Source organism: Winogradskyella ouciana (assembly GCF_965284585.1).
Taxonomy (GTDB): Bacteria; Bacteroidota; Bacteroidia; order Flavobacteriales; family Flavobacteriaceae; genus Winogradskyella; species Winogradskyella ouciana.
This window is the reverse complement of sequence record NZ_OZ260095.1, coordinates 1,326,446-1,384,116: the sequence shown is the minus strand read 5'-3', so window position 1 is coordinate 1,384,116 and position 57,671 is coordinate 1,326,446. Positions and strand designations below refer to the sequence as shown.

The 57,671-nt window shown below is 35.7% G+C and carries 48 protein-coding genes (2 of these 48 running past the window's edge); 20 read left to right on the top strand and 28 right to left on the bottom strand.

Going from position 1 to position 57,671, the window contains the following annotated elements:
* The 4 genes from mfd to ACQ65V_RS06115 all read left to right on the top strand — a co-directional run.
* Positions 1–906: the 3' end of a transcription-repair coupling factor gene (gene mfd / locus ACQ65V_RS06130; RefSeq protein WP_430467271.1), read on the top strand. 2,526 nt of this gene lie to the left of the window's left edge; the window shows 906 of its 3,432 coding nt (coding positions 2,527–3,432); its start codon lies beyond the left edge, outside the window; the stop codon is at positions 904–906.
* A complete protein-coding gene (locus ACQ65V_RS06125; RefSeq protein WP_430467270.1) occupies positions 899–1,762 on the top strand; it encodes a DMT family transporter in 864 nt (287 codons plus the stop codon). The genes mfd and ACQ65V_RS06125 overlap by 8 nt, the downstream gene beginning before the upstream one ends.
* Before the next feature lie 46 nt (positions 1,763–1,808).
* Positions 1,809–3,110, top strand: a complete 1,302-nt coding sequence (locus tag ACQ65V_RS06120; RefSeq protein WP_430467269.1) for a TlpA family protein disulfide reductase — start codon at positions 1,809–1,811, stop codon at positions 3,108–3,110.
* 222 nt (positions 3,111–3,332) lie between these two features.
* Positions 3,333–4,262, top strand: a complete 930-nt coding sequence (locus ACQ65V_RS06115) for a glycoside hydrolase family 113 (protein ID WP_430467268.1) — start codon at positions 3,333–3,335, stop codon at positions 4,260–4,262.
* 64 nt (positions 4,263–4,326) lie between these two features.
* Here ACQ65V_RS06115 and ACQ65V_RS06110 read toward each other — a convergent pair whose 3' ends face one another.
* Positions 4,327–5,271 carry a nicotinic acid mononucleotide adenyltransferase gene (locus ACQ65V_RS06110; RefSeq protein WP_430467267.1) on the bottom strand — a complete coding sequence of 315 codons (945 nt, stop codon included), beginning with the start codon at positions 5,269–5,271 and terminating at the stop codon, positions 4,327–4,329.
* A gap of 190 nt (positions 5,272–5,461) precedes the next feature.
* Here ACQ65V_RS06110 and ACQ65V_RS06105 point away from each other — a divergent pair, with 190 nt between their 5' ends.
* A complete protein-coding gene (locus tag ACQ65V_RS06105) occupies positions 5,462–6,463 on the top strand; it encodes an NAD(P)H-dependent glycerol-3-phosphate dehydrogenase (RefSeq protein WP_155088916.1) in 1,002 nt (333 codons plus the stop codon).
* An 11-nt stretch (positions 6,464–6,474) separates the two neighbouring features.
* Positions 6,475–6,918 (top strand): nucleoside deaminase, encoded by a 444-nt coding sequence (locus ACQ65V_RS06100; RefSeq protein ID WP_430467266.1) that lies wholly within the window; start codon positions 6,475–6,477, stop codon positions 6,916–6,918.
* 5 nt (positions 6,919–6,923) lie between these two features.
* Here the strand turns inward: ACQ65V_RS06100 and ACQ65V_RS06095 are convergent, their stop codons facing one another.
* The gene (locus ACQ65V_RS06095; protein ID WP_273289256.1) at positions 6,924–7,319 is read right to left on the bottom strand and encodes a hypothetical protein; all 396 of its coding nucleotides are present in this window, start codon (positions 7,317–7,319) and stop codon (positions 6,924–6,926) included.
* 134 nt (positions 7,320–7,453) lie between these two features.
* On the opposite strand from ACQ65V_RS06095, the gene ACQ65V_RS06090 reads away from it, so the two are divergent.
* A complete protein-coding gene (locus ACQ65V_RS06090; RefSeq protein WP_430467265.1) occupies positions 7,454–7,855 on the top strand; it encodes a hypothetical protein in 402 nt (133 codons plus the stop codon).
* Positions 7,856–7,956: 101 nt separating this feature from the next.
* On the opposite strand, the gene pheS is transcribed toward ACQ65V_RS06090, so the two are convergent.
* The gene (gene pheS / locus ACQ65V_RS06085) at positions 7,957–8,976 is read right to left on the bottom strand and encodes a phenylalanine--tRNA ligase subunit alpha (RefSeq protein WP_430467264.1); all 1,020 of its coding nucleotides are present in this window, start codon (positions 8,974–8,976) and stop codon (positions 7,957–7,959) included.
* Between the two features lie 88 nt (positions 8,977–9,064).
* Positions 9,065–9,421 (bottom strand): hypothetical protein, encoded by a 357-nt coding sequence (locus tag ACQ65V_RS06080; RefSeq protein WP_155088926.1) that lies wholly within the window; start codon positions 9,419–9,421, stop codon positions 9,065–9,067.
* 118 nt (positions 9,422–9,539) lie between these two features.
* Between ACQ65V_RS06080 and ACQ65V_RS06075 the strand changes: the two genes are divergently transcribed.
* Positions 9,540–10,058 carry a CvpA family protein gene (locus ACQ65V_RS06075; protein ID WP_430467263.1) on the top strand — a complete coding sequence of 173 codons (519 nt, stop codon included), beginning with the start codon at positions 9,540–9,542 and terminating at the stop codon, positions 10,056–10,058.
* Between the two features lie 73 nt (positions 10,059–10,131).
* On the opposite strand, the gene ACQ65V_RS06070 is transcribed toward ACQ65V_RS06075, so the two are convergent.
* The 15 genes from ACQ65V_RS06070 to ACQ65V_RS06000 form a co-directional block, all read right to left on the bottom strand.
* A complete protein-coding gene (locus ACQ65V_RS06070) occupies positions 10,132–10,761 on the bottom strand; it encodes a carbonic anhydrase family protein (RefSeq protein WP_412559430.1) in 630 nt (209 codons plus the stop codon).
* Positions 10,762–10,787: 26 nt separating this feature from the next.
* On the bottom strand, positions 10,788–12,650 hold the full coding sequence (locus ACQ65V_RS06065) for a SulP family inorganic anion transporter (protein ID WP_430467262.1): 1,863 nt from the start codon (positions 12,648–12,650) through the stop codon (positions 10,788–10,790).
* 90 nt (positions 12,651–12,740) lie between these two features.
* Complete coding sequence (locus ACQ65V_RS06060; protein WP_430467261.1) at positions 12,741–13,517, bottom strand: universal stress protein; 777 nt, start codon at positions 13,515–13,517, stop codon at positions 12,741–12,743.
* Positions 13,518–13,520: 3 nt separating this feature from the next.
* On the bottom strand, positions 13,521–15,113 hold the full coding sequence (locus tag ACQ65V_RS06055) for a SulP family inorganic anion transporter (protein ID WP_430467260.1): 1,593 nt from the start codon (positions 15,111–15,113) through the stop codon (positions 13,521–13,523).
* Between the two features lie 101 nt (positions 15,114–15,214).
* Positions 15,215–15,460: a hypothetical protein gene (locus ACQ65V_RS06050; protein ID WP_430467259.1), complete on the bottom strand. Its 246-nt coding sequence runs from the start codon at positions 15,458–15,460 to the stop codon at positions 15,215–15,217.
* 99 nt (positions 15,461–15,559) lie between these two features.
* Positions 15,560–16,318: a tetratricopeptide repeat protein gene (locus ACQ65V_RS06045; protein WP_430467258.1), complete on the bottom strand. Its 759-nt coding sequence runs from the start codon at positions 16,316–16,318 to the stop codon at positions 15,560–15,562.
* Between the two features lies 1 nt (position 16,319).
* Positions 16,320–18,089: a BatD family protein gene (locus tag ACQ65V_RS06040; RefSeq protein WP_430467257.1), complete on the bottom strand. Its 1,770-nt coding sequence runs from the start codon at positions 18,087–18,089 to the stop codon at positions 16,320–16,322.
* Positions 18,090–18,137: 48 nt separating this feature from the next.
* A complete protein-coding gene (locus tag ACQ65V_RS06035) occupies positions 18,138–18,965 on the bottom strand; it encodes a tetratricopeptide repeat protein (protein ID WP_430467256.1) in 828 nt (275 codons plus the stop codon).
* Between the two features lie 73 nt (positions 18,966–19,038).
* The gene (locus ACQ65V_RS06030) at positions 19,039–20,076 is read right to left on the bottom strand and encodes a vWA domain-containing protein (RefSeq protein WP_430467255.1); all 1,038 of its coding nucleotides are present in this window, start codon (positions 20,074–20,076) and stop codon (positions 19,039–19,041) included.
* Positions 20,069–21,073, bottom strand: coding sequence for a vWA domain-containing protein (locus ACQ65V_RS06025; protein ID WP_430467254.1), 1,005 nt, complete (start codon positions 21,071–21,073; stop codon positions 20,069–20,071). The genes ACQ65V_RS06030 and ACQ65V_RS06025 overlap by 8 nt, the downstream gene beginning before the upstream one ends.
* On the bottom strand, positions 21,073–22,776 hold the full coding sequence (locus ACQ65V_RS06020; protein WP_430468620.1) for a hypothetical protein: 1,704 nt from the start codon (positions 22,774–22,776) through the stop codon (positions 21,073–21,075). The genes ACQ65V_RS06025 and ACQ65V_RS06020 overlap by 1 nt, the downstream gene beginning before the upstream one ends.
* A 62-nt stretch (positions 22,777–22,838) precedes the next feature.
* Entirely contained in the window at positions 22,839–23,705 is an 867-nt protein-coding gene (locus tag ACQ65V_RS06015; protein ID WP_412559438.1) for a DUF58 domain-containing protein, read from the bottom strand.
* Between the two features lie 95 nt (positions 23,706–23,800).
* Positions 23,801–24,802, bottom strand: coding sequence for an AAA family ATPase (locus ACQ65V_RS06010; protein WP_155088950.1), 1,002 nt, complete (start codon positions 24,800–24,802; stop codon positions 23,801–23,803).
* Between the two features lie 152 nt (positions 24,803–24,954).
* Positions 24,955–25,761, bottom strand: a complete 807-nt coding sequence (locus tag ACQ65V_RS06005; RefSeq protein WP_412559439.1) for a DUF4382 domain-containing protein — start codon at positions 25,759–25,761, stop codon at positions 24,955–24,957.
* A 165-nt stretch (positions 25,762–25,926) separates the two neighbouring features.
* Positions 25,927–26,490 (bottom strand): DUF4382 domain-containing protein, encoded by a 564-nt coding sequence (locus tag ACQ65V_RS06000; RefSeq protein WP_430467253.1) that lies wholly within the window; start codon positions 26,488–26,490, stop codon positions 25,927–25,929.
* 104 nt (positions 26,491–26,594) lie between these two features.
* Between ACQ65V_RS06000 and ACQ65V_RS05995 the strand changes: the two genes are divergently transcribed.
* The 3 genes from ACQ65V_RS05995 (at position 26,595) to ACQ65V_RS05985 (ending at position 29,352) form a co-directional block, all read left to right on the top strand.
* Positions 26,595–27,458, top strand: a complete 864-nt coding sequence (locus ACQ65V_RS05995) for an aldo/keto reductase (RefSeq protein ID WP_430467252.1) — start codon at positions 26,595–26,597, stop codon at positions 27,456–27,458.
* A gap of 99 nt (positions 27,459–27,557) precedes the next feature.
* Positions 27,558–28,190: an HD domain-containing protein gene (locus tag ACQ65V_RS05990; RefSeq protein ID WP_430467251.1), complete on the top strand. Its 633-nt coding sequence runs from the start codon at positions 27,558–27,560 to the stop codon at positions 28,188–28,190.
* 28 nt (positions 28,191–28,218) lie between these two features.
* Entirely contained in the window at positions 28,219–29,352 is a 1,134-nt protein-coding gene (locus ACQ65V_RS05985) for an ATP-binding protein (protein ID WP_155088955.1), read from the top strand.
* 210 nt (positions 29,353–29,562) lie between these two features.
* Here ACQ65V_RS05985 and ACQ65V_RS05980 read toward each other — a convergent pair whose 3' ends face one another.
* From ACQ65V_RS05980 to amaB, 5 genes are all read right to left on the bottom strand, one after another.
* Positions 29,563–30,750, bottom strand: a complete 1,188-nt coding sequence (locus ACQ65V_RS05980; protein ID WP_430467250.1) for a DUF1501 domain-containing protein — start codon at positions 30,748–30,750, stop codon at positions 29,563–29,565.
* A gap of 2 nt (positions 30,751–30,752) precedes the next feature.
* A complete protein-coding gene (locus ACQ65V_RS05975) occupies positions 30,753–32,126 on the bottom strand; it encodes a DUF1800 domain-containing protein (RefSeq protein ID WP_430467249.1) in 1,374 nt (457 codons plus the stop codon).
* Between the two features lie 208 nt (positions 32,127–32,334).
* Positions 32,335–33,051 (bottom strand): hypothetical protein, encoded by a 717-nt coding sequence (locus ACQ65V_RS05970; RefSeq protein WP_430467248.1) that lies wholly within the window; start codon positions 33,049–33,051, stop codon positions 32,335–32,337.
* Positions 33,014–33,724, bottom strand: a complete 711-nt coding sequence (locus ACQ65V_RS05965) for a hypothetical protein (protein WP_430467247.1) — start codon at positions 33,722–33,724, stop codon at positions 33,014–33,016. Before ACQ65V_RS05965 ends, ACQ65V_RS05970 begins: the two co-directional genes overlap by 38 nt.
* Positions 33,725–34,084: 360 nt before the next feature.
* The gene (amaB, locus tag ACQ65V_RS05960; protein WP_430467246.1) at positions 34,085–35,638 is read right to left on the bottom strand and encodes an L-piperidine-6-carboxylate dehydrogenase; all 1,554 of its coding nucleotides are present in this window, start codon (positions 35,636–35,638) and stop codon (positions 34,085–34,087) included.
* Between the two features lie 122 nt (positions 35,639–35,760).
* Here amaB and ACQ65V_RS05955 point away from each other — a divergent pair, with 122 nt between their 5' ends.
* From ACQ65V_RS05955 to ACQ65V_RS05940, 4 genes are all read left to right on the top strand, one after another.
* Entirely contained in the window at positions 35,761–36,837 is a 1,077-nt protein-coding gene (locus ACQ65V_RS05955) for an isoaspartyl peptidase/L-asparaginase family protein (protein ID WP_430467245.1), read from the top strand.
* A 112-nt stretch (positions 36,838–36,949) separates the two neighbouring features.
* On the top strand, positions 36,950–42,538 hold the full coding sequence (locus ACQ65V_RS05950; RefSeq protein WP_430467244.1) for an MG2 domain-containing protein: 5,589 nt from the start codon (positions 36,950–36,952) through the stop codon (positions 42,536–42,538).
* 205 nt (positions 42,539–42,743) lie between these two features.
* Positions 42,744–43,598 (top strand): SH3 domain-containing protein, encoded by an 855-nt coding sequence (locus tag ACQ65V_RS05945; RefSeq protein WP_430467243.1) that lies wholly within the window; start codon positions 42,744–42,746, stop codon positions 43,596–43,598.
* A 105-nt stretch (positions 43,599–43,703) separates the two neighbouring features.
* On the top strand, positions 43,704–44,024 hold the full coding sequence (locus ACQ65V_RS05940; protein ID WP_430467242.1) for an antibiotic biosynthesis monooxygenase family protein: 321 nt from the start codon (positions 43,704–43,706) through the stop codon (positions 44,022–44,024).
* 68 nt (positions 44,025–44,092) lie between these two features.
* On the opposite strand, the gene ACQ65V_RS05935 is transcribed toward ACQ65V_RS05940, so the two are convergent.
* Positions 44,093–46,387, bottom strand: coding sequence for a T9SS type B sorting domain-containing protein (locus tag ACQ65V_RS05935; protein WP_430467241.1), 2,295 nt, complete (start codon positions 46,385–46,387; stop codon positions 44,093–44,095).
* A 79-nt stretch (positions 46,388–46,466) separates the two neighbouring features.
* On the opposite strand from ACQ65V_RS05935, the gene pbpC reads away from it, so the two are divergent.
* Positions 46,467–48,818, top strand: a complete 2,352-nt coding sequence (pbpC, locus tag ACQ65V_RS05930; RefSeq protein ID WP_430467240.1) for a penicillin-binding protein 1C — start codon at positions 46,467–46,469, stop codon at positions 48,816–48,818.
* A gap of 49 nt (positions 48,819–48,867) precedes the next feature.
* On the top strand, positions 48,868–49,299 hold the full coding sequence (locus ACQ65V_RS05925; protein WP_412561895.1) for a hypothetical protein: 432 nt from the start codon (positions 48,868–48,870) through the stop codon (positions 49,297–49,299).
* Between the two features lie 52 nt (positions 49,300–49,351).
* Here the strand turns inward: ACQ65V_RS05925 and ACQ65V_RS05920 are convergent, their stop codons facing one another.
* A complete protein-coding gene (locus ACQ65V_RS05920; protein WP_430467239.1) occupies positions 49,352–50,431 on the bottom strand; it encodes an endonuclease/exonuclease/phosphatase family protein in 1,080 nt (359 codons plus the stop codon).
* A 135-nt stretch (positions 50,432–50,566) separates the two neighbouring features.
* On the opposite strand from ACQ65V_RS05920, the gene ACQ65V_RS05915 reads away from it, so the two are divergent.
* Positions 50,567–53,452, top strand: a complete 2,886-nt coding sequence (locus ACQ65V_RS05915; RefSeq protein ID WP_412559462.1) for a carboxypeptidase regulatory-like domain-containing protein — start codon at positions 50,567–50,569, stop codon at positions 53,450–53,452.
* Positions 53,453–53,487: 35 nt separating this feature from the next.
* Positions 53,488–54,909 carry a DUF5689 domain-containing protein gene (locus ACQ65V_RS05910; RefSeq protein WP_430467238.1) on the top strand — a complete coding sequence of 474 codons (1,422 nt, stop codon included), beginning with the start codon at positions 53,488–53,490 and terminating at the stop codon, positions 54,907–54,909.
* A 485-nt stretch (positions 54,910–55,394) separates the two neighbouring features.
* Here ACQ65V_RS05910 and ACQ65V_RS05905 read toward each other — a convergent pair whose 3' ends face one another.
* Complete coding sequence (locus ACQ65V_RS05905) at positions 55,395–55,907, bottom strand: cation transporter (protein ID WP_430467237.1); 513 nt, start codon at positions 55,905–55,907, stop codon at positions 55,395–55,397.
* Between the two features lie 96 nt (positions 55,908–56,003).
* Here ACQ65V_RS05905 and ACQ65V_RS05900 point away from each other — a divergent pair, with 96 nt between their 5' ends.
* Positions 56,004–56,882: a DMT family transporter gene (locus ACQ65V_RS05900; RefSeq protein WP_430467236.1), complete on the top strand. Its 879-nt coding sequence runs from the start codon at positions 56,004–56,006 to the stop codon at positions 56,880–56,882.
* Positions 56,883–56,931: 49 nt separating this feature from the next.
* Here ACQ65V_RS05900 and ACQ65V_RS05895 read toward each other — a convergent pair whose 3' ends face one another.
* Positions 56,932–57,671: the end of a M16 family metallopeptidase gene (locus tag ACQ65V_RS05895; RefSeq protein ID WP_430467235.1), read on the bottom strand. 1,339 nt of this gene lie beyond the right edge of the window; the window shows 740 of its 2,079 coding nt (coding positions 1,340–2,079); the start codon falls outside the window, past its right edge; its stop codon occupies positions 56,932–56,934.

Genomic DNA, 57,671 nt, shown 5'->3' with positions numbered 1-57,671 from the left:
ATGAATGGTGAATTTGATGTGTTGGTGAGCACCACAATCGTTGAAAGCGGATTGGATGTACCAAATGCCAATACCATTTTTATCAATAACGCCAATAATTTTGGACTCAGTGATTTGCATCAAATGCGTGGTCGTGTTGGTCGTAGCAACAAAAAAGCCTTTTGTTATTTCATCACGCCAGAGTATTCTGCTATGACAAATGATGCTCGCAAACGCATCACAGCATTAGAACAATTTACCGAATTGGGTAGCGGTTTCAATATTGCGATGAAAGATTTAGAAATTAGAGGAGCAGGAGATTTATTGGGTGGTGAACAAAGTGGTTTTATCAATGATATCGGTTTTGATACGTATCAAAAAATCCTAAATGAAGCCATTGAAGAATTAAAAGAATCTGAATTTGCAGACCTATACAAAGACGATGGTAAGCCAAAACAATACGTTAAGGATATTACCATAGACACGGATTTTGAACTGTTGTTCCCAGACGATTACGTTAACAATATTACTGAACGATTAAATCTTTATACAAAACTCAACGATATTAAGTCTGAAGAAGATCTCGATAAATTTGAAAGCGATATTATTGATCGTTTTGGCGAATTGCCAACACAAGTCGAGGATTTATTTGATAGTGTGCGATTGAAATGGATAGCCACAAAAATGGGTATTGAAAAACTGGTGATGAAAAAAGGGAAGATGATTGGTTACTTTATTCAAGATCAGCAAAGTAAGTTCTATCAAAGTGATGCTTTTACCAAAGTACTACAATTTGTACAAATGAACGCAGGCACATGTAAGATGAAAGAGAAACAAACCCGAAATGGCCTGCGATTACTCATTACGTTTGAAAACATAAAATCCACTAAGCAAGCATTGGATGCACTTTCTAAAATAAATGAATGATAAGAGTCATTTAAATCATTTACTATGGCTCACCATAGCCACGATATTAATCAGTACTTCTGGTGCTTTGGGCAAATTCATAGATATGCCAACACCAGTGATAATTTGGTGGCGCTCTGCTTTAGCTGCAGTTTTTCTGTTTATATTCTGTCTTTACAAAAAAATAAACTTAAAAATATACGGTCATAAAGACCGTTGGACATTCATTCTCGCTGCTGTTTTTATGGGAGCACATTGGATTACCTATTTCTATGCTTTAAAACTGTCTAATGTTGCTATTGGGATGCTATCACTTTTTACATTTCCTGTAATTACGGCAATTTTAGAGCCATTATTTTCAAAAGTAAAATTCGACCCGATTCATATTGTTCTTGGTCTTTTAGTGCTTTTAGGCGTTTTTATTTTGGCACCTGAATTTGATTTAGAAAACACTCACTTACAAGGAGTGCTTTTTGGTTTGTTATCAGCTGTATGCTATTCAATTCGCATATTGATTCTTAAAAAACATGTAAAGCAATATAATGGTACCATGCTTATGTTTTATCAAGTAGCATTGCTGAGCATAATTCTAATTCCCACTTTATATTATATGGATACCAGCAATATCAAAACACAATACCCTTATGTTATTTTGTTGGCACTGCTAACCACAGCTATCGGTCATACGTTATTTGTAAATAGCCTTAAATATTTTAAGGCCAGTACAGCGAGTATCATTTCTAGTACGCAACCTGTCTTTGGGATTATAATTGCATTTTTTTTCTTGAATGAAATACCAACAATACATACATTTGTTGGAGGTGCTTTGATTTTAGCCACTGTAGTCATTGAAAGTATAAGGTCTAAAAACAAATAATGGCTTAATTATTGAAGAAAATAAGGAGACAAAACCCACTATTGAAATGAAAAAATTCACACTCTTACTTTTTATATTACCTCTTCTAGCATTTAGCCAAAGTGTAAAAGGCACATTTTCTCCTGCTGAAGATTTTTCTTTTGCCTATTTATACCAAGCTACACCAGAAGGTGCTAATTATATCAATAGAGGAAAATTAGATAGTATTGGTAATTTTGAAATACCTTTAGATTCTACTGTCGCACCAGGTATTTACAAGATAGTTTATGCCATTCCGCCAGAAGAAAATAACTTCGATTTTATTTACGATGGTAAGGAAACTGTTGCGTTTAACTTTAGCTATGATAATGGCGTGGAGTTTACCAAATCAGAAGAAAACAAACTCTGGAATTCCTACCTAAACAGTATGGCTATGGTCAACCAAACCATTAGTAATTTCTATTCTAAAGGCAAGACGGACAAAGAAGGGTTTAACTCAATTTTCAAGGTTGTAAAGGACACTCAATTGGCATACGAAGAATCTGCAAATGGCAAACTTGTATCTGCTTTTATTATAGCAAACAGACCGTATATCCCAAAGCAATATGAAGACATCTCTACCTATTCAAGCAACCTGAAACAACATTTTTTGAGTCAGATAGATTTCAGTAACTATTTACTGCAAAGTTCTTCGTTCTTGGTAGATCGTGTTACTGGTTATGTATTTAACCTGGTGGAAAATCCAAGTAACACTACGTATAAACAATTGGTTGATGATGTTGGCAATACCATTAGTGATGATAACTTGAAGATAAAAACCAGCCTTATCGAAATTTTATGGCAACGTTTTGTGACTCTAGAAAATCATGAATTAGCTAACTATATCAGTGATAATTATCTATTGGAATTGGCAAATAAATCTGAAAACAGAGTTTTAGCAGAAACCATTACATCTTATAAAAACACCTCAATTGGTACCAAAGCACCAAATTTTGAGATTGCTTCAACCCAAAACACTACAACTCTACACGATTTGGAAGGCTCAGACTACTACTTGCTTATTTTTTGGAGTAGTGGTTGTGGACATTGTTTAAATGAATTGCCAAAAGTAAAAGAACTTGTTGCCAATAAACCGAACTTAAAAGTTGTTGCTTTTGGGTTGGAAGAAGAACCTACCAAGTGGACAGAAGAAATAAAAAAATATCCAAACTTTACACATACCATTGGTTTAGGCAAGTGGGAAAACCCGATTGTTAAAACTTACGGTATTGCCGCGACACCAATGTACTTTTTATTAAGCAGCTCTAAGATCATAATGGCCAAACCTTATGCTTTTGAGAATTTAGAAGTGTTGCTCAAAGACCTTTAGAAATACCTAAATTTAAATGATTATCTTTCATTGTTTTATACCTAATAGATGAAAGGGAAAGGTCGTATTATTATTCTAAATATATTTTCAATTTTAATACTAATTGCTATATGTGTATTAATTTACCTGAGGACAAGTCCGTCTAAATTTGATAGTAATTCAGAATCAAAACTAAAAAACTCAATTCAGGCTTCTTTTATTAAACAAAAAGGAGCACATTTGATGGGTAGTCTAGATTCTACGAGGATACAAGTCCTAAGAAATACAAACTTCAACTATATTACTCTCGTTCCGTGGGGTTTTCAGGATAACTATAAAAGTACAAAGGTCACTCATCATAATTCCGATAGTACTAATATTAAAAGCGGTAATTTAGAATTATTAAACCGTATAAAACTTATTAAATCTAAAGGTTATAAAGTATTTATAAAACCACACGTATGGATAGATAAAACTTTGAATGGAAAATGGCGATCAGATATTTATCCGTCAAACCAAAACAATTGGGAATTATGGAAAATCAGTTATCGTGATTTTATTTTCAGATATGCCAAGATAGCCGAATTGGGCCAAGCTGATATGTTTTGTATTGGTACAGAATTTTCAAGATTAGCCGTTGAAAAACCTCTATTCTGGAAAACATTAATTAAAGATCTTAGAAAGATTTTCTCAGGAAAACTCACCTATGCAGCTAATTGGAATCAATCCTATGAACACATTACTTTTTGGCAAGATTTAGATTTTATCGGTGTGCAGGCATATTTTCCGTTAACGGATAAACTTTTCCCTTCTACTGAAGAGTTAAATCTGGGATGGGAAAAAATCATTCCTAAATTAGACAACCTAAGTCGTAAAAATGAGAGAAAGGTAATATTTACTGAGATCGGTTATAAAAGTACTTCAGATGCTGGTATTGAGCCATGGAAATGGATTGAAAACGCTATTGAAGATGGTGTGGAATACTCGAGTAAAACTCAAGCCAATTGTTATGAATCTTTTCTTAATACTATTTGGAATGAAGATTGGTTTGCCGGTGCTCATATTTGGCAACTTAGAACAGATTATAAGATTGGTGATGAAATTGATGATTTAAACTTTAATATTCAAGGAAAATCAGCAGAGAAAATATTGCATTCTTTTTTTACTCAATAAGAAAAACGCCCAGTAAAGCAAGTGCTTTAACTGAGCGTTTTGAAACTAAATAACCAACCAAAATTTAGCTTCGAGTATTTTCCCTAGGGTTATCTACCTTAGGTGTTTTTTGTTTACGTTTCTTCAGCTTGTTTTCATCCTTGGTCACACGACCTTGCGTATCAGAACTTCTATAGTAAGCTATGTATCCTCTACCTTCAAACTCGTAAGCCGTTCCTGAGTCTGCATGGTACAACTCTATTGTTCCATCATCTATAACGCTGAGTTCAAAGAATTCATTGTCAAAGAAATCATAATCTAACGTTAAAGTTTTTAGGTACATATTTCCTGTTACATCTCCTACACCGTAAACTCCTGTATAATCCCAATAAATATTATTAGGGTTGTTCACATTGGCATCTTGAGAACTTCTAAATGTAGAGTCGTTTCCACCAGATAAAAACTGTAAGTAGTTTTCGTTGTCAAACTCATTTATAGCACCATACTCACTGGTATAAACTTTTTCCCAAGCCTCATACTCTTGCAAGAAATAATGAATGTTATCATAGAACACAAAATCGTAATCGAAATTAGATTGCTGATAACCATCTAAAAAGTAAGACGTATCATTAAATGGGTTGTACAATTCTATAGTGTTGCTGTCTATTTGGTACACATCAAAACTGTTAAATCCATCAATAACATGGTCTATATCCAGTATCATGTCATAAGCATCATAGTTTCCTATCTGTACTCCATATCCTCCACCTTGGCTACCGATACCAACCAAATTATTATTGGCATACACACGACCGTTACTAAACGACATAGTGAATGCAATTTCCATAAACGGTGTTTCACCAAAACCTTGAGTAGCATTGATATCTACATACCACAAATCGTAAGATTGTAATAGCTGATTCAACGAAATTGTTGGGCCATTATCATTTATATGTACTTCCTCTGTGTAACAAGAGGTAAACAATGTTGCACTAAGCGCAAATCCTAAGAGTAATTTCAATGTCTTCATAATTCAACGGTTTTTAGGGTTATTATCTAATGCATTTCAAAACGTGTGCCAAGATTTAAGAAATTTGTCATCCTGAACTTGTTTCAGAATCTCAAACAAGCGCTAACGCCTTTATTTAAAGCGTGTAATTACATTAGCCATTCCATAAAAGATTCCTTATTTTTGAAAGACTTAAACGATATCATATCCTATGAGCGACACCAAAAAATATGCTGTCTTTGGAGCAGGAAGTTGGGCCACTGCTATTGTAAAAATGCTTTGCGAAAACCTAGATGAAGTTGGTTGGTACATGCGTAGCGTATACACCAAAGAACATTTGTTGAAAGAACAGCATAACCCTAGTTATTTAAGCTCTGTTGAATTTCATACTGAACAACTGAAGCTAAGTAACGATATTAACGAAATTGCAGATTGGGCAGATGTGCTCATCTTTGTGATTCCTTCTGCTTTTATGCATTCTGAATTAGAAAAACTTACCACAGATATCGGTGAAAAAATAGTGGTTTCGGCCGTAAAAGGTATTATTCCTGAATCTGGACTATTAGTTGGTGAGCATTTCCACGATATTTACAAAATTCCGTTTGAGAACATTGCGGTTATTGCTGGTCCTTGCCATGCTGAAGAGGTTGCACTAGAGCGTTTGTCTTACCTTACTATTTCTTGTGCAGATCCTGTTACAGCGCAGGCCATTGCCAATAATTTAGCAAGTGATTATATTAAAACCAAAACCAGTGATGATATTATTGGTGTGGAATATGCTGTAATGCTAAAGAACATCTATGCTATCGCTGCAGGAATAGCTCACGGCTTGGGTTATGGTGATAATTTTCAGAGTGTACTGATGAGCAATGCCATAAGAGAAATGAAGCGTTTTATAAAGAAGATGCACAAGATGAAACGCAACATCAATAACTCGGCTTATTTGGGGGATTTGTTGGTAACGGGTTATTCTGTGTTTTCGAGAAACCGCATGTTTGGCAATATGATTGGAAAAGGATACACGGTGAAATCTGCCCAAATGGAAATGAATATGGTTGCCGAAGGATTCTATGCCGCAAAAAGCGCCTACTTATTAAATGAGAAGAATGCCAAAAAGACGAAACTCCCAATTATCAATGCAGTTTACGGGATTCTCTACGAAAACAAAAATCCTAAGAAGGTCTTTAAGAAATTGACCGAGAAATTGGATTAGATAAGTTAACTATGAATCATGATGTATTTTTAAAGGTCGCTATTGAAGAGGCAAAAATCGGATTGCAAGAAGGTGGTATACCAATAGGTTCTGTCATTGTTCATAATAATAAAATTATTGGTAGAGGTCACAATAAAAGAGTTCAAAAAGGTAGTGTGGTTTTACATGGCGAAATGGATGCTTTAGAGAATGCAGGCCGACAAAAAGCTTCCGTTTACAAAGAGTGTGTATTATATACCACGCTGTCACCTTGTTCTATGTGTTCTGGCACCATTCTTTTATATGGAATTCCCAAAGTGATTATTGGAGAAAACAAAACATTTCTTGGTGAAGAGGATTTATTAAAATCTAGAGGTGTAGAAGTACATATTTTGAATAACAAAGAATGTATCGACATGATGAACACCTTTATAAATAATAAACCCGAATTATGGAACGAGGATATAGGTGAATAATTTTATTATTTCACCAAAACACCTTTCAACTGCATCAAAGGTAGATTCTGCAAAGCTTTTTCATTAATGGTGTTTTTTCTAAAGAGGTAGGTTTTATCAAACATTTGGTTGCCTTTAAAGAAAGTCACTTTAAATGAGTTGTTGAGTTCTAATACTTTCTCTTGTAGGTACTCAATTTTAGCATAACTTCTAGCTGGTAATTTTGAAATCGTATGACGCATAGGAGGTGTCATTTTACTCTCTGATTTACCTTGCGACACAATTAGAACTGTATCTAAATCCGCATCACTATTGTTAATGATATAGGCATTCCAATCTTGGGTTTTATATTCTAGGTGTTCTTCTTGCACAATGGCCACGTGAACGTCTTTTACCTCTGGGATTTTTATGTCTTTTTTCATAGTCGTCTAAACCTGCCTATCGGCAGACAGATCTTCCCAAAGGGAAGACTTTTAATTGTTAATTATAATTTAAAAGCAAAAGTATAAAAAGCAAAATCCTTAAATTAGAAACGCTTCATCAAAAACTAAAAATCATGAAACTAAAATTCCTTTTTGCAATACTTCTCTTTTGCTGTTTAAGCTATGGGCAAAGCAATGAAAAAATCACGACCATTGAAACCGTAGAAATTTTAAATGACAATTCAGAAGAGGCCATTTACTACTTTAAAAGCAACTGGAAACAACTAAGAATAAAAGCTATTGAAAAAGGTTATATTCATTCATTTCAATTTCTTAAAACCACATACAGCGATGAAACACCGTTTCATTTAGTGTTAATCACCACTTATTCCGATAAAGCACAATATGATAAAAGAGAAGCTTACTTTTCTGAACTCATTAAAGAAAAAGGTACTTTAAAACTATTAAACGAAAAAGAACCTTCTGAATTTAGAAAATCGGTTTTTGCAGTTGAGGGAGCTAACCATTTGGAATAAAGCTCAATTTAAAGTTTATGAGATCCTGAAACAAGTTCAGAATAATAATAATTTTAGCCATTGCAATTAATAATGGGATTCCTGCCTTCGAAGGAATGACATTATAGAGCTGACTTAAACTGCTCTAAAAACCGAACATCATTTTCGCTTAATAAACGTATGTCACTAATTTGGTTGAGTAACATCGCGATACGATCGATACCCATACCAAAAGCAAAACCAGAGTATTCTTTTGAGTCAATACCACAATTCTCTAGAACATTAGGATCTACCATTCCGCAGCCCATAATCTCTAACCAGCCTGTACCTTTAGTGATTTTGTAATCGGTTTCGGTTTCAAGTCCCCAATATACATCCACCTCGGCACTTGGCTCAGTAAATGGAAAGTAGGATGGACGCAATCTAATCTTAGATTTCCCGAACATCTCAGTAGTAAAGTATTGTAACGTTTGCTTTAAATCCGCGAAGCTTACATCTTTATCAATATAAAGACCTTCCACTTGATGAAAAAAGCAATGTGAACGTGCAGAAATTGCCTCATTACGATAAACTCTACCTGGTGAAATAGTACGGATTGGTGGTTTATTGTTTTCCATATAACGCACTTGCACGGAACTGGTATGCGTGCGCAATAAAATATCTGGATCAGTCTGAATAAAGAAAGTGTCCTGCATATCGCGTGCTGGATGGTATTCTGGTAAATTCAATGCCGTGAAATTATGCCAGTCGTCTTCAATCTCTGGACCATCACTCACGTTAAAACCAATACGTGAAAAGATATCTATAATTTGGTTTTTTACAATCGAAATCGGATGACGAGCACCAATAGCAATCGGTTCGCCTGGTCTAGACAAGTCGCCATAGATCCCTTTATCCTCTTCTTTGCTTTCAAGCTCTTCCTTTAAAGTGTTGACCTTATCTTCAGCCGTTTTCTTAAGCTGGTTGATCGTTTGCCCAAACTCTTTCTTCTGCTCATTTGCCACATTCTTAAACTCAGCAAAATATTGCTTCAATAATCCTTTTGAGCCTAAATATTTGATACGAAACTGTTCAACCTCATCCTTGGATTGGGCTGTAAATGCTTCGGCTTCTGCAATGAGTTCTTTTAGCTTGTCTATCATTTTATGCTGAATTTATTCAGTACCTTTCTTTTTCAGACGGCAAATTTAAGTTTTTTTTGTTAGTATTGGTAGCTCAGCGCAGTCTAAGCTAATCGATATATTCGGTTTCTACAAAATAGTTCACAATCGCTTCTTTCATTAATACACTTTGCTCACCAGCCTTTAAAAAGGGTAATTGCTCTTTTACTTTATAATGTGGCCAACCTTCATCATCTACATAATCGAATTCGTAAAACCCATAAGGTTCTAAAAGCTTACAAATAGCGATATGCATTAAGTCTAACTTATGATCTTTTTTATAGTCTCGATGAATCTGCCCAAGCTCTTGTACGCCTATTAAATAGATAATTGAATCTAAATCTAAGGTATCACCATCCGCAAACTGGTTAGAAAGCTTTTCTACCACTAAGTCCCATCGTTCTTTAAGTTGTTCGTCCCTTGCCATTACCTATTTAAAGTTCTAAAATTCAAGGTTCAAAGTTAATAAACTAAAACCTCATGATTTACGTTATTACTATAAATTGGCGAAATTTCGTGTACTTTTGCCTAAACCGCTACTAACTATGAGTATTATTGATATTATCCTAGCTGCCCTTCTCCTTTTTGGGTTTATAAGAGGGCTCTTTAAAGGCCTTTTTGTTGAAATTGCTTCGTTATTGGCATTAGTACTCGGCATTTATGGTGCTATTCACTTCAGTTATTTTGCTGCCGACTTATTAGACTCTAAGGTCGATTGGAATGAAAAAACCATCAATATTGTAGCATTTGCCATCACTTTTGTCATTATTGTTTTAGCCATCAGTTTGGCTGGCAAGGCTTTAACGAAACTTGCGGATTTTGCAGCTTTAGGTATTCTCAACAAACTCTTAGGAGGTGTTTTTGGAGCTCTTAAAATCGGTTTGATTCTTAGTGTATTATTGATTGTATTCAACAAACTAAACAACACATTACCTTTTATGGAAGAAGAGGATCTGGAGGAAAGTGTTCTCTACGAACCTGTTAAATCTCTGGCTCCAATGTTATTTCCAAATATTATAAAAAGCGAATTAGAAGAGGAAGGAACCACAGAAAGTGACGCATAAAAAAAGCCACTCGTTTGAATGGCTTTTTAGTTAATTTATGTTGAGAATCTTAGTTTTTCCTCAGATTAACAATTTATATCATTTCTACTTTACCGGTCTGTAAGCTGTAAACTGCACCGACAATAGCAATCTCTCCTTTATCTTCCATCTCTTTCAAAATTGGACTTTTTTCACGGATTCTATCTATAGTCAGTTTTACGTTGTTTTCTACAGTTTTGGCTACAAATTCTGCATTAGAAGAGTTTGCTTCACCTTCAACTTCATCAGCAGATTTTTTAACTGCTGGCGCTATGTTGCTTAGAAGGTGTGTGATATTTCCTAGCTCTACACCATCACAAGCTGCTTTTACCGCACCACAAGCTTCATGACCCAATACCAAGACCAATTTACTTCCAGCGACTTTACAAGAATACTCTAAACTTCCTAAAATATCCGTGTTCTCAAAGTTACCTGCAACCCTTGCAACAAAAATATCACCAATGGCTTGGTCCAATACGGTTTCTACTGGCACGCGCGAATCGATACAAGATAAAACCACTGCTTTTGGGAATTGCCCACCAGTAGTTTGTTGTACTAATGCAGCATTATCTGCACCTTCAAGATTACCATTTACAAAACGTTCGTTACCATTAAGTAAATCTTTTAATACACTATTTGGGGTTAATCTACTTTGTACGTCTTTAGTTATTGCTGTATTTTTCATTTTTATTTTTTGTTTTAATTTTATAATTAATATTTGTCTTCTACATTTTCTTTTACCCAAGCTATGCACTTTTTAAAGCTTTTAAAGATGTGTTCGTTTGGTATAAAGTCTGGTATAATACCGATCCGTTCCATCATGTACCTTGGCTGTTCCAATAATCCCACAAATAAAACCTGAATATTTTTCTGTTTCAGATCTTGTAACATGTCTTCCATAGCATACAATCCAGACTGATCCATATATTGCATTCGATCTAATCGCATAATAACAGTTTTTGCCGTAATAGGAATTTGTAATGCCAAGGCCTGAAAATCACTTGTGGAACCAAAGAACAATGGTCCTTTAATGTGTTTAACAAACACCTCTTCCTTTAAGCTCGCAGGAAAGCCTGTTTCATCTTGCCACGCTTCTTCTTTTAAAGATTTTACATCTGAGCGTTCTGCTGTTAAATCTCCTATTTTTTTCATGAACATTAATGATGCAATGACCAACCCTATACCAACGGCATATACTAAGTTCCAAACTGTTGATAGCACTAATACAACTAGCATAATTAAAACTTCAGAACTGAGTTTAAAAGGACCTAGTTTAATATCTTTTGGCAACGACGGTATAGCTCTAAGACCTTTATAATCCATAACACCAATACCTACAGTAATTAAAATACCAGCTAACACTGCTGCCGGAATTTTTGAAGCTACAGGTCCGAGTGCCAATAATATAATCAGTAATAAAACACCTGCAATCATACCTGACAGCCTGGTTTTACCACCAGAATTTATATTTACAACAGTACGAATCGTAGCGCCAGCACCTGGTATTCCTCCAAATAATGCACCTATACTATTACCAATACCCTGACCAACTAATTCTTTGTTGGGTTCGTGTTTAGTTTTAGTCATATTATCTGCAACGACACTTGTTAATAGCGAATCTATTGCTCCTAACAATGCTAAAGTTAGAGCCGTAAAAATGTAAGGTGTAATCGATCCCAAGCTAAAATTTGTGAAAATCTCCAGATTAGGGACCGGTAATCCTGTTGGGATTTCCTCAATTGGTCTATAGTCCATCCCAAAACCATACGCTATGCCAGAAACTACGATCAACGCCACTAAAGCACTCGGTACTTTGGTAGTTATGCGCTTAAAGCCATATACAATAAATATAGTGGCTAAGGCCAATATAAGCTCTAACCAGTTTATATTTTTTAAAGCTCTAGGCAGTACTTTAAATGTTCCTAAAACTCCAGAACTTGCAGATTTTGCCAATGTCTGCGACTCTTTAGCTATATCATCTTGAGTTGTCAGTTGGGCACGCTTAATCGTCTCTTCAAAATCCTCTAATACAAGAATGCCTTCCCCAGCTTCCTCTTTTAGGATGTTTTCTAAAATGATTTCCTCTGCTTGTGGTTTAAATTGAGTGACCAAATCAATATCTTCCTTAGGATAATATCCTACTGCCGGCAGAATTTGAGTCACCAATATTATCACACCAATAGCGGTCATAAAACCTGAAACCACAGGATAAGGAATATACCTAATGTATTTTCCCAACCCAATGGCACCAAGGCCGATTTGCATTAATCCAGCAAGTAAAAACACGGTCAAAATTGCTGGCAATGCTTTATTGACATCGCCATCATTTGCCGCAACAATACCTGCAATGACTACCATACTAACGGCTGTCATTGGTGCCGTAGGGCCAGATATCTGTGTGTTGGTTCCTCCGAAAAGTGCCGCGAAGAAACTTATAAAAATAGCTCCATATAATCCTGCGCTAGGGCCTAAGCCAGAGGATACTCCAAAGGCCAATGCTAGTGGTAATGCTACAATTCCTGCTGTAATCCCACCAAATGCATCTCCTTTGATGTTGCTAAATAAGTTCTTCATATATTGATTTTTAACTTTTCTAAGTTAACTTAAATTTTAAATAATGTGAAATTATGATCTCACATTCTTTTAGAAAAGATTTCTAGCTTTCTAGGTCACCAACAAAGAAACGTTCACCTTATTGATAGCCTTTTTTGTAAGGCTTCCTTTGTAATTACGATCCAAACACAATAAGTTTATATTGCTTTTGAAGACATAATCCGAAATCGTTTCAATTGTTCTTGAACCATCGTTGAACACGTACTCAACAATTTTTCTGTTTTGGTACAAGTCCGAAGCTTTCTCACTTTCAGCAAGTCCCTCTATTTTGAATTTCTTCAATGGTTCTTTTGTGTTACTGATAAGGTTTTCTGTCAAACTAGTATTTAAGGATTTTCCAAAGTCATTCAATATACCCATTGACAGCATTTTGTTTGACGCTAACAAATCATCGTTTGACGTTATCAAAACCGGACCTTCAAATTTTTTGAGAACAAAATCCGCTAAGTTGTCACCAACGATACGAATTGCACTTGGCTTTCTTTTTCCTAAAACTATAATATCAGGAGAGCTTTCTTTGATATAGCTTTCTATTTCACCTTTAACATTACCGATGGCATATTTATAACTCAACTTAATATCATAATCCTTAGCAATTGGTTCCAATAGATTTTTTAACTGATTATGTGTATTAAGGGATTGTTCATTAATATCCCTTACTGCGGAAAGTTGACTTTCTCTTTTAACAATCTCAGTTGGCTTTTTTACGTGAAAAAGTTCAATGTCGCCATTTATCATTTTGGCTAATCCGACGGTATTCTTTATTAACGAAACCGTAGTACTTTTTAAATCTGAAAGTACTACTATTTTATATTTTTTATTTTCCATGATTTAACTTGCTTTAGGTCTAAGTCTAAAAAATTCAATAAAGCTATCTGGGTTTTCCACCGCACCTCTTTCGGAAATTAGCTTTATGTCAATGTTTCGCTCCTTAGCTTTAAAGGCAAAATCATCGAGGATCTCTATAATGTCATTATCCAGGTATCTTGTATCTCTTACATCTAATTCTAAGTAAGTGTCTCTTGGTAAACTGTCTAGTTCTTTGAGAATCGCTCCTTTGTTAAAGAAAGTTACTTCTTCTGCTAAAGTCATTTTAATTTTGTGCTTTCCGTTGCTCTTATCTTCAATATGAAGGAAGTGCGAATTCTGGTAACTCTTAATTAAAATAACAACAATACCAACAGCTAGTCCCATACCAATTCCCGTTAATAAATCCGTGAACACTATTCCTGCCACAGTAACTGTAAATGGAATGAATTGTTTCCAGCCAAGTTCATACATCTGCTTAAATAATTTTGGCTTTGCCAATTTATAGCCTACAATGAATAGAACTGCAGCTAATACTGAAAGTGGAATATAATTGAGTATATGAGGAATGGTCATTACTGAAATCAACAGTAAAAATCCATGAATAATAGCACTTGCTTTTGAGCGTCCACCCGATTGAATATTAGCAGAACTACGAACAATTACCTGCGTAATTGGTAAACCTCCTATTAATCCAGATACAATATTACCTGTACCTTGCGCTAACAATTCACGGTTGGTAGGTGTTACTCTTTTTTGAGGGTCTAACTTATCGGTTGCTTCCACACACAATAAGGTTTCAAGAGATGCCACCAAAGCAATGGTAAATCCTGCAACTATAACATCTGTCCTTGTTATGACACTAAAATTTGGAAAAGCAAGTTGTGCCTTCAAGTCAGAAAAACTCTCTGGTACTGGCACAGACACCAAGTTGTCTCCACTCAATCCTAAACTTGAATCTCTTGTAAGCAGGAAATATACAATACCAGCTACAACTGCTACCAAAGGTCCTTGTACAAGTTGAAAGAACTTCCCCTTATTGCTCAACACATTACTCCACAGCAATAATATTGCCATTGCAATGAGTGCTATTATCGTAGCTCCGTTATCAAAGTTTCCACTAAATAAGGCGTTCAGGCTATTCAATAACTCAGTAAGGGCATTTTTTCCTTCTAACTTTAAAAACGCAAAGTTTCCTTCGGCGTTTTTATCAATCCCAAAGAAATACGGAATCTGTTTAAGAATAATTATGATTCCGATTCCCGTAAGCATTCCTTTAATTACAGAAGACGGGAAGTAATAAGCAATAATACCAAATCGCAAAACTCCAAAAAGTATCTGTATTACGCCACCCAATACTACAGCAACTAGGAAATTTTCCCAACCACCAAGGGCAGTAATTGCCGTTAATACAATAGCTGCCAAACCAGCAGCAGGACCACTAACGCCAATTTGCGATCCACTTAAGAATCCGACTATGATACCACCAACAATTCCGGCAATTAATCCTGAAAATAACGGCGCACCACTGGCCAATGCAATACCCAAACATAAGGGTAGAGCAACAAAGAATACGACAATACTCGCTGGTATGTCATTTTTTAATGTTTTAAACATATATAAATTCATTTTTTGCCAATGAGATGCTTCTCAAAAGCTAATTTTTAACATTTAATTAGTTAGTTAAGAACAGTAGGACTGTCCTAAAACGATAAAATTTATAAAATGAATTCTGGAGGTGGAGAAATTAAGTTTAGGTGCGGCTTAGCGTATGTTTTGTAGGTATAGCCATCTATTTTAGACTGGTTTTCATTTAAAAATAATCCTTCATTATCTGGAGAAATATCCTCTACTACAATTTTGAGCTTTTCGCTTTCTTCTTCTTCGGTTATGCTGTAAAAAATTGAGACATCTGTTGAATCGTCTATCGACAGAATAACAGTTGGTGCTGATATCAACGCCATAAAGATAATGGTGAAGAATATTGATGTCCTGTATCTTAACTTTTCAAACATAGAAGCGCAAATATAATAATTGAAAATTATAGGTTTGTTAAATAATATTTAAAAAGTCTTTAACAGTTTGATGTCCTCTTCTGGAATCCAGCCCACGGAATTATCTGAGAGTTGAATTTTGCGCCAATCTTCATAGGCTTCCAAGACTTGTACCTTAGTGCCTTCATGCAATCTAAACACTTCCTCTGAGCTTTTATTAGCCTCGGCTTTTACTCTACTTTCTTGAGCGAATACAATTGCGGGATTATCTTTTTTATCTAAACTTTGCTTTTGAAATGCCATGCCAATAGAAAAGCAAGCCAACAATAGCCCTAAAATACTTATCACAAAGGCTATGCGCTTCTTTGAAGTTGTATAAGAAAAGTGATACATTAAGAATAGTAAGACAAACAGCAACACTCCTGTTATCGCCACTTTTGCCCATGTATCTGCCTTGAATGTATTGACCACATTATTTATAATTCTAGAAAAGCCAACTTGCGGCACTTTATCTATGGCATCAACTGTCATTTTCTTGGCATAAGCCAAGTTATTTATTATGTCCTCATCATTTGGGTTGAGCAACAATGCTTTTTCAAAGTAATACACACTTGGCGCAATGTTATTTAACTTATAATTTGCATTGCCCAAGTTGTAATATAGCTCAGCAGAGTGTTGTCCTGTATCTAAAATAGCTTCATATTTATCAATAGCTTCAGCATATTTCCCTTGGTTATATAAAGCATTTGCATCTTCAAAACGTTGATCATTTTGAGACAATCCTAACCAACTAAAACAACAAACCAAAAGACATAAAATTGCTCTCATACTATCTTAATTGTTTATCAATTAATGAAATGGTCTTTGCCGCCTTATCATAATCATTCTGCATAGTCACTTGTGTAATTGGAGTGTATCTTGCAAGTTCACAGCTTTCCAATATTGAAATAAAGTCTGAAACTATGCTACTTTCTACATTTCGTGCCGTGAGTAAACTTTCTATTTTTTCTTTATTGAAATCACTGGTTTCAATATTCAATTTTGCCTTTAAGTAATTATGAAGTGCTCTTTCTAAAGACTCATAAAACGTCTCTTTCTGCCCTAGGTTTTTCTTAGCTTCACTCAAGTATTTTCTTGCCAAGCGATCTGCTTTTCTAATACGGTTGCCCTGTACATCTGCATCTCGTTTATCTTTATTTTTTCTGATAACAATTGCTAGTGGAATCAATAAAAAAGGCACTAATAACAAGGTCCAAAATGTAGTGGATTTAAAAAATGGTTCGCTTTTTATACTAGACCAATTAGATGATGTTTTTATAAATGCAAAAGTATTAGTGTTTGGTACTACATTCTGTTTGGTATTAGATACAGTCGAATTTCCATTAGTATTAGATGCCATTGGGCCTTCTAAAACATCAATAACAATCTCATCTGATGTGATGCGCTTATAACTTTCGGTATTTAAATCGAAATAAGAAAATGAAATAGAAGGAATAGGATACTTTCCTCTATATTGTGGTACAATGGTATAAGTGTCTGAAATACGTCCACGCATACCACTGAGGTTGGTGTTCACATTTTCATTGTGCTCTGGTTCATAAACCTCAAGTGAACTAGGTGTGGTTAACTTAGGCAGTTCAAATAGTTTTAAATTCCCTTTACCAGAAACCTCAATTTTAGCTTGTAGTGATTCCGTAGCATTAAGTTCAGTTTTTGAAGTCGTAACACTAAACTGAAAGTCTCCCACAGCTCCTTTAAAGTCTGAAGGTTTTCCTTCTTCCGGTAATGGTCTAACATCTATGGTTCTGCTGCCAGCAGTAACCGTTTTTGGAACTTTGGTCATGATTTGACGCCCAAAAATGTCAGCTCTACCAGAAGGTACTTCAACAGTAATATCCAACACTAAAGGCTCTAACTTCAGTTTGCCTGTTTTTTGAGGATATAACACCGTTTTCCTTAACACTACATAACGATATTCTTCTCCTTTGTATAGACCTTTCTGAATATTCAATCCCTTAATTTCTATATTCTGACTCCAGAAATCGTTATATCTTGGATTATCTTTTTCGCGCCAATTACTAACTCCTGTTTCTGGGGACACATAGAGCTTGTATACTACCGTGAACCCTTCATTAAGGTAAGGATTGGTCTTAGATACTTCTGCTACTAAATGAATATTCTCTGAGGCCACATCTGAAGCATCAGGTGGACCATTTGGCCGATCTACAGCAGCCGTAACATTTATGGTTACAGGAAACGTTTTATAGATTTCGCCTTCAATTTCTATAGTGGCCTGTTTAATGGTGAAGTTACCACGTTTGTTTGGTGCTAAGAAGTAACTGTAAGTTTTGGTGTAAGAACGCTTTCCGTTGACCCATGTGTTGCTCACAGACGTATTAGGGCCACCAACAACGGTAAAATTTTCAAAGCTGGGCGGCACAAAATTGTCACCGTCTTTGTTCATTTCAAAATCAATACGCAAACGCTCATTAACTCCAAGCTTTTTCTTACTGACTTTAGCTTCGAATTTTACCTGGGCTGATACTAAACTTGAAGTTAGTAAGAAAAATAATATTGATATGTGTATTGTGAATTTCATTAAAACCTTACAGTATATTAAAAACTGAGACTGCAACTACTTACGATATTACCAATCTTTTTCAGTTCTTACTTTGGCTCCTTTTTGTTTTTCTGCATTTATTTTTTCCTGAACTTTTTGCTCTTGATTTTGCATCGCCTCCAAAATATTCTTTATCTGTTGAGGAGACATCTGTCCTGGTTTTGGCTTCGGTTTTTGATCTTTATTCTTTTCATCATCTCCTTTACCATCTTTTTTATCGTCTTTAGGCTTTCCGTTTTCGTCTTCTTCTTTATCTCCGTCTTTTTTGTCTTTATCGCCTTCGTCCTTTTTGTCTTGGTCTTCTTTTTTATCGTCTTGCTTCTTTTCTTCGTTTTCTTTGTCCTTTTCCTCCTCTTTATCTTCGTCTTTCTTGTTGTCTTCTCCTCCACCGTCTTGTTGCTGCTCGGCACATTCTTTTGCTAAAGCAAAGTTGTATCGCGTTTCCTCATCTGTTGGATTATTTCGCAAAGCGTTTTTAAAAGCTTCAACGGCTTCTTTACACATCTCTTTTTGCATCAATATATTGCCTAAATTATGAAAGGCTCTATGCTTTTCTTCTTTAGTAGTAGCATTTTTTGCAGCTTCCTCAGTTCTAAACAGTGCCTCGCCATAATTACCTTTCTTGTAATAGGAATTGGCTAAGTTATATGCACCAACTGCTTTATTTGGCGCTTTAGAAATGGCTCTTCTATATTCCATTTCTGCTTCAATATAATTTTCTTCTTCGAGCAACTCATTAGCCTTGTAAACGAGGTTAGTTGCATTCTTTTCTGCTTTTAACCGTGCTTTATCGCCTTCTTGAGCAAAGCTTGAAAAGCACACCAATAATGCTATAGTCAATATGTGTAATTTCATCTTACTCATTTTTTATGCTTAATAATATTTTTAAAGTTAGCAAACCATGCCATGACTTACAGTTAAAGAAAGTCTAAAAGTTCTCATTAAACAGGTTTAACCTTTTAAGCCAAGCTGTTTTTCGTTCTAAAAAGAATATATCTATAAACAATAACAAGATTCCCAGACCTAAAAACCATTGAAACTGATCTTTAAAATCTGCAATCTGTTTAGACTCAAATTCTTTTTTATCGGTCTCATCCAATACATCCTTAATTGCCTCAACGACTTCCGCTGTATTGCTTCCATTAATATAGACTCCGTTGGTTTCTTCAGCAATTTCTTTTAGAGTGGTTTCGTCTAAACGGGTAATTACAGTTTCACCTTTATTATCCTTCTTATAATTGAGTATAATATTGTTTCTTTTTATTGGTATTGGGCCACCTTTGGTGCTTCCCACACCAATGGTCAAAATCCTAATACCTTCTTCACTTGCTTCTTCTGCAATATCTGCAGCATCACCTTCGTGGTCTTCGCCATCTGAAATAATGATTAGAATACGATTGGTTTGTTCTTCATCATCATAATACGTCTTTGCTAATTGAATGGCCTCGTGGATTGCTGTACCTTGAGATGATAGCATGTCCGTATTCATGTTTTGCAAAAACATTTTAGCTGATGCATAATCTGTAGTAATTGGTAATTGCGGAAAGGCTTTACCTGCATAGGCAATAATACCAACTCGATCACTTGCCAAACTATTTATAATCTCTCGTACCAATTGCTTTGATTTCTCTAAGCGGTTCGGCGCAATATCTTCTGCCAGCATACTTTTAGATACATCTACTGCAAAAACGATATCCACTCCTTGACTTCTAACGGTTTCTAGTTTTGTACCAATTTTTGGATTGACCAATGCTAAGGACAAACACGTAAATGCTCCACAAAGTACCAATACTTTTAAAACACTCTTAAATACAGATTGGTTAGGACTTAATCGTCTTAATAAGTTACTATCCGCAAACTTTTTTTGTGCAGAGCGCCTCCAAATTTGCAATAACACAAACAAGAGCATTATTACCGGAATTACCAGTAATGTCCAAAACCATATTTTTTCGTCTAGTCTAAACAAAGCTTCTAAATATTGTGTTTCTTAATAATAATTCTATCAAAAGCAATAACCCAGCCAATAAGACTAAAGGTCTATACTTTTCCTCATAGTTGTAATACTTCTTTTCTTCTATTTCGGTTTTTTCGAGCTTATTGATCTCTTTATAAATCTCAACTAGTTTTTTATTGTTGGTTGCTCTAAAATATTTTCCACCTGTAACTTCTGCAATCTCTTTCAATAATTCCTCATCTATCTCAACTTGCTGTCTCCCGTATCTAAAAGTACCATTGGGATTAATGGACATAGGTGACAGTGCCATACCGTTTGTTCCCAGTCCAATGGTATAAACCTTAATACCATACTCTAAAGCTAACTCACTAGCAATTTTTGGGTCTATGAACCCTCCGTTGTTGACACCATCGGTTAAAAGAATGATGACTTTGCTCTTTGCTCTGCTGTCTTTTAAGCGATTGACGGAAGTTGCTAAGCCCATGCCAATGGCTGTTCCACCCTCAATAATAGTATTATATTTAATATCTCTCAGTGAGCGTTGAACTATTGATTTATCGCTAGTGATAGGTGTTTTTGTATATGCTTCGCCTGCATATTCTACCAAACCAATACGATCGTTTGGTCTGCCATCTATAAAATCTGCAGCAACTTCTTTTAAGGCTTCCAGTCTATTTGGTCGTAAATCTTTAGCCAACATACTTGCAGATACATCGATTGACATTACAATATCTATACCTCTTGTTGTTTTAGTCTTTGTTGAAACATCAACTGTTCTCGGTCTTGCCAAAGCAGTAATTAAAAGTCCTAAGGCTATGATTCGTAAAGCAACTAAAACATGTCTAAATTTAGACCAGAACGAGGACGACGTTTTAAAACCCTTAATGCTTGATATCTTAAGCTCCGCTGTTTGCTGATTTCGCTTAAATACATACCAAGCTATAGCTATTGGCAAAAGCAATAGAAACCAAAATAGTTCTTTATTTAAAAATTCTATATTCTCAAACATTATTCTTCCTCTTCTTCAACGGGTTCATCTGGGTTTAGCTCAATAGAATCTACAATTCGGTCTACTATATCGCTTGCATAATTATCATCCGATCTCCATACAATTACAATTTGTTGAACAACATTTTCCGAAGTAAAACTTAAGATAATATATTCACCTCCTTCATAGGTACCAGGTTTTAAACCAGGGAATTCTGCTGTACCAAAAGTCTTTAAACCTTCCGCAGCATTTGGCGTAATAAACTGTTCATTCTTTGTAATAATGTTTCTTACACCTTTTTGCTCCCAATTGCTCAAGCTTCCTTCAACAACAGTATTTAAGTTGATAGCTTTCTGCTGATCCGAATCTTCACCCTGACCCTTCGGAATATTTAAAACAGTAGTCCCTGTAACTATGTAGAAGCGCTCAATTAAACTACCGTAACCAAACATTGTTATTTCCGCTTTGTCCTCAAACCCTTCCGGAAGTTCAGTTTCCTGTCGTTTAAGCACTTTTGGTGTTTCAATATAAATTGGTGGAAAACCATAAGCACTTTCTACCCACTCACCTTCTAATAGTTCTTTACTTTCGTGACCAATAACGGTATCCTTAACATAACCAAAACCATATTTAATGCCGAAGCCAACGAATGTAGCGATGAGCAAGAACAAAGAAATAACAACCGTAAGAATTACTTTTTTACGTTTCTTTTTGCGCTCTTGTTCTTCTTTATATTGCTGATCTAAAAGCTTTTCTTCCTCTGTTGGTTCTGGCAATACTGCCTTTACACTATCTATTTCCTTCTCAATAGTAGCCCTATCCATTTCAATAAGCGCAGCATCTGGTGCAGACTTTGCAAATTTTACTAAATCGGCACGTTTGAGAATGGTTTCAAGATTGTTTAATGTCTCTTTTGAAAAGTTGAATTGATTGCCTTCTTTCAATAATTGAAGTCTCGATATTAACTCTTCCGTTGTACTTTCCAATGAACGGTGGTAAACTTTTTCGTCAAGATATTTTCTAATGACCAAAGTCAGTTGAGAATAATATTCCTTGACTTCAGAACGCATTAAATACTGACTCTCGTCCAATTTTTTTAATGCTAGCTTAGCTCTATCGTATGGAGGCAATAAGGCAATTTCTTCCTCTTCGGTTAATGGCTTTTGCCTCCAGATAAACCACCAGAGTAAAAATGCCACTAATGCAATGGCTGCTAAAATTACCAATAACCATTTCCACCAATTGCCACCTGACTTTTCAACTTCGATAATGGGTTTGATATCGTATAGTTTCTGTTTAGTGGTATCTACCTCAATAGTATTGACATCCACTCTTAGAGAATCTGTGAAAAACGATTTATCTCCTATGATTACTTTCTGTCTCGGAATAGTGTAAGAACCCGAATCGAACTGTGTAAGCTTGTAAATTCGAGATAGTAAAAAATTGGCGTTTTTCTTTGTCGTATCTATTTCGGAAGCTTCAACTGCTTCTAAAGGCATAAAGGTTTGACCTTCTGGAAACACAACCAATGCAGAAGAATCTGCTTCTACCTTAATTTTATAGTTGATTTGTTCTCCTATTCGAATTTTGGTGGTATCAACCTCGGTTTTGACTTGACTTTGTAAGTATGAAGTACAAAGTATGGAGTACAAAGTACAAGCCAGTACGATACCGCGAACTTTTAGCTTGTAGCCTGTTTCTTTGGTTCTTGACGTGGTATTAATTCTATTTAGAATACACTTTATCACTTTACACTTTTTACTTTACACTTCGCACTTTGTGCGTATTATCCTCTTCTTTTAAAATAACCCAACAGTTTTCTTACATAGCTTTCGTCCACGCGACAATCTATGGTACCTGCTCCCGATTTAGTGAAACTATCCTTGAAATAATTTACTTTCTCATTATAGAATTTTCCGTAATTCTGGCGTACTTTTTTAGAAGCCGTATTTACCAAAAGCAACTCACCTGTTTCTTCATCTTGCATTTGCACCATCCCTATGTTTGGAATGGATTCTTCGTGCTTATCGTAAATTCTAATACCTGTAATATCGTGCTTGCCTGACGCAATTTTTAAGTTTTGTTTATAGTCGTCTGCAATGAAATCTGATAACATAAACACAATCGCTTTCTTTTTCATCACATTGGATAAAAATTTAAAAGCCTCTGCTATATTGGTGTTTTTGCTCTTTGGTTTAAACTCTAATAGCTCTCTAATGATTCTCAATACATGTGAACGACCTTTTTTAGGCGGAATGTAAAGCTCAATCTCATCTGAAAATAAAATCAAACCAATTTTATCATTATTCTGAGTGGCCGAAAATGCCAAGGTCGCTGCAATTTCGGTTACAATTTCATCTTTAAATTGATTCTGTGTCCCAAAAAACTTACTGCCCGAAACATCTGCCATGAGCATCATGGTAAGTTCTCGTTCTTCTTCAAAAACCTTAATGTAAGGTTCATTGTAACGTGCCGTAACATTCCAATCAATATTTCTTACATCGTCACCATATTGGTATTGACGGACTTCAGAAAAAGTCATACCACGACCTTTGAAAGTCGAGTGGTATTCGCCTCCAAATATATGATCAGACAAACGACGTGTCTTGATCTCTATTTTTCGTACTTTTTTTAGAAGTTCTTTGGTATCCATTTTTCAATTTGTCATTCCGCACTTGATGCGGAATCTGTCAATTAAACTTTTTAGAAATTAAATATGAGATTCCTGCCTTCGCAAGAATGACAAGTCTAAGGAACTTCAATCTCGTTTACAATCTTGTTGATGATGTCTTCTGAAGTCACATTTTCTGCTTCCGCTTCGTAAGTGATGCCTATTCTATGACGTAGAACATCATGCACAACTGCACGAACATCTTCAGGAATAACATAGCCTCTTCGCTTTATAAACGCATAGCATTTTGCAGCAGTCGCCAAATTGATACTTCCACGAGGTGATGCACCGAATGATATCAATGGCTTTAAGCTTGGAAGTTTATACTTTTCAGGATAACGTGTGGCGAAAACAATATCTAGAATATATTTTTCAATTTTTTCATCCATGTAAACTTCTCTAACCGCCTCTTGTGCACTTAAAATCTGAGCCGTAGAAACCACTGGGTTTACTTTTTCATAAGCCCCTTTTAGATTGGCTCTTACGATAAGTTGCTCCTCATCTAGTTTTGGATAATCAATTACAGTCTTTAGCATAAAACGATCCACCTGTGCTTCTGGTAATGGATAAGTTCCTTCTTGCTCAACAGGGTTTTGGGTAGCCATTACCAAGAATGGTTTGTCCAGTACAAATGTTTCGTCACCAATAGTCACCTGCTTTTCTTGCATCGCCTCTAACAAAGCAGATTGTACTTTAGCTGGTGCTCTGTTGATCTCATCCGCTAAAACGAAGTTGGCGAAGATTGGCCCTTTCTTAATTGAAAAATCATTTTCTTTTATATTGTAGATTAAGGTACCAACAACATCTGCCGGTAATAAATCTGGTGTAAACTGAATTCTACTAAAACTGGCATCAATAGCTTTAGACAAGGTGTTGATGGCTAAAGTTTTTGCCAGACCTGGCACACCTTCTAACAAAATATGACCTTGCCCAAGCAAGCCAATAAGCAAACGCTCAACCATGTGTTTTTGTCCAACAATAACCTTATTCATTTCTAAGGTAAGTAGGTCAACAAAGGCACTTTCTTTTTCTATCTTTTCATTAATTGATTTAATATCAATTGTACTCGCTTCTTCCATTTTTTTAAGGGTTTAAGAACGAAACTATTATAATAATTTTTTCGAGGTTGCAAAATGTTAAAATTTTTCGGGAGTTGCTGTTAACAATTGGTTAAAAAAAAAAGCGCATAGTTCTAATGAACTTGCGCTTTTCTATAAATTCTTAAATAATGCTACTCTAGTGTGATTGTGCCCAAATTTGTGGTTTCTCCAATAACTATTTCAACATCTTCAATTATTACTGCATTTAACATGGAATCATTATCTGGAGTAATTGTTACTGTATAAACTCCTGGTGACAATCCTAAAATTTGAAAATTCCCTGAATCATCTGTAAGTGTTGATGCGGTTTCAATTCCGTTTGTTGCTTCTACAGCAACTACCACATCCGCAGGTAATACAGTACCTGACAAACTACCTGAGTTGACTTCTAAACTTGCTCTTAAGACAGGCTTTAAGTTAATATTCCCTGAATTACCAGCCATGACTATGGATTCGTCAGCATCAAAATCTAATATAAAATCATAGTTAAGACCAGCAACAATCTCTTGATTGACCATTATTTTTAAGCCTGATTGTTGTGCGCTTGGTGTATTTAAAGGACGTGGTTCTGTTTCACCTTCTAAGACAACAGAATTATCATCTCCCAAAACTAATCTTATCTGTTTAAGAAGACCAGCTTCAATTTCTTCATTATCTACAAGTTCTAAACTTACACCACCAGTCAATTCCAATAAGTCGTATACACCAGGATTAATAATTCCTATTGATTGCCATCCATTTTCGTCATCATCACTTTCACCATCATACTTCACCATAACATCTACAACCTCTACAAATACATGCTCATAATCACCAGGTTCATCCACTAATTTTACGGATAGTCTTGCAGTACCATCATTACTTGATTCGTCAGAATTATTACAGGAAAAGGTAAATATTGCTATAAGTAGAAGCAATGTTTGTTTTAAATATTTCATGATTTTTTAGATTTTAAGGTTACATCTAGATATACGCACCTAATGTGTATTTAGACGTCTTAATCTAATAGTTTCTGGTCAGAATAGTATTAAGCTTTAGTTAAAAAACAAAGAGCAACACCCTAGTATTGCCCTTTTATCTTCGTTAATTACGGATTAGGATAATTAATATTCATATTGTCGTATTGCGGTATATAATTTTGGGTTAAAAACCATCATGTTTTCTTCGTCATTGAAACTTATGGATGAATCAATATCCAAATCAATCACAAACTCGTAGCTTCTGTTGGAAATCAATTCTGACTTTACCAAATTTGAAGGTGTTGCATTACCTAAGTTCTCCACTTCCAAACTCATCAATAAGCCATTGACATCCATAAAATTGTTATCGCCTAGCACCAACCTTATTTCATGTATAAAGGTGGATTCAATTTCTATATGGTCTACCAGCAATAAAGCGGAATCCTCATTTAAATCACATGCATTATAAGTTCCTTGATTAATGGCATTAAGACTCATCCATGCGTTGGGCGCATTCTCATCTTCTCTTACTTTAAACTGAACATCTTCAATATCTATAAAAACTTTATCATGTTCTTGCGATGTGCTTTTTAACTTTACCGTAATACTGGTGAACTCAGCATTAACATCGTCTTTTGTACAACTGGTGAAACAGATTAAAAGAAAAAAGGAATAAAGTAACGGGTTAATAGCTTGTAAATGTTTCATGATTTGAGGTATGGAATAATTACATAACAAGAATACCGTAATCTTATGGTTTTGAGTATTTTTATACACCAATTGCATAAAAACCAATATAAACCGAAAAAAAAGTGACATATTCTCGATTAATTGCAGGTACTATGACCTGGGGAAGCTGGGGAAAACAGCTCTCGAAAAAAGAAATGGAAGCTTTAATGCACCATTGTATTACCAACAATATTACTACTTTTGACCATGCTGATATTTATGGCGCCTATACTACCGAAGCGGATTTTGGAAAAGCTTTTATAGACTCTGGAATAAAACGCGAAGATATTCAACTGATTTCTAAATGTGGTATTCAGTATCTTAGCGACAATCGAAACAACAAGGTTAAACATTACGACTACAGCAAGGAATATATTATCTGGTCGGTTGAGGAATCGCTTAAAAATCTACAAACAGAGTATTTAGATTTACTATTGCTACACAGACCAAGCCCATTAATGGTTGCTGAGGACATTGCCGAAGCGATTACCATTCTAAAAAAAGATGGAAAGATCAGAGATTTTGGAGTATCTAATTTTTCACCATCTCAAATGGATATGATCAGTCTTCGTATGGATGTTGATGTCAATCAGATTGAATTTTCACTAACGCAAAATTCCGCAATGCACAATGGCACTTTGGACTATATGACCACTTGTGGCATAAAACCCATGGCTTGGTCACCATTGGGCTCAGTTTTTAGAGAAGACAATGAACAAACCAGGCGTATTCATAAACAGCTAGGTGAGTTGATGGATAAGTATAATGCCACTGAGGACCAATTGTTATTGGCTTGGATAATGAAACATCCTGCTGGGATTCATCCTGTGGTTGGGACCACAAATAAAAAGCGATTAACACAAGCTGTAGAAGCCTCAAAAATTGAACTTGAGTTAGAAGATTGGTTTTTGATTTTGGTGGCAAGTCAAGGGCATAAGGTGCCATAAGTCCCTTTGCCCTATGGTCATTTCCCAAAAGGGAAAAGTTGGCAGTGTTCTGTTGCAATCTAGTTTTGGCATTATCGAAAAAATAAGAACTACAAAACCATGAAGAGAACTGAGCTAAAGCCCAAGTGGGTTGATTTAGTTTCAAATTATACCGATAAAAAAGCAATTGTTGCTTCGCTTTGGGAAGATATTGTAAATCATTATTCCAATACAAATAGATATTACCACAATCTCGCCCACATTCAAAATATGCTGAGTCAAGCAGAAGACTTTAAAAGCCACATAGAGGATTATGATGTTTTAGTTTTCGCCATCTGGTATCATGACATTATTTACAAATCCACTAAAAAGGATAACGAAGTAAAAAGTGCACTTTTCGCCAAAAAAGCTTTAAAATCATTGAATTTTAATGAAAAAAGGATCGAAAACATTGAAAATTTGATTATTTCGACTAAAAAGCATCAAATAGGTTTAGATGAAAATGATGATAATGCCTATCTTTTGGATTTTGACTTATCTATTTTGGGAACGGATTGGGAAACCTATCAAAATTATACACAACAAATCAGAAGGGAATATAAAATCTATCCTGATTTTATGTATAAGCCAGGGAGAAAAAAAGTGCTTCAACATTTTTTAGAACGTGAAACGTTGTATTTTACAGAAGTATATCAGGATAAGTTTGAAACTCAAGCTAGAGAGAATATAATAAAAGAATTAAAGCTATTATAAAAAGTCCTCTTTGGGGATTTATGGGCTTATGATCAATAAACGCCTACTCATTAAAAACCTACTTGCTCACAACGATGAGAACAGTTTCTATGATAAAAAACGAAAGATTGACATTAGCCATAAAGAAGGTAAGGCGAAGTTTTTAAAGCATATTTGCGCACTATCTAATAGTAATCCAAAAAACAATTCGTATATCGTTATTGGTGTTGAAGACGAGGACAATAAAATTATTGGTGTCGATTTTTTTGATGACAGCAAAATTCAAAACCTCATCAATGCGTATTTAACCAATCCACCTATTGTTCAGTACGAGAATATTCCGTTTCCACATTTGCCAGATGACAAGGTCGTTGGTCTCGTTACCATTAGATCAATTGATAAAATCACCTCACTAAGGAAAAATATATGGAAATACTATGGAGGCTCGGTATTTTTTAGAGATGGGAGTATGAGCATGCCAAAAGTTTTTGATGTTGAAATAAAAGACGTCAACTCCGATATAGTTTCAGCTATTGAAAATCACGCACAAAACAATATTGAATTGACACTCGATGGCGTGTTTGACTTTATGAACAAACGTCAAGATTTCAACCCTCAGTATAGGGTCTTTAAAGAGTATTTTGTGTTATGCTGGTCAGGGCAAAAAAAATACGTTAAGGATGAAGTATTTTATTCTCGCGTAGATATAGAATTGATAAATGAACAGGTTAGGCTGTTTTATTCTGCTCTAGATGAGGTTTCCATTTCTTATAATAAAGACTCTTTTAAGATTGTAGAATACGTTAGACTTGGTCTTCAACAATCTCATAAGTATTATAAGCTCGAAGAAAAAATCATTCATTTTGATGATAATGCCAATTATTCCATAGAAGCAAATCTCATTTTTGAGCCACCGCAATTTGATAAAAAAATACTCCATCATATTTATAACACCAACAATGTTATTCTTGCAAAACTTGAAAAAGGTGTTAGGCTCGCCAATCATGAGATTGTTGATTTAGAAAATTTAGCTGCCAGTTACCTAATTTGTTATCTCAATGGCTTTGACGATGCTTTGCTAAAGTTAGAATCTGCTAAGCCATATATAAAAGGCTATAATTCTGAACTCTACAGGTCTTACAAAGAAACCATTAGGATTCTGCGGAAAGTGAAGTATAATTAGGTTCGTCGAATTTATTGAATATTTTATCCTTGATTTCTGCATCTTATCGAAGTACCTACAAAAACACTACAGATTATACATTTTTTTCGACCATTCATCAAAAAATTTAAGGACAAAGCAAAATATCTTGCATCTTTGATATGCTATTAATCAATTATATAACCTTGTTTCACTATTGCAAATGCAAAAACTGAAACGAGGTTTTTTTGTTTAAATAAAGTTTAAGGTTTTTTGTTTTGAATTGATAATTCCTTCCGTAGAAACATTCATCCATTTAGACAATACGGTTGCATAAACTGATCTAAAGTCAATTTCATATTTTAAATCCCCATTTGTATCTAAATCACTTAGGCTTGCCAAGCTATTGTAGAATCCTGCTTTTTTTAGATTCTTGCCTATGATAAACACATTATTAGCGGCTCCGTGGTCTGTACCATTTGCTGCGTTTTGTTTAACACGCCTTCCAAATTCAGAAAAGGTTAAAATCAATGTGTCGTTAAAAGTTCCGTTTTGTTTTAAGTCCTTTACAAAGGCCGAGACGCTTTCTGCATATTGTTTTAATAGCCTTGCTTGTTTATTTTGCTGATTGGCGTGCGTATCAAAGCCGCCTAACGAAGTATAGAACACTTTGGTTTCTAAACCAGAGTTGATAAACTGTGCCACATTTTTAAGTTGTTTGGCAAATTTATTCTGAGGATACTCTTGTTGAGACAACCTCACTTTGGTGTTTTCGTAAATATACTTGGCAGAAGATTTGGCCTCTATCATAGTTTGGTAGAGATAACCCAAATTGTGTTCACTTAAATGCGCATCGTTGTAATGGTTAAGCACATTCTTAAAATAAGGGTCTTTAGCCGTTCTGTATAAAACTTTATAATCATTTGTGGCAATACCATTAAAATGCTCGCCTTTCATTGCTAGACTTAATTGCTCGTCCATTTCAATGGCGTTGTATGGTTTTTTACCATGTGCATCGAGATAACGTCCCAGCCAACCACTCTGCAAATACTCGTCAGAATCACTTGCAGTTTGCCAAATATCCATGGATCTAAAATGCGAACGTACAGGATTTGGGTAACCTACATTATTTAAAATGGATAGTTCACCATTGTCGTACAGCGCTCTTAACGGTAATAAACTCGAGTGAAAGCCTAAATCATCATTCAGCTTTATGATGTCTTTTGTTATGGCTAAGCGTGGTCTGGCATTGTAATAAATATCGTTATTGTGTGGAATAATAGTATTTAGTCCGTCGTTACCACCAGCAAGCTGAACAATAACCAGTCGTCTATAACCCAATTGTGCGGTAGCTACAGACTCAAAGGCCTTTACAAAACTTGGCACAAAGAACAAGCTGCTCGCCAATGCTGAATCTTTTATAAATTTTCTTCTATCCATAACTAACACATTTGGTATTCTGGTAATGACATTAACTGAATGCAATAATCTTGTTTCGATTTTTTGCTTAGCGATTCTAGATAATCAGCCGTGCCTTTATTTAAGGTTCCTTGAATGATATATTCATGAAGGTTTTCTGTTTCAATAGGGTTGAAATTGTCCAAGAAGGCCTCCCAGTTAGGCAAAGTCTTAAAAGGCAATTTATCTTTGTTTCGCTTAAAGTATTTCTCTCTAAAACTATCATTAAAATCGCCATGCTCCTTTAAGGAAATAACAGCATTATTAAACAATAACGATGCTAACTTTAACCTAGCCATAATTGTATTAGCGTCTATCCATGCCTTATCACCTTTCCATCCTGCTACATTTGGCGGATCCAATAAGGTTTGCCCAAGCAGTTTTTGGATTTTTATAAGATCTTTATTTCTTTCAAACTTAACAGGAATGGTATTTGCCATACCTACCAAAAATTCGATAGGTGATTTTATTTTTGCACCAATGTTTACTTCATCATAAAACCAGTCTGACATAAATACGAAGCGCATTAGGTTTTCGATATTATAATCCTTAAAAAACACATCTGCCATAGCTTCAATATGTTTTTTATTGGGTACTGGATTTACAAAATAGCGATAGATTTTACCTGAGATGAATTGTGCGCATTGTCTCTTTTCCAATATAATATCGATTATATCGTCACCATCAAACTTACCTATATGGCCTAAAAATGTTTTGGATTCATTGTCATGCTGAAATTCTCTAAGTCTAAACATCCCTTCAAAATCATGATTATAACCTGTAAAAGCCCTTGCACTTTCCTTAATATCTTTTTCGGAATATTGTCCTTCGCCTAGCGTAAACAATTCCATCAACTCACGTGCAAAATTTTCATTGGGTTTATGCTTTATGTTTTGTTTTCCGTTTAAATACCTCAGCAGAGCAGCTTCTTTAGAAATTGCTTTTACAAAGGCTCTAAAATCACCCAAGGCATAATATCTCAACGTATTATTGTATTGCTGTGCATATTTAGGGTTTCGATCTCTACACACAAAATGATTAGCCCAAAACAAAGTCATGCGTTCTCTTAGTACCTCTTTTGGTTGTATTAACTGTTCAATCCATTTATAATTAAGTTCTAGTATAGACTTGATGTTTTTTTCATTGATTTCTTTGGCTAAGGAAGGGTATTTTTTAATATCCATAGGATTAATGCCATCGAGATATGATAGGTCTATATGTATTGGAGAAACTGTCTTGGAGTTCGTAAAAAGCGCATCAACAACATGCTTTCTGTTCTTAGAATTGGCAGCATCCGGTTTTGGCAGCATCCCAAACCCTGCACGCCAGTGTAAATGTTGAAGTTCTTTTAAATTCATGTAAATTAGACTAAGTATGAAACCTATGGTTTAATGACAACAATAACTGTTCCTGAATTTTAACTACGGTCAAACTAAGTACCGAAACCATAAGCGACTTATAATCATTTATTTATCACTTAAATATTTAAACTATTAATATACTAAAAAAATTGTCCGCGGTAAGAATATATCAGCTCCCTAAGCATAAAAAAACTGAACAGAATAACTAATCTATAAACCCAGATATTAGATCTCCTGTACCTAAAGCAAAGTTAATTCCAATACCAATACTATGGTAATTGCCTCTTTCAAATAAATCATTGAGTTCTGGTGCCACTTTAATATCCGTTTTAGAAGTTCTATAAGCGTAGTCTATATAGACCATAAGATGACTGCTTAGCTCATAATTAAAATATACTCCAAAACTGCTAAGATTGCCTCTATCTACCTGAAATACATTTCTCGATTTAGAATAATGATTCTTAAATCTGGCTCCACCATAGAAAGATGCTAAGACTCCCAACCTTAATCTATCGGCTGGTAAAAACTCGTAGCCAACATAGCCATAACCTTCACTCAATGATGTTTTATTGTAATTGCCAACTATACTATTGTCTTTAACATCAAAATAACTCGCGCCAGTATATAACCCCAAGAAGAATTGTTTATAAACGTAAATTTGAAATTTGAAATCCAGGCCAGATTCACCTTCTAATCCCTGACCCATAAAATTATCTCCTGTAGTGATTGGGCTATGATAACCTACAGATATAAACCCAAATCGCTGTCTATACTCCATGGCTTTTGAAGAGCTAATACCAGTATTAGCATTAGCTCTTTGCGTTGATTTAACTTGCGAGAACATTGTCATGGTAATTCCCATAAAAATGCTAAGACAAAATGTTTTAATAGGTAAACGTAAATTCATTAACGCTGTTATCATTTATCGTAAATATTTCTGTTGTTTCAGGAGCTTCGTTAATAGAATACGTAAACTCTACTTGGGTTCCTATGGGAGCATCAAAGCTGCCTTCTCTATCAGGATTGTTATCATTTAGAGATCCGTTTAAAAACTGTAGTGTATTACACTGACTTTCTTCTGGGTTCAAGACACCTTGCTCATAAACTTCTGAGCAAAATCCGTTAATGAATCTAAAAGTATATTGAATGGAATTACCATCTCCACTGGTTCTGGTAACGCTATAGTTGACTTTAGATAGCTTTTGTAGGGTTACAGTTTCTAAATTAAACGTAAAGTCTGTTGGTGTAAAATCAACCGTGTTGGTTCTGTAAACATATTTAGAATAGGTTTCGCCAGCATCTATTTCTATAGAAAAATCTTCATCTTCATCAAAAAGTGAGACGACAGAAAATTCGCCATTGGAGTCAGAAAAATTACTTCCTAGTAAGAACTCACTTTCTCCACCTAAAAACGATGTAACTCGCCTTGTGTAAACATTTATCTGTGCATCTTGTACAGCTAAATCTGATTGGTCTTTTATTACACCATTGACTAAAATTCTTGTATTATCCTCAAAACGAGTTTCGCAGCCTAAAAGTGAAATTATTAAAAAGCATACAAGTATAGCTCTTAACCTTGCTTTTATATGAGTCATATATTTATTTTCTATAAATATAAGATGAATTTTGTAAGAAAAGGTTGCGTGTAAAACTGTTAAAAAATAAAGCCATGTCTTTTGACATGGCTTTTGTTTATAGTAGATAAAAAATCAGATACAATACAGGTAAAAATCCAAATAAAGAAAAATATAATTTATATTTCTGCTTTCTTAGAATAAGCAAAAGCACTATTGGCAATATTGCAAATATTAATGTCATTATTAAAACTACTGTCCATTTCTCGATGAAATAATCAAAATTGCCAGAGTCATAGTCTAAGTATGCTAATATATTGGTAAGTACAAAACTTACCAATAATAGTACTATAACATCCTTACGTTTCATTATAAGATTAATTACAAATCAAACTTAATGCCTTGCGCTAATGGCAACTCATCTGAATAGTTTACAGTATTTGTCTGTCTTCTCATATACACTTTCCAAGCATCAGATCCAGACTCACGTCCTCCACCTGTTTCTTTCTCACCACCAAAAGCTCCTCCAATTTCAGCTCCTGAAGTTCCTATGTTTACATTTGCAATTCCACAATCAGAACCAGCGTAAGACAAGAATTTTTCTGCTTCTTTCATTTCGTTTGTCATAATAGCTGAAGATAACCCTTGAGCAACACCGTTTTGTTTTGCAATGGCATTTTCAACATCACCAGAATATTTCATTAGGTATAAAACTGGTGCAAATGTTTCGTGCTGTACAATTTCAAAATCATTTTCAGCTTCAATAATTGCTGGTTTTACGTAGCAACCACTTTCGTAACCTTCTCCTTCTAATACACCACCTTCAACCAATACGTTTCCGCCTTCAGCTTTTGCTTTTTCGATAGCAGCTAAATAAGTATCAACGGCATCTTTATCGATTAAAGGACCTATGTGGTTTTTCTCATCTAATGGATTTCCTATCGTTAATTGCTTATAAGCTCCAACGATGGCATCTTTAACTTTATCGTAAACTGATTCGTGAATAATTAATCTTCTGGTTGATGTACAACGTTGTCCACAAGTACCAACAGCACCGAAAACAGCACCAGGAACCACAACTTTTAAATCTGCAGTTGGTGTAATGATGATGGCGTTATTTCCACCTAATTCTAACAACGATTTTCCAAAACGTTCAGCAACTGTTTTACCTACAATGCGTCCCATTCTAGTAGACCCAGTAGCCGACACTAAAGGAATTCTAGAATCCGTGGTCATAAATTCACCTACTTTATAATCTCCATTGATAATGCAAGAAATACCTTCTGGCATATTGTTGTCTTTTAAAACTTCAGCAATAATATTTTGACAAGCTACTGCACATAATGGTGTTTTTTCAGAAGCTTTCCACACACAAACATCACCACAAACCCATGCTAAGGCTGTATTCCATGCCCAAACAGCCACGGGAAAGTTGAATGCCGATATAATACCAACAACTCCAAGTGGGTGCCATTGCTCACGCATGACGTGCCCTGGACGTTCAGACGGAATGGTTTGTCCATTTAATTGTCTTGATAATCCAACAGCAAAATCACAGATATCTATCATTTCCTGAACTTCACCATAACCTTCTTGCAAAGATTTTCCCATTTCATAAGACACTAATTTTCCAAGAGGCTCTTTTAATTCTCTTAATTTATTTCCGAACTGACGTACAATTTCACCACGTTGTGGCGCAGGAATATCTCTCCAAGTTAAAAATGCCTTAGTAGCAGCATCCATCACTTTGTCATAATCCTCTCTAGTTGTCGACTTTACCTTTCCAATTAATTGACCATCAACAGGTGAGTATGATTCAATAATTTCTCCGTTAGAAAAATTATTAGACCCTGTTGAAGATCCTTCATTTATATCTTTTACACCTAATTGTTGAAGTGCTTCTTTTATTCCGAAATCGGTAGCTACTGCTTCCATATATGTTTAAATTTTATGAATTATTAAATTTTGACGCGAAGTTACTAATAATTTGTTAGTTAGTCGAAGCTCAACTCTCTTAAAATATGTAACTTTAGGGCGCTTATAAATCATATTCGATCATGAAGAAACTTATTCCTTTTATCCTCGTATTATTTCTTTGCTTTGCTTGTAAAAATGAAAAATCATCCAATGAAACTGCACAAGCAGAAACAACCAACGAAATGAACTCTGAAAAACCAGAATTCGCCATCATAATCCATGGAGGTGCTGGTACAATTTTAAAAAAGAACATGACACCTGAAAAAGAAGCCGCCTATAAAGCTAAGCTTGAAGAAGCCATTAGAGTCGGTTACGAAGTGCTGAAAAACGGAGGAACCAGCTTAGATGCAGTTACCAAAACCATCAATGTAATGGAAGATTCACCGCTTTTTAATGCGGGCAAAGGTGCAGTGTTCACCAATGCAGAAACCAATGAACTCGATGCGTCTATTATGGATGGAAAAACTTTAAACGCTGGAGCTTCGGCTGGCACAACAACCGTTAGAAACCCCATTGATTTAGCTAGAGCTGTTATGGACAATTCAGAACACGTAATGCTTTCTGGGAAAGGTGCAGAAACCTTTGCTAAAGAACAGGGCTTGGACATTGTAGAACCCTCTTATTTCTTTACTGAAAACAGATTTCAATCCTTACAGCGCATAAAAGACAGAGAACAAACAGAATTAGACCATGATGCTAAAACGGCATTTTACGATCCAACCATTAAAGATTCAAAATTCGGGACGGTTGGTTGTGCAGCATTAGATAAAAATGGAAATCTCGCCGCAGGAACTTCAACAGGAGGTATGACCAACAAACGTTATGGTAGAATTGGTGATGCTCCGATTATTGGTTCTGGCACATACGCTAACAACGAAACTTGTGCTGTATCAAGTACAGGTTGGGGCGAATATTTTATAAGAGCACAAGTGGCGCATGATATTTCTGCCTTAATGGACTACAAAGGATTAAGCTTAAAAGAAGCTTCTAAAACAGTACTAGATAAAGTTGCTGATTTAGGTGGTGATGGAGGTATTGTTGCTGTAGATAAAAATGGTAATATGGTGGCTGAGTTTAATACCGCTGGTATGTATAGAGCAACCATGAATGACAAGGGCGAGTTGGAAATTGGAATTTATGAGAAATTATTTTTGTGAACACTTTAACATTCGACTAAAGTCTAAACGTTTAAAAACTGGCGTAAATATTTAACAAGAAAGCACCTACTCTCTCTTTTTAAGTCGAAGTTTTACCTTTAAATTCATCATCATGCACACCAAAAAGCACCTTGTCCTCCTATGCCTTTTCTTAATCATTTTTTCCTGTAAAAAGAAACCCGTAGAAACCGATAATATTTTTAAATACAGAGGTTATATTAGTTATACCACATCTGGACGTGTATCTGTTGAAGAGCCAATTAGGATTAATCTTGCGCAAGAAGTAGTGGCCTGGGAGGCAGAGCAAGAGCTAGATGACAAACTGGTGAAAATGCATCCTTATGCACAAGGCACTTTAAAGACCATCAATAAGCACACCCTTTTATTTACACCAGACGAACCATTAGAGCCAAATACAGAATATACGGTCACCGTTAAGCTAGATGATATTTACACCAACATTCCCAAAGATTTTGAGTATTACACCTTTCGGTTTAAAACCATAAGACCTAGCTTCAACATTATCACCAACAACCTACAATCCTATAGCAAAGAATGGCAATATGTATCAGGTGTGTTGCAGTCCGCAGATGTTATTTCACTTAATGATGCCAAAAAACTGATATCGGCTTCACAAAACAAAAATGACCTAAATATTGTTTGGCTAGAAAATAACGAACGTTCAAAATATTTCGAATTCAAAATAGACAGCATCCAACGCTACATTGAAGACAGCAAGGTCAACGTAAGCTGGAATGGCAAAGCCATAAAAGCAGATAATAAAGGTGAAAACTCAATCGACATTCCAGGAAAGAACAATTTTACTATTGTAGAAACCAACGTGATTCAAAATCCAGAGCAGTATTTATCCATTAATTTTTCAGACCCACTAAAAAAGCAGCAAAACTTTGCTGGTTTGGTCACCATTCAGAATGTGAAGAATCCAAAGTATATTGTTGATGGCAACGTCTTAAAAGTTTATCCAGACAACAAATTAGTTGGAGATATAAAAGTTGATGTCTTCACAGGAATCAAAAACACAGATGGTTTCAAACTCAAAAATGCATTTACCCAAACCCTAACGTTTGAAGAATTAAAACCACAAGTACGTTTGATAAGTAATGGTTCTATTTTACCAAATTCAAAAGACTTAAAATTCAATTTTGAAGCGGTTAACTTGAGTAAAGTCGATGTAAGAATCATTAAAATTTATGAAGACAACGTATTGCAATTTCTTCAAGAAAACAACATCAATAGCAACAACGAATATCATATAAAACATGTTGGCCGTCGGATTGCAAAAGAAACTATAACCCTTATTCAGACAAAATCTCAAAACACAGGCAAATGGAAAGCCTACAGTGTTGACTTATCTAAATATTTAACTGCTGATCCTGGTGCTATTTATAGAGTAGAATTGAGTTTTAAGCGCGATTATTCGCTATACTATTGCACGTCTAATTCCGAAACTACTGAAGTAGAAGAAGACGATTATTATGATGACTATTACGACGATTACTACGAGGAAGATTTCTATGCTGCCAATGACATCAGTGAAGAAGAGCAAGAATTAAGGGAAGAGCGTTATTGGGATAATTTAACCTATAGCTACAGAAATAATAATTACAGATATCGCGACAGAGACAATCCATGTACCGAATCCTATTTTAACTATGGTAACAGAACGGTTGCAGCAAACCTAATCGGTTCAGACCTTGGTGTGATTGCAAAGCAAGGTAATGACAACACTTACTTTTTTGCGGTGACCAACATCTTAACTACCAATCCAGAGTCAGGCGCTAAAGTCACCTTGTACAATTACCAGCAACAAGAACTAGCAAAAGGCATCACAAGTGGTGACGGAATTTTAGAAATTGATGCGAAAAAACGTGCGGCTTTTGCCATCGTTTCAAAAGGAAAAAATGTGAGCTATGTAAAGCTGTTGGACGGTAATTCATTATCTCTAAGTAAGTTCGATGTGTCTGGTAGCAGATTGCAACGAGGACTAAAAGGCTATATCTATGGAGAACGTGGAGTTTGGCGACCAGGTGATAGTTTGTTTTTAACTTTTGTGCTGAATGACAAAGCCAACGAACTACCAAAACGTCATCCTGTAAAACTCGAAATCACAGACCCAGTTGGGAAACTCGTTTACAGAAAGGTTTCTGTGGATAACATCAACAACTTCTATGATTTTAAAGTACCCACCTCATCGGATTACAAAACCGGAAATTACAATGCAAAAGTTTCTGTTGGTGGTGCTAATTTCACTAAAAGCTTAAAAATTGAAACGGTAAAACCAAATCGTCTAAAAATTAAAATCGATTTTGAAGATGATGTGCTGACCAACAACAAACCATTACAAGGAGACCTTAATGTGGCTTGGTTACATGGTGCACCAGCAAAGAACCTAAAAGCTGAAATAAAAGCAAAATTCACAACCACAAATACAAGCTTTAAAGGGTACAAAAACTATATTTTCAATGACCCTACAAAACGATTCAACACCGAAGAAACCAATGTCTTTGAAGGCTATTTAGATGCGAACGGAAACGCAAAAGTAGATGCAAAACTAAATATTGGCAAAAATGCACCAGGCATGTTAACCGCTCAATTTTTGGTAAGAGCTTTTGAGAATGGTGGTGATTTTTCACTCGACGCATTCACAATGCCTTACGCACCTTACGAGAGTTTTGTTGGTTTGCGTTCTCCAGAAGGGAGTCGTTATGGTTCTTATTTTACAAACGAAAACCACACTTTTGATATTGCAACGGTTACAGCTGAGGGCAAACCCATTCAACGCAAAAAACTAGAAGTCAAAGTTTATAAAATTGAATGGCGTTGGTGGTGGAATTCGTCTTACGATAACCTATCAAGTTACGTGTCTAGTAATTATCACAGACCTGTTCAGCAATATGAAATCGATACGGATGCCAATGGAAAAGCTAGTTTTAAAGTCAATATTCCAGAAAACGACAGAGGTCGTTATTTAATCAGAGTGGTTGATCCTGTGAGTGGACACGCTACTGGTCGTACGGCTTATTTCTATAAAAATTGGTGGTCCAATTCTCCAGCGGGAGATAAGGAAGCCGCTAAAATGTTGGTCTTCTCAACCGATAAAGACAATTATAATGTTGGTGATACTGCAAAATTAACGTTCCCTTCTGGTAGTGAAGGTAGAGCTCTCGTTAGCATTGAAAATGGTACTGAAGTGTTGCAACACCAATGGATAAAAACAAGCCCAGGTGAAACCACAGTCGATATTCCTGTCACGGCTGAAATGGCACCAAACGTATTCATCAATATTTCATTGTTACAGCCACACGCTATCACGTCTAACGATTTACCGATTCGTTTGTATGGTGTCATTCCTATGATGGTAGAAAATCCGGCAACGAAGTTGGAACCACAAATCAATATGCCAGATGCTATTAAACCAGAACAATCCTATGAAATAAAAGTATCTGAAAAGAACAACAAACCAATGACCTATACTATTGCTGTTGTGGAAGAAGGTTTATTGGATTTAACCCGATTTAAAACACCAAACGCATGGAATAGTTTCTATGCTCGTGAAGCATTAGGCGTAAAAACCTGGGATATTTTTGATGATGTCATTGGAGCCTACTCTGGCAGTATAGATCAAGTCTTCGCCATTGGTGGAGATGGTGCTGCCGCTAAAGGCAAAAACAAAAAAGCGAATCGGTTTAAACCCGTTGTGACATATCTAGGGCCATTTTTGTTGAAGGAAGGGCAGACCAAAACACACCAGCTTAAAATGCCGAACTATGTTGGAGCTGTTAGAGCAATGGTTGTAGCTGGTAATAACAATATAGAAGCCTATGGCAGTGCTGAAAAATCAGTACAGGTTAAAAAGCCACTAATGGTTTTGGCCACCTTACCTCGTAAGTTGAGTCCAGGCGAAAAAGTAACACTTCCTGTAACCGTTTTCGCTATGGAAAATAAGGTTAAAAATGTCAATCTATCATTAAAACTCAGCGATGGCATTACGGTAAAAGGCAATAAATCACAGTCACTTCAATTCAGCAAACCAGATGAAAAAATGGTCTATTTTGAATTGGATGTTACCAAAGCAAAAGGCATCAATACCATTGAAGTTGTAGCCACAGGAAATGGCGAAAAATCAACCTACAAAGTAGAGATTGATGTTGAAAATCCGAACCCAATGACCTCTCGTGTTATTGATAACGAACTAAAAGCCAATGCAAAAGAAACCGTTAGCTTTAACACCTTTGGAGTGACTGGAACAAATTCAGCAACGGTAGAATTTTCAACCTTACCTCCAATGGATTTTTCGAGACGTATGGCTTACCTTATTCGTTATCCTCATGGTTGCGTAGAACAAACCACATCTGGTGTATTTCCACAATTGTTCTTGGCAGAGATATTCGATCTAACGGATAAAAAGAAAAAAGAAGTACAACGCAATATTGAAAATGGGATTAGAAGATTAGGAGGTTTTCAAAATGCTGATGGTGGATTGGGTTATTGGATGGGAGAAAACACAGCCAATGATTGGGGAACAAGTTACGCTGGACATTTTATGATAGAAGCCGAGAAAAAAGGATTTGTTTTACCATTAACTTTCAAAAGTAACTGGATTGCCTATCAAAGACAAGCTGCTCGTAATTGGCGACCGAGTTACCGTGTATACCATAGTGATTTAGCACAAGCGTATCGACTTTATACCTTGGCCTTAGCTGGCAGTCCGGATTTAGCAAGTATGAACCGATTGAGAGAGTTTGATGAAATATCAAACGATGCTAAATGGAGATTGGCTGCGGCTTATGCTTTAGCTGGTCAAAAGGAAGCCAGTGAAGCGATTTCAAAAACGGCTAATATCGATTTTCAGCCACCACAATCTAACGCTTACACTTATGGCTCACTACATAGAAATAGAGCTATGGCTTTAGAAACTATGTTGTTGACCAATCATCCTGAAAAGGTAGAATTGGCTAAAAGTATAGCAAAATCATTATCTAGTGACCGTTGGATGAGTACACAAACCACAGCATATAGTTTATTAGCCATGGGAAAACTGATTATGCAAAATGGTGGTAAGGATTTAAAACTGACCTATAGCATCAATGGTAAAACCGAAACCATTGATACTAAAAATGGCATCGCACAGCGCAACATTCCTATAAATGAAGGTTCAAATCAAATTGAGATTACCAATGAGAGAGATAATCTGGTTTACGTAAGAATTCTCAATTCAGGAAAATTAAGACTCGGAGAAGAATTAGCTGAACAACGTGGATTGTCCATTTCAACAGTCTATAAAGATTTGCAAGGCAACAAGATTGATGTTACCAAGTTGCAGCAAGGACAAGATTTTGTAGCAACGGTTAGCATTTCAAACTTAACCAGTAATAACGTAAATGATGTGGCATTGACTCAGATTTTCCCATCTGGCTGGGATATTGTGAATACACGATTTACCGATTTTGGAGATACCACAGTAAGCCAAGCCAGATATACAGACATAAGAGATGATCGCGTTAACTTCTATTTCGATATGAATAGAAAAGGAAAGTATGGCACTAAAACATTCACCGTAATGTTGAATGCATCTTATTTGGGCACCTATTATTTACCTGGCGCACAAGCCGAAGCCATGTACGATAATGATGATTACTTGGTGAGGAATAAAGGGAAATGGGTTACAGTAGAAAAATAATATAAAAGATACTGTCATTGCGAGGAATGAGGAACGAATGACGTGGCAATCTCTCTGTAATGAGAACTAAAATTAAAAAGATTGCCACGGTTAACAATAAAGTCAGCCTCGCAATGACACTAACAAACAAACTAAAACTTGTCGTCCGGAAGACAAGAATCCTAAACATAAACCGCTAAAATGTTTAACTTAAAAACAAGTAATTATGAACAATTTAAAAATGATTTTAGCGATCGGATTCGTATTCAATCTAGCAGTACTAACTGCTCAACAAGAAGAAGCTTATGTAGCTGCAGAAAGTGGTTTATCCCTTAGAGATCAACCAGATGTTAGTGGTAAAATGCTAACAAAATTAGCCTATGGCGAAGCCATTGGCGTATTAGAAGAAACTGATAAAAATTTGGTGGTACTCGATGGAGGAGAGAAAATTAGCGGAAAATGGGTTAAGGTAGAAACCAGAAACCATATCGGTTATGTCTTCAACGGGTATTTATCGCCAAATAAAATTGCCAGAACAATACGATTAAATCTCGGTGACGTAAAGGTTGAAATCAAAAACCTTGCAACCAGTGATTACAAAAGAACCCATGATTTAAAAGATGAAGATAAGGCAACGATCAACGTTGATGTTAGCGATTCACCTGAAGGGAAGCATATTGTTTTAGTTGATAACGACTATAAGCAAGTCAGTTTATTTCAACGTTACGAAAACAGTTTTTCTTTTATGAGTGCTGATGCTAATTGTAGTAGCAACGAATGGAAACAATTTGATACCGAATGGAAGCCTCTAAAACAATTAAAGTCTAATACTTTTGAAACCTCAACTTATACAGAAAAAGACTGGATTGATTTTATAGAAACTGCCACTAAGGACTTAAAAGATGACGTCGTTGATAAATGTGGTGAAGATTGGTTGGCTTATGTAAAGACCATAGAGAATGTAAAAGATTTCCCTGTGAGCGTTTCTACAAACCGTGTTTTTATTAAATTTATCTTGACGGATTTTGAAGATAATATCACAGAGAAAATAATAGAATTTGAGATACCTAAAGGTTCTTGAATCTATTTACACCCCTAAAGTCCCCTCAAGAGGACAATCTAAATAAGTTGCTTAGAACAGCTGTCCCCTTGAGGGGACTTTAGGGATGCTTTATTAAAAAATGATATGGAAAATAAACCTAGTTACTACGCCGTAATTTTCACCTCAACACAAACAGAAGACACTAAAGGCTACACAAAAATGGCTGAAAAAATGGAAGCCTTGGCCAAACAACAAAAAGGTTATTTAGGAATAGAATCTGCTAAAAATGAAGTTGGCATAACGGTTAGCTATTGGGAGAGTCTAGATGCCATAAAAAATTGGAAAGCCAACACAGAACACTTATTTGCCCAACAAAAAGGACGTGAGCAATGGTATAATTGGTATAATGTGAGAATCTGTAAAGTGGAACGTGAGTATGAATTCCTGCGAAAGCAGGAATCTTAAAATTAATTGGCATAAAGCTAAATAGCAAATAGAGACACTTCGACTGTGCTCAGTGTGACAATAAGCTTTTATCTTTTCAAAGTAAAATGCCCTTTAATTACTTGTCCATCTAAAACGATGCGATACCAATAATCTGAGGTTGGAAGCTCATTACCTATAAAAGTGCCATCCCAATTTATATCCGTGTTGTAAGCCGAGTACAATAATTTTCCATAGCGATTAAAAATGTACACTTCAGTAGAAGAGAAAAATTGAGTAATGTTTAGAGAAAAGAAATCATTAACACCATCATCATTAGGTGTCATAAATTTCTGAATATAAAAATGAAAATGCTCTTGGGTTACCACAACATCGCATTCATTAGACCTCACATAAATTGTATATAATCCACTTGGTTGATTGCTAAACACATTACTAAACTGATAATCTACACCATCGAGTGAATATTCAAAATTTCCTGTATTAGCCAAGTTGACTATTATGGAACTTCCCTCAGTTACTATACTATCAATAATCGGATTTTCAATTTCCGTGACTGTAAACGTTATGATTTCTGTTAGACAACCATCAGTTACCTCAACTTCATAAATACCTTCAGCGTCAACGGTTATGGATTGGGACATTTCACCAGAAGCCCACTGATATTGTGGGTCTGAAATATCTGAAGTAGCGGTCAGCATTACGTCATTATCTTCGCAAAGCGTCACAAATTCATCTCTAAATTCTAACTGCTGCGTACCTTCAATTTCCCACCCGCAAGTTCCTTCATTAAACGATGTGGTCTGCCAACATTCTAGATCGGTTGGTTCTTCGGGTTGTGTGCCAGAAACTAGCCAGCTGCATGAGTTATCATCAAAAATAGCATCTTCCCAACACTCTAAATTAGATGGTGCCTCTGGTTGCGTACCTGTAATTTCCCAAGAGCAAGTTGAATCATTAAATATCGCTGTTTCCCAACATTCCGTTGTTGGTTGCATTGGTTGTGTACCTGAAACCTCCCATGCGCATGTTGTATTGTTGAAAGTTGAAGTTTCCCAGCATTCTAATCCGGTTGGTTCGGCAGGTTGTGTTCCTGTAACTTCCCATGAACAGGTTGTATTATTAAACGTCGCTGTTTCCCAACATTCTACAGATGGTTGTGTAGGTTGAGTACCTGAAACCTCCCAAGCACAGTTTGTATCGTTAAATGTTGCCGTCTCCCAACATTCAGTTATAGGTTGTGAGGGTTGCGTGCCCGAAACCTCCCAAGCACAAGTAACATCATTAAACATTGCTGTCTCCCAGCACTCCAAATCAGAAGGTTCTGCTGGTTGTGTTCCAGTTACTGTCCAACTACACGAGGCATCATCAAATGTAGCGGTTTCCCAACATTCTGTAGTTGGAGGTGGTGGAGCTTGATTTACGATAATTTGATACACATCAGAAAGGGTTATACAATCCGAGTTATTCAAATTTGCCTGATATTCAGCAACTTTAGCTCTATAATACGTAGTCGTAGCAATCCCAACTACCGTAATAGAAGCATTAGTTTCACCAGCTTTATCCGTCCATGTGTTACCATCAGTACTTACTTGCCATTGGTAAAAATGTGAACTGAAAACCGCATTATCTGGTACTGCAGTTATGGTATCTGAAAACGGTTGAGAACTACAAGTCGAAACATTATCACTGCTACTACTATCTTCTACCGAAATGGTGTCACCGCAACTTTTAAACACAATATCATCAATGGCTACATCATTACCGCAACCACCAGAACTATTGTTTATCATCTTCAAAATAACAGAAGTCTGACCAGGTATAGTTTGAAACACTAGAGCGTATTGATCCCAGGTGGGTGTCAGAGTACCATTTATGTTTCCTGTATTGCCAGAAGCCAATAGATTGGTATCCGTACTATCCCAAATTTCAAACCTTACATTAACAGGTATTGCACCGGGACCACAGAACCCGTTTGCAGGAGTTAAATTCAATAGCCATGACGAAAATTCATAAGTCGTATTTTCGCACAAACCCGTTATTTCTGTTCTGTAAAATTCACCAGCACTAAAACTGGAATTTACAATCAACATTCTTCCATTGGTATCGTTTGGTGTATGGTCATCAGTATCAAACCAATCAAAATAATTAGTGTTGCTTGTTACGGTATAAAGACCATCGTCTGGTGGTTGCCCATTCGCATACGTGTAAGTTGTAGTGCCAGGTGGTAGTGCTGTATCTTGTAAACCCGTACCAAAATCTTCTACAAAAATAGGATCACCAGAGTTGCCTTGGCAGAAACCCAATTGCGCCTGCATCTCTTTTGAAAGAAAAGAAAAGCATAAAATTATAAGTAATTTAAGATCTAAGCGAGGGTTTTGCACGTTTAAATATATAGATAAGTTAGTGTAATAGTTTTAACTTTTCGACGAAAAGACCATAAAACCTACTTTTGTATAGTCCATGTATAGGTTAATCAGATATATTAAGCGAAATAGAATAAAATCTTTAGTGATTTTTGTGCTTCTAGTTGCTTATTATTTCTGTTTGCCAAAACAGTTATTTAAAGATCCTACAGCAACTGTAATTACAAGTCAATCTGATGAATTATTGGGTGCGTTAATTGCTGAAGATGGACAGTGGAGATTCCCAGAGAGTGATAGTATTCCTGGTAAATTCAAAACCTGTATTCTTCAGTTTGAAGATGAATACTTTTACAAGCATCCTGGTTTCAATCCGGTTTCCATTTTTAAAGCATTAAAAGACAATTGGAGTTCTGGTTCAGTAAAACGTGGTGGAAGTACCATTACACAACAAGTGATTCGCCTATCGCGTAAAGGGCAATCGCGAACCTATCTTGAAAAAATTAAAGAGATCATTCTTGCCACACGATTGGAATTCAGATTATCAAAAGATGAAATCCTAAACCTGTATGCGAGCCATGCTCCGTTTGGTGGCAATGTGGTTGGTATTGATGCTGCGTCATGGAGATATTTTAATCGTAGTGCTCATAATTTATCTTGGGCCGAAAGTGCCACACTTGCTGTATTACCCAACGCACCAAGCTTAATTTATCCTGGAAAAAATCAAAAACGATTATTGGATAAGCGTAATCGTTTATTGGAAAAACTCTACGAAAATGGAACAATTGATGAACTCACTTATGATTTGTCCATTGCTGAAGGCTTACCACAAAAACCCTATCCGCTACCACAAATTGCACCGCACTTGCTTCAAAAAGTGGCTAAAACCCATAAAGGAAAGCGGATTAAAACAACCGTAAAAACATCGCTACAAGAGCAAGCAAATTTTATTGTAAAGCAACATTACAATCAGTTAAAGCAAAACGAAATTTATAATATTTCCGTATTGGTTTTAGATATCAACACGCGAGAAGTTTTAACATATATCGGTAATTCACCAACTGACAGAGCGCATCAAAGAAGTGTGGATATTATTGATAAACCCAGAAGTACTGGAAGTATTTTAAAACCCTTTCTTTATGCATCCATGCTTGATGCTGGCGATTTACTGCCAAACACTTTAGTGGCTGATGTGCCAACACAGCTTGGGAGCTACCAACCTGAAAATTTCAATCAGTCTTATGATGGTGCTGTCCATGCCAACGAAGCCTTATCGCGTTCATTAAATGTGCCAGCTGTACGAATGCTTCAAGGTTTTGGATTGGATCGGTTTTATCATTATTTGAAGCAACTCCAACTTAAAGATTTAAAATACAATGCCAATCATTATGGACTATCTCTCGTTCTTGGAGGTGCGGAAAGTAACCTTTGGGATTTGTGCAAGAGTTATGCTGCAATGGCTTCGACTTTAAATCATTTTAATGATAATTCGAGTCAGTATTATACAAAGGAGTTTATTCAACCCATTTATAATTCTGAATCAAAAATTAACTTCGGAAAACTAACTACTGAGAAAACCGTTTTTGATGCAGCTTCCATTTATCTCACGTTTGAAAGTATGAAGCAAGTCAACCGACCAGAAAGTGACGAGAGTTGGGAATTCTACGATTCGTCCCAAGAGATTGCATGGAAAACAGGAACCAGTTTCGGTTTTAGGGATGCTTGGGCAATCGGGACCACTAAAGATTACGTGGTTGGTGTTTGGGTTGGTAATGCTGATGGTGAAGGACGACCAGGTTTAGTAGGTGTACAAACAGCGGCACCTATTTTATTTGATGTGTTTGATGTACTACCAAAAAGTGATTGGTTTTCTCAACCTTATGACGAAATGTTAGAAGTCAGCATTTGCAAAAAGAGTGGCTACAGAGCGTCTTCAATTTGTGATGATACGGAACTGAAACACATTCAAAAAAGCGGACAAAAAACTGCACCGTGTCCGTTTCACCAGTTAGTTCATTTAGATGCTTCGGAGCGATTTCAAGTGAATTCATCTTGTGAAGCTGTTTCAAGAATTAAAAACACGCCTTGGTTTGTATTACCTCCTTTGCAAGCGTATTATTTTCAGAATAAAAATCCATTTTACAAACCGCTTCCTCCTTATAGAAATGACTGCATTGAGAATTCGGGAATTTCAATGGAATTTATTTATCCCAATCAACAAAGTACTATTTTCCTTCCTAAGGATTTTGATGGCAACACCAATGACTTGGTACTGAAAGTTGCACATTCTAAACCCGAGTTAGAGCTGTATTGGTATGTAAATAGTAAATATATCGGAACCACAAAGGATATTCATGATATGGCTGTTTTACCATCGGAAGGAGAGCATATGATTACCGTTGTAGATGAAATGGGAAATGAGTTAAAGCATAAAATTACTATTTCAGAATAATCGCATTCATCTTCAAATCCTTATTTTTGTCCTCATAAATCAACTATCAATTATGGAGACTTTACAATTTTTACATTCGGGTTGGGCTTATTTAGTTCTACTCGTATTAATACTTGCAACCTTAAATGCCTTAGTCAAATTTTTTGGTGACAAGGAATTCGACGCGAAGGATTTTAGAATTTCATTGTTTACGTTAATTACGATGCATATTCAACTTTTATTAGGGCTAATTTTATGGTTTACTAAAGGTTATTTTGATGAAATGACGGTTGGAGAAGTGATGAAAAGCGAGGCGGTTAGAAAATTAGCGATTGAACATCCCGTAACCATGCTCATAGCGGTTGCATTGGTAACCATTGGGTATTCTAAACATAAGAAAAAACTTGTTTCTAAACCAAAATTTAAGGTGTTGGCTATTTTTTATACTATAGCTTTAGCATTGGTATTATATATGATTCCTTGGAATCTTTGGTTCAACTAATAAAAAAAGGCGCAAACTTAGTTTGCGCCTTTTTAATATATAATCTTTGTAATTAATCTTCCTCTTGGTCTTCGTTTTCTTCCACTTCCTTTATGAGATAGACATAAACAGGGAAGTGATCACTAAAGCCACCCGTAAAACCACCATCGGCAAAACTTCTTAAGGGATAGCCCTTATAACGTCCACGCTTATTGAACATGTACGCTGGGTTATAAATACCTGCTTTCCAGAACCTGAAAGACGAATAGTCATCTTCAAGTAAAGGCTGTGAAATTATGATTTGGTCAAACAAACTTAAAGCATCTCTATATGCTGTAGTTCCCCAACCTTTTTCGGTAAACATTTTTTCATAAGGGTTATAGAGACCTTTTAATGGCACATCCTTCTTTTCTTTCTTAGCTTTTAAAACTTCTTTTACACTCTCGTTTGTTGGATCATCGTTTAAATCACCCATCGTAAAAATCTTAGCATATGGATCAACAGACTGTAAGGAATCTATTAAACGTTTGTTCAACCTAGCCGCAGCAACTCTTTTAAATCGACTGCGAGCTTCACCACCACTTCGAGATGGCCAGTGACTAACAAGAATATGAATTAAATCTCCATCAAGCTCACCTTTTACCAATAACTGATCTCTAGTATACACGCGTTTTCTTGTTGCATCATCGTAAATCAATAATTCATGAGAACTAGAATCGACTGGTTTAAACAGTGCCTTTTGATATAATAAAGCAACATCAATACTTCTTGCATCTGGACCATCGTAATGAATAATGCCGTAATCCTTTCCTAAAAGTAAGGGGTCATTAACAAGGTCTTCAAGAACTTTTCTATTCTCAATTTCACAAACTCCAATTACTGCAGGTGCGTTTTTAGCCTTGTCAGCACCAATATTGGCAATTACGCGAGCCATGTTCTTTATCTTTTGTTTATAGACTTCAGAACGATTAGCTTTCATTTCCATTATCGGACTTCTTTCGTCAAATTTTAATGGATCATTGATAGTGTCAAATAGATTTTCTAAATTGTAAAACGCTACAGTATGGATTTTAAAACGTTTTTCCTTTTGGGCAGAAACGCTTGTAAAACTTACAATAGCAGTTAAAATTAGAAGGGATTTTAAAAATTTCATCTTGGTTATATTATGTAATCGTTATATCCTAAGCAAATTGCTTGCCAAAAGTATGTAATTATTATAAATAACGTACATTTGCAACCCTTAAATAACCATTTTTTAACCTATTAACAATCAATTTTAATATTAAGCATGAAAAAAAGTTTTTTAATTTTTCTGTTCGGAATTGTCTTTTCATTAGCGGGTTTTGCTCAGCAAACTATTGTTAAGGGAAGTGTTTTGGACGGAACGACAGGAGAACCAATTCCTGATGTAACAATTACTATTGAAGAAACCGGACAAACCCAAAACACGGACGGTAAAGGTGAATTTAGTTTTACCCAAAACGTTCCTCTTGGCGAACAAGTCTTAAAGGTGGAAAAAGTAGGCTATGTTACAAAACGTTACCCAATCATTGTTAACGAAGGACAAACTGTTGACATTAGCGGGATGACATTAGACTATGATCAAAGTGATAAGGATGACCTTTTCATTATTTCAATTTCAGACGACAATTTGAATAGTGAAGATGATGGCCTTACGGACAACATTTCTGGTTTATTACAAGCCTCAAGGGATGTATTTCTTAATGCAGCAGCATTTGACTTTAGTGCCACATTTTTTAGGCCTAGAGGTTTAGACAATGCCAATGGTAAGGTTCTTATCAATGGTGTAGAAATGAACAAACAATTTAACGGAAGACCACAATGGGCAAATTGGGGAGGTTTAAATGACGTACAGCGTAACCGTGTGTTTACTATGGGTATGTCGCCTAACGATTACACCTTTGGTGACTTAGCAGGTACAAACAATATTATAATGCGTGCTTCTAAATATAGAAGAGGCGGACGTATTTCGTATGCATCAGCTAACCGTAGTTATACTGGCAGAGTCATGGCGAGTTATAGTTCTGGCCTTTTAGAAGGAGGTTGGTCGTATTCTGTTTTAGGTTCTCGACGTTATGGAGAAGAAGGTTTTAGAGATGGTACACTTTACGATGCCAACTCTCTTTTTGTTGCAGTTGAAAAGCAATTGAATGAAAACCATAGTTTAAACTTTACTGGTATTTATGCTCAGAATAGACGTGGTCGTTCTACAGCTATAACGCAAGAAGTATTTGAGTTGAAAGGACGTGAGTACAACCCTTTTTGGGGAGAGCTTAATGGTGAACAGCGTAATGCTAGAATGCGAGAAACCAATGAACCTATTTTAATGCTTAATCATTACTGGCAGATTTCAGATAAAGTTCGTTTGAATAATAACGTGGCTTATCAGTTTGGAGAAATTGCCAACAGTAGAATTGATAATGGTGGAACAAGACTGGTAGAATTTAATGGTGAAACCGCTTATATTGGTGGAGCTAGAAACCCAACGCCAGAATATTACCAAAATTTACCTAGCTTCTTTTTACAAGATGATAATCCTACGGCTTATGATTATCAACAAGCCTATTTAGCACAGCAAGCTTTTATTAATGATGGTCAGTTGGATTGGTACAGAATGTACGAAGCCAATGCAGCACTTAGAGCTGATGGTGGCAACTCACTATACGCTATACAATCTGATGTGGTAAAAGATCAACAGCTAACTTTCAATTCTATTTTAGATGCGGAGTTAACCGATAATATTAAATTAAACGCAGCGGTAAGTTATAGAAACTTAAAAAGTGAAAACTTTGCTCGTATGGAAGATCTTCTTGGAGGAACTGGCTATTTGGATGTAGACTTCTTTGCAGAGGAAGATGACAACTCAACAATCAGTGATGAGGTAGCAGCAAATCTTGCGCAAAGTGATGTTAGAAACCCTAACAGAATTGTTACTGAAGGTGATCGTTATAAATATAATTATGAGATGCATGCTGATGTTATTTCTGCATTTGCCCAAGCACAATTTAAGTATAACAAAGTAGATTTTTATGCTGGACTAAATGTTTCTCAAACAACTTACCAAAGAGTTGGTCTATATGAAAGTGGTTTCTTTCGAGGTGGAGGCAACGATGGTTCGTTTGGAGAAAGCGATAAATTAGACTTCTCTAATTATGGCATTAAGGGTGGATTCACTTATAAAGTCACTGGTAAGCATTTAATTGATGTTAATGCAAGTTACTTTACTAAGGCACCAAGCATTAGAAACTCTTTTGGTAACGCAAGACAATCCAATGCAAAAGTGATTGGCTTAGAAAGTGAAAAAATACAATCTGTAGATGTTAGTTATATATTTAGATCACCAATAGTAAAGGCTAGGGTTACTGGTTTTTATTCAGGGTTTAAAGATGGGTCAGACATCGGTTTTTATTTCACAGAAGATTTGGCTGGTTTGGGTGTAGATACAGGAGATGCTTTTGTACAGGAAATTATGACCAACATAGAAAGAAGACATGTTGGTGTAGAATTGGGTATAGAAGCACAAGTAACACCAACTATTAAATTAAAAGGTGCTGCTTCTATTGGACAGTTTACTTTTCAGAATGATCCTAATTTATATTTAACCAGTGTGGATTTCTTGAATAGAAGTGATATTGATCCTCAAGTGACCTTCGGTGATGGTACAACACAGTTAGATGGCTATCATGTTTCTGGTGGACCTGAGCGTGCATTTCAAATAGGGTTTGAATATAGAGATCCGGATTTTTGGAATGTTGGTGTAACAAGTAACTTCTTTTCTAATGCGTATTTAGATGTAAGTAACTTGGCAAGATCAGCTAACTTTACCTCGGATTTTGATGGAAACACATTTAACGATTATGATCCTGACCTTGCTAAAGAATTACTAAAGCAAGAGCAGTTTGATGATTATATGTTAGTTAACATCATTGGTGGTAAATCTTGGAAAATAAATGATTACTTTGTAGGGTTCTTTGCAACCATAAATAATGTATTTGACCAAGAGTATAAAACCGGTGGTTTTGAGCAATCGCGTTTAGCTAACTTTAGACGTGTCAGTGAAGATAAATCAAGAGATAACGGTCCTATATTTGGTCCTAGATATTTCTTTGGTAATGGTACTACATATTACTTTAACGTTTATGTAAGATTTTAATAAAAGCTATGTTAGAACAAAATAAAATACAAAAAATGAAAACTTTAAAAATTAATAAAATAATACTATTACTAATAGGCTTAGTAGTATTTAATGGCTGTGTTGAGGATGACGAATTTAGCACACCAGACACAACAATAAGCGAACCTAATATTCCTGATAGTGCTAAAGTACAGATTAGTGCATTAGCTGGTGAATTAGCTCAAGCGCAAGGAAACAGTTCTTTAGACTATTCTGATGAAGACACCACATATTCATATACATTTAATGAAAATGATTTGTTTATGGAAGGTTATGTTGTTTCAACAGATGAAGGTGGAAATTTCTTTGAGGAGATTATCATTCAAGATAATTTTGAAAACCCAACCATTGGCATAAAATTATTAATCGATGTAAATCCTTTATTTGTTCGTTATGAGCAAGGTAGAAAGGTTTATGTTAAATTAAATGGTCTTGCTGTCGGTATTACAAATGGTGTTTTAACTCTTGGGGCGCTAAATGGAAATGAGGTTGATAAAGTGCCATCTGCATCAGAAAATGATGTTATTTTTAGATCGGCAGAGAAGATGGACTTGGTCCCACTTCCTTTAGCTTTTACAGATTTTAGCGACGATAAAACAAATTTATTTATTCAGCTACAAGATGTGCAATTCAACAGAAATCAGGCTACCGGAGATAATCCACAGACATTTGCATCAGAAGAATCAGATCAATTTGATGGTGAGCGAACTTTAGAAAGTTGTGCAACTTCTGCATCTGTAATTTTTAGTACAAGTACCTTCGCAGATTTTAAAGGACTTACATTACCTTCCGGAAGAGGAAGTATGAGTGCTATTTTAACTAAGGATTTCTTTGGTGAAGTATTTAACGTTGTAGTAAACACTCCAGAAGATATCAACTTTGATAGCACAGACCGTTGCGACCCAGACTTTTTAGAATGTACAGGCGCTTCTGGTGGAGGTTCTGCAATTTTCGCGGAAGACTTTGAAGGTTTCGGAACTTACGATTCTGAAGGATGGGATAATATCAATATCAGTGGTACTGATACGGATTGGTTTATCAGTAGTTTTAGTGGTAACTTCTATTCTCGTATTTCTGCATTTAACTCAGATAATGACGAGGCTGATGTATGGTTGGTTACTCCTGCTATTAACATGGATGCTACTACAGGTGAAGAATTATCTTTTGATATACAAGCTAACTTTGATAACGGTACTAACTTAACAGCCTGGGTGTCTACAGATTATGCAGGTGACCCAACAACAGCAACATGGTCTATCTTAGACGCAACAATTCCTGTTGGTCCGGCAAGTACCTTTGGTAACTTTGAAACTGTTGGCCCAATCAATATTTCTTGTGTAGATGGTAACGCAGTTATCGGATTCTTCTATGAAGGTTCTGATCCTAGTGCGACGACAAGATATCATTTAGATAATGTTGTTGTTACTGGCAACTAAAATTAAATAATTTTATATTGAGCCACATCTTAAGAGTTTAAGGTGTGGCTTTTTATTTATAGATAAGCTCATGTTAGATCACTACTATATTTCCGTGTTTAACCACTACAAAAAGACCTTAGGCAAACGGAGTCTTACGTTGGCATTATTGTACATCAATTTGCTAGAGCTTTCTATTTTGTTCGCCTTAGCTGCTTTTTTTAAGGCCTTTGCCAGTCAGATGAGGGTCTTAACTATTGCTTCAACTAAATTCTGGATACTACTGGGTATCGTTTCCTTATTTATAATCTTTAAGAACTGGATGCGGTATAATGGAAAAAAAAGAAATGTTCTCAATGCTAAATTAAAAGCGAAGTCAATTTCTATATTCCTGCTTTGGTTTCTTCCTATAGGATGTTTACTAATTGCTTTTGTTTTACTACAGGTACAATAAAAAAAAGCTACCCAACTGGATAGCGTTTCTAAATTATATTTCTATTATAATCTTATTCTGATTTCTTCTCTTCAGAGCAACATGCTTTTTTACAATCTTTCATGCAAGCAGCTTTATCTTTTTTTGCATCACCTGTACAACATTCCATTTTACAGTCCGCTTTACACGTTTTCTCTTTTCCAAAATCATCTACTAATTTTAAATCTTTCACCTTGTAAATTTCAGCAACGCCAGTCACTGCATCTTCAAGGGATTTTGGTGTTACTTTAGCCTCATCAAACTCAACCATAGCCAAACGCTTATCAAAATCTACTTTTGCAGATTTTACTCCCTCCATTTTTGCCATCTTTTTCTCAATGGTCTTTGCGCAACCCATAGCGCAGGTCATACCATCGATACTAAATTCTACTTTGGCATAACTAGCATTAGGGTCTAGGGTTTTGGAAACATCTTTATTGGTAACTTCTACATCTACAGTCTTAACTTCTGGTTGAGTCTCATTTTTACATGATGTAAAAACCAAAGTCATAACTGCGATGATACATATACTCTTTAATGTGTTCATAGATTTAAACTATTAAATTTTGGCTAAAACTAATAAATATTGGTGTTTCTTACATAAGAATTAACGAATTTTGTGATTCTTTTACAAAGCCTTAGTATGAAAAACCCTAACGTTAAGTGGATTTATCTTATAATTCTTTCCATAATTTGGGGGAGCTCGTTCATATTAATTAAGAAATCTTTATTAGGACTGACTCCTTATCAGCTTGGTGCTTTGAGAACTATTATTACGGGAATAATCCTTTTGGCTTTCGGTTATTCTCAATTAAAAGACATCCCAAAATCTAAATGGAAATGGTTATGCATCTCAGGATTCTTAGGCTCTTTCTTTCCTGCTTTCTTCTTTGCGATTGCAGAAACAGAAATAGATAGTGCTGTGGCATCCATCTTAAATTCTCTCGTGCCATTAAACACCATATTATTGGGTTTTGCAGTCTTTAAAATCGCCTCAACAAAACGACAAGTTTTAGGTGTCATTATTGGTTTTATAGGTACTTCCATTTTAATTATGAAAGGATCTGAGCTCAACCCAAATCAAAACTATTTATATGCTGGTTTTGTGATTGCCTCTACTTTGATGTATGGTGCTAACGTAAATATTATAAAACGTTATTTACAGGATGTAAAACCTTTAGCAATCGCGGCTGGTAATTACATTTTTATTGTTATTCCTGCGTTAGTCATACTATTATTTACAGATTTCTTCTCATCTGAACGACTTAACAATCCTGATTTACCGAGTGCTTTATTGTATGTTATTATTTTATCTGTATTTGGTACCGCTTTAGCCAAAGTGGTCTTTAATAAATTGGTTCAGATTTCTACACCTGTTTTTGCATCCTCTGTTACGTATATTATGCCCCTTATAGCTTTAATCTGGGGACTTTTGGATGGTGAAGCTTTTAGCTTAATCCAAGCTATGGCTTCATTGTTAATCTTAGTTGGCGTGTATTTATCACATAAACGCAAAGCATAAAAAAACCGAAGCTTTCACTTCGGTTTTAATTTTATAAAAATTAAAGATTTTAATTAAAATCTTCTGCTGTTACGCCTTCATTTACTTTAATCTCAGTAACTTCTAAGTTAAGAACTTGAGGCCCTGTTGCTATTTTCCAAGTGTAAGGCATCATCACGCCATTTACTTCCTTGTAATTAGAATAATCTGTAACAGTGGTTACGGATTGCCCAGCAGTTTCGTTAGTTTCTTCTGCTCTTAATAGATAGCCTGTTTCAACGTCATAGTATCTAAATGACTCTTTACCGTCTTTAGTTACCTTTATTTTGTAAACATCAGTGCCATCAATAGTAGTTTTGCTATCTAAAGTTAAGGTAGATGATTCCATAAATAATTCTGGGAACAAACCTTTTGTGGACTTTCTAGACGCGATATCTTTTTCGTCCATAGGAATTTTTCTCCCTTGTTGTTCCATATATCCAGTTTCACCATCAAAATTTTGCTTCATTACAGTACCCATGCCTTCAACGATCATTTCCATAGAAAACTTATTCGGAGACATTTGCTTCAAAATTGCTGTAGGCTTAAATGGCGCTCCTTGAATGGTTACATCTGCAGTTGTTAAAGTAGAGTTTACACTTCTAAGGTTCTCTTCACCACCAACGGCATCTACATATGTCTTTACAACAGATTCTGCCGTTAAACCTTCTGGTAATGGTTTAGAATATACAGGCTTGTCCGTAGGTTTAGCATATTTGTCATAATACATGATTGGAATTCCTGTTTTTTCAAGATTCTCTAATACTTCAC

Bases quoted from the DNA above. Each gene is read 5' to 3' on its own strand.
- ACQ65V_RS06115 (WP_430467268.1), top strand. From the start codon at position 3,333: ATGGGTAGTCTAGATTCTACGAGGATACAAGTCCTAAGAAATACAAAC.
- ACQ65V_RS05975 (WP_430467249.1), bottom strand. From the start codon at position 32,126: ATGAATTTAAAAGAACTTCAACATTTACACTGGCGTGCAGGGTTTGGG.
- ACQ65V_RS06050 (WP_430467259.1), bottom strand. From the start codon at position 15,460: ATGGCGTTGATATCAGCACCAACTGTTATTCTGTCGATAGACGATTCA.
- ACQ65V_RS05900 (WP_430467236.1), top strand. From the start codon at position 56,004: ATGAAAAACCCTAACGTTAAGTGGATTTATCTTATAATTCTTTCCATA.
- ACQ65V_RS05940 (WP_430467242.1), top strand. From the start codon at position 43,704: ATGGAAAATAAACCTAGTTACTACGCCGTAATTTTCACCTCAACACAA.
- ACQ65V_RS06015 (WP_412559438.1), bottom strand. From the start codon at position 23,705: ATGGATACCAAAGAACTTCTAAAAAAAGTACGAAAAATAGAGATCAAG.
- ACQ65V_RS05990 (WP_430467251.1), top strand. From the start codon at position 27,558: ATGAAGAGAACTGAGCTAAAGCCCAAGTGGGTTGATTTAGTTTCAAAT.
- ACQ65V_RS05920 (WP_430467239.1), bottom strand. From the start codon at position 50,431: ATGAAATTTTTAAAATCCCTTCTAATTTTAACTGCTATTGTAAGTTTT.
- ACQ65V_RS06025 (WP_430467254.1), bottom strand. From the start codon at position 21,073: ATGTTTGAGAATATAGAATTTTTAAATAAAGAACTATTTTGGTTTCTA.
- ACQ65V_RS06075 (WP_430467263.1), top strand. From the start codon at position 9,540: ATGAGTATTATTGATATTATCCTAGCTGCCCTTCTCCTTTTTGGGTTT.
- ACQ65V_RS06045 (WP_430467258.1), bottom strand. From the start codon at position 16,318: ATGAGAGCAATTTTATGTCTTTTGGTTTGTTGTTTTAGTTGGTTAGGA.
- ACQ65V_RS05980 (WP_430467250.1), bottom strand. From the start codon at position 30,750: ATGGATAGAAGAAAATTTATAAAAGATTCAGCATTGGCGAGCAGCTTG.
- ACQ65V_RS06055 (WP_430467260.1), bottom strand. From the start codon at position 15,113: ATGTTTAAAACATTAAAAAATGACATACCAGCGAGTATTGTCGTATTC.
- ACQ65V_RS06010 (WP_155088950.1), bottom strand. From the start codon at position 24,802: ATGGAAGAAGCGAGTACAATTGATATTAAATCAATTAATGAAAAGATA.
- ACQ65V_RS05945 (WP_430467243.1), top strand. From the start codon at position 42,744: ATGAACAATTTAAAAATGATTTTAGCGATCGGATTCGTATTCAATCTA.
- ACQ65V_RS05950 (WP_430467244.1), top strand. From the start codon at position 36,950: ATGCACACCAAAAAGCACCTTGTCCTCCTATGCCTTTTCTTAATCATT.
- ACQ65V_RS06005 (WP_412559439.1), bottom strand. From the start codon at position 25,761: ATGAAATATTTAAAACAAACATTGCTTCTACTTATAGCAATATTTACC.
- ACQ65V_RS05985 (WP_155088955.1), top strand. From the start codon at position 28,219: ATGATCAATAAACGCCTACTCATTAAAAACCTACTTGCTCACAACGAT.
- ACQ65V_RS06105 (WP_155088916.1), top strand. From the start codon at position 5,462: ATGAGCGACACCAAAAAATATGCTGTCTTTGGAGCAGGAAGTTGGGCC.
- ACQ65V_RS06065 (WP_430467262.1), bottom strand. From the start codon at position 12,650: ATGAAGAACTTATTTAGCAACATCAAAGGAGATGCATTTGGTGGGATT.
- ACQ65V_RS06080 (WP_155088926.1), bottom strand. From the start codon at position 9,421: ATGGCAAGGGACGAACAACTTAAAGAACGATGGGACTTAGTGGTAGAA.
- ACQ65V_RS06090 (WP_430467265.1), top strand. From the start codon at position 7,454: ATGAAACTAAAATTCCTTTTTGCAATACTTCTCTTTTGCTGTTTAAGC.
- ACQ65V_RS06125 (WP_430467270.1), top strand. From the start codon at position 899: ATGAATGATAAGAGTCATTTAAATCATTTACTATGGCTCACCATAGCC.
- amaB (WP_430467246.1), bottom strand. From the start codon at position 35,638: ATGGAAGCAGTAGCTACCGATTTCGGAATAAAAGAAGCACTTCAACAA.
- ACQ65V_RS05965 (WP_430467247.1), bottom strand. From the start codon at position 33,724: ATGACTCATATAAAAGCAAGGTTAAGAGCTATACTTGTATGCTTTTTA.
- ACQ65V_RS05905 (WP_430467237.1), bottom strand. From the start codon at position 55,907: ATGAACACATTAAAGAGTATATGTATCATCGCAGTTATGACTTTGGTT.
- ACQ65V_RS06035 (WP_430467256.1), bottom strand. From the start codon at position 18,965: ATGAAATTACACATATTGACTATAGCATTATTGGTGTGCTTTTCAAGC.
- ACQ65V_RS06110 (WP_430467267.1), bottom strand. From the start codon at position 5,271: ATGAAGACATTGAAATTACTCTTAGGATTTGCGCTTAGTGCAACATTG.
- ACQ65V_RS06095 (WP_273289256.1), bottom strand. From the start codon at position 7,319: ATGAAAAAAGACATAAAAATCCCAGAGGTAAAAGACGTTCACGTGGCC.
- ACQ65V_RS05955 (WP_430467245.1), top strand. From the start codon at position 35,761: ATGAAGAAACTTATTCCTTTTATCCTCGTATTATTTCTTTGCTTTGCT.
- pbpC (WP_430467240.1), top strand. From the start codon at position 46,467: ATGTATAGGTTAATCAGATATATTAAGCGAAATAGAATAAAATCTTTA.
- ACQ65V_RS06040 (WP_430467257.1), bottom strand. From the start codon at position 18,089: ATGAAATTCACAATACACATATCAATATTATTTTTCTTACTAACTTCA.
- ACQ65V_RS06070 (WP_412559430.1), bottom strand. From the start codon at position 10,761: ATGAAAAATACAGCAATAACTAAAGACGTACAAAGTAGATTAACCCCA.
- ACQ65V_RS06100 (WP_430467266.1), top strand. From the start codon at position 6,475: ATGAATCATGATGTATTTTTAAAGGTCGCTATTGAAGAGGCAAAAATC.
- ACQ65V_RS06120 (WP_430467269.1), top strand. From the start codon at position 1,809: ATGAAAAAATTCACACTCTTACTTTTTATATTACCTCTTCTAGCATTT.
- pheS (WP_430467264.1), bottom strand. From the start codon at position 8,976: ATGATAGACAAGCTAAAAGAACTCATTGCAGAAGCCGAAGCATTTACA.
- ACQ65V_RS06000 (WP_430467253.1), bottom strand. From the start codon at position 26,490: ATGAAACATTTACAAGCTATTAACCCGTTACTTTATTCCTTTTTTCTT.
- ACQ65V_RS06060 (WP_430467261.1), bottom strand. From the start codon at position 13,517: ATGGAAAATAAAAAATATAAAATAGTAGTACTTTCAGATTTAAAAAGT.
- ACQ65V_RS05915 (WP_412559462.1), top strand. From the start codon at position 50,567: ATGAAAAAAAGTTTTTTAATTTTTCTGTTCGGAATTGTCTTTTCATTA.
- ACQ65V_RS05910 (WP_430467238.1), top strand. From the start codon at position 53,488: ATGAAAACTTTAAAAATTAATAAAATAATACTATTACTAATAGGCTTA.
- ACQ65V_RS05970 (WP_430467248.1), bottom strand. From the start codon at position 33,051: ATGATAACAGCGTTAATGAATTTACGTTTACCTATTAAAACATTTTGT.